The organism is Chitinophaga sp. S165, assembly GCF_003182155.1.
Lineage (GTDB): Bacteria > Bacteroidota > Bacteroidia > Chitinophagales > Chitinophagaceae > Chitinophaga.
Genome location: NZ_QGTG01000009.1, coordinates 1 through 57,671, shown reverse-complemented (window position 1 = coordinate 57,671; position 57,671 = coordinate 1). Strand labels below are relative to the sequence as shown.

The following is a 57,671-nucleotide window of genomic DNA, read 5'->3' as shown; positions in this document are numbered from 1 at the left end:
GAAAGCCCCAATTGTGCGATGATAAAAGAGAACTCACCTATTTGTGCAAGGCTCATACCTGCCTGCACAGAAGTTTTTAGTGGTTGTCCTGAAAGCAGCGCACCGGTACAGGTGCTGAGCGTTTTACCCACCAGCGTAACCAATGTAATAATGGCCACGGGACCCGCATATTTTACCAGCATAGCCGGATCAATAAGCATCCCTACGGAGATAAAGAATACAGCGCCGAAAAGCTCCTTTACAGGTTTTACAAGATGTTCTATCTTTTCTGCCTGTGTGGTTTCCGCCAGGATAGACCCCATGATGAAAGCGCCTAATGCCGGAGAGAAACCAGCCTGGGTAGCCAGTACCACCATCAGCAGGCAAAGCCCGATAGCTGTCACCAGCAATGTCTCTTCATTCATCAGTTTCTTCGTTTTCCGCAACAGTGTGGGAATGAAGAAGATCCCGGTCACAAACCAGGCAATCAGAAAGAAGACAAGTTTTATAACGGAAGTGAGCATTTCTCCACCGGCAAACTGCTGACTGACAGCCAATGTGGACAAGAGTACCAGCAGCACAATAGCTACCAGGTCTTCCACTACCAGTATACCGAACACCAATCCGGCGAACTGTTGCCCTTTAATGCCCAGTTCTTCAAATGCACGGATGATGATGGTTGTAGAAGAAATAGATAAAATGCCGCCGAGGAAAATGCTGTCCATCGAAGACCAACCCATCAGTTGACCGATGAGGTAGCCTAGTAACAACATAAATACAACTTCGACGATAGCGGTGATCGAGGATGATCCTCCTACCTTGATCAGTTTTTTGAAACTGAACTCCAGTCCAAGACTGAATAAAAGAAATATGACCCCTATTTCAGACCATATCTTAATGTTAGCTTCATCTGAAACTGTAGGGAACAGGGACACATGTTGTCCCACCAGGAGGCCGGCCACAATATATCCTAGCACCAGGGGCTGCTTCAGTTTCTTAAAGATCAGTGTTGTAATAGCAGCCGCAATTAATATCAAAGCCAGGTCGGCAATCAAAGGTGGTAAATGTATCATCCGGTATTTCCAGTTTGAATGAGTTAATACTAATAAATAACGCGAAAGCGACTACGGATGTTAAATCGCAGCGCCAGGCAACAAACGTTTTATGATCAATAAACTCACCAGAAAATATGTTGGGGGTAGATAAGCGACCGGATGATCGCGTGCAGGTAAGGCAACAGGCGGGTGGCCTGTACCTTACTGGAGAATGTATTAATTCCTGCCAGGAAATGTTCCCGGCCGGTATCAGCGCCATCGGGCAGGTCTGTTTTAAAAGATGAGACGCCTGGCTGCTGATATGTGGTAATGATAGTTTCTACGGGGGACGGTCTTCCATGATGCCTCACCTGCCCGTCACACGACAATATTTTCAGGAATGGCCTGGTAACGAAAGGTGCGGTCCTGGCTCTATGACACCCTGTTATTGCTGCATTGACACTAAGCCCGCAGCAAAACAAAAAGATCAGAAAACACAGATGAGAAAGACTCCGCATGCGGACAAAGATATTTCTTTATCCCCGTATTTTATCCAGCAGATCGCTGAGAGAAGCGGCTTCTTCTTCTGTAATCCTGTCTGCCAGGTCCTCATAGAAGCTGTCCATCAGTACATCCACGTCCGACAGGAGCTTCAGGCCCTGAGGCGTAATGCTGATGTCCATTTTACGCCTGTTATGCGGACAAAGCCGGCGTTGCACATATTCGAGCTTCTCCAGTTTATCCAGCAGACGCGTCACATCACTGGCCTTATCCAGCATGACGTCTTTAATGTCACCGGCGGATACAGGTTCGGGATGACGTCCTTTTATGATCCGCAATGCATTGTAGTGTTGCGGTAACAATCCATGTTCTTTCAGGTTTGCACCAAGGGCGTCACGCAGCCAGTTACCTGTGAATAACAGGTTCACTACGATCTTGTGATAATCGTCCTTGAACTTGCGCTGATTGATAGCTTGTTCAATTCTCATACGCCAAAGATAAATAAATATGCGTGTTGCAACATATTTGCGTTTATGTATTCTTTTAACACCCTGTGGATATTTAAGATAATTGCTATACTTATATTTGTGCCACGCCCTATCTCTATTGCCTTACCAACCTTTTACAATTTATTTTGCAACATTATGTTTATGAGCACTCTAACCAATCCATGGCCATGGTATATAACAGGACCGCTTATCGGACTGATGGTTCCGCTACTATTACTGCTTGGCAATCGTCATTTCGGCATCTCTTCTAATCTCCGGCATATCTGCGCAGCTTGTCTGCCCGGCAAAGTACCATTCTTTTCCTATGACTGGAAGAAAGAATCCTGGAACCTTTTCTTTGCAGGCGGTATTATTATCGGCGGCTGTATAGCCGCTACATTACTGGCAGATAAAGGCCCTTCTTCAATACATCCGGCACTCGCAGCGGAAATGGCGGGATATGGTGTTACATATGTGAATACCACCCTACCGGCAGAGCTGTTCAACTGGCCGGCGCTGTTTACGCTGAAAGGTTTTCTGTTTATGGTAGCCGGCGGCTTCCTGGTGGGCTTCGGCACCCGCTACGCGGGCGGCTGCACATCAGGGCACGCCATTATGGGCCTTTCCAATTTACAGTGGCCTTCCCTGGTAGCTACCTGCTGTTTTATGGCCGGTGGTTTTATTATGGCCAATCTGATACTTCCTTTTATTCTGCACCTTTAATTTAAGCCTTCTATGCCATTATCATCCAATACAGATTTCGAGGTACAGAGCCTCGATACATCCACAGACACTAATCATACTGCAAAAAAAGCACCACTGTGGCGTCAGCTGCAATATCTGGCTACCGGTATTTTTTTCGGGATCGTGCTAATCAAATCTGAAGTGATTTCGTGGTTCCGGATACAGGAGATGTTCCGGTTGCAGTCTTTCCACATGTACGGGGTGATCGGATCGGCCGTGATCACAGGAATGATCGCCGTCGCGATCATCAAAAAGACCGGTGCCAGGACCATTTACGGAGAGCCTATCACCTTTCAACCCAAGTCCTTCAATAAAGGCCAGATCTATGGCGGACTGCTGTTCGGCTTTGGCTGGGCGCTGACAGGCGCATGTCCCGGACCGCTGTTTGCACAGATCGGGGCAGGTTTTACAGTTTCAATCGTTACGCTGGCCAGTGCCATACTAGGAACATGGGTTTATGGTCTGTTGAGGGATAAACTGCCTAAATAATCTGTTTTTCACCGGCAGACACTTTCTTATAGAAACTACTTGTTTAAACAACTATTAAAGCCGTCGATCCCAATGCTGGCAAGTGAAATGACCGATTAAACGATTACAAAGATGTTAATTTTTGGTTAACGGAAGGTGATTTCATACGTTAACCAGATAAAATATACCCTTTACCAAAATGAGAAAGTATGGTAAACTGACTCGATTATCTTTGGTATAGGTTTTTCATAGGATATGGTTAAAAAATTAAGGGCGGTATTCTTACCGCCCTTCCCTTTTTCCCCCCAGGCTTTTCTCTTACCCACGCCCTTCATATCTTCTTTCCACTTTATATGTTTATATTTAACGCTTTATAAAGATCGTTCAGGATGACATATGCACTTATAACGGGGGCCAGTAAGGGAATTGGTCTTTCGATGGCCCACGTACTTGCTTCCAGGAAATATAATCTGCTGCTCGTTGCCCGTTCAGCGGAAGAACTGGCAAAAGCTGCCAGCGAGTTGTCCGCCAGCTGGCAGATAAAGGTCGATTACCTGGCCCTGGACCTTTCCCTGCCTGATGCTCCGGAAAAAGTGTCTGAGTGGTGTAAATCGGCTAATTATGCTATTTCCGTACTGATCAACAATGCCGGTTATGCCGTATGGGGTAATTTCACGACCCGTAACCTGGATGAATCCCGCCAAATGATCCAGGTGAACGCAGAAACACCGGTCGCCCTGTGCTATTATATGCTCCCTCTTCTGCAGCAACAACCTCAATCTTATATCCTGAATGTTTCCAGTACGGCTGCCTATCAGGCCGTTCCCACACTGGCATTATATGCAGCCACCAAATCGTTCCTATTATTGTTCACCCGGGCATTACGCCGGGAATTGAAGTCGACCGGAGTGTCTGTGACCTGTCTCTCTCCCGGCCCCGTAAAAACCAATTTTATAAACCGGGCCGGCATGCAGGCCATACAGGAAACGGCAGACAAATACGGCATGATGCCGGATACGGTGGCCGAAATTGCCATCATGGGAATGTTCCGTAAAAAAGCCGAGATCATCCCCGGAGCATTAAATGCACTTTCTGTATTCCTTACTCGTATCGTACCAAAATCACTGGTAGAGAAGATTGCAGCAGATCTTTATAAAACTAAACAACGCTAAACACAATATTTTTTTATTTGGTAGAATTTCCTTTATCTTTATTCTACAAAATTAGTAGACTAACAACAATGAGTGCTAAGTTATTCATACTCCAGGTTTCTTCTTCCTTCTTCCCTATCAGCAAGGAATGTCCTTATTGTTGTTGCTAACATGCACGTTCTCTATTATATTTATAAGGAGATATATACGCGATTATCGCTTCCTGGATCCAGTCATTAACAGCTTACATTATTAAACCTACGCTTTATCATGTCTGCAACTTACACTACGTTTACGTTAGGCAATACGCTTACCGAAGAACAAAAAGCATTTTTTGAGGAGCATGGCTATATCCACTTCTCAGGTTTCCTGTCGCCGGAAGAAGTACAGGAAATTGTTTCCGCATCTGAGGATGTTCAGCAAAGATGGATTGCTAACAAAACAGAAAAAGTAAATGGCGTCCCTGTAAAATATGGCAAAGACCTTGACGGTCAGCCGATCGTACAACGTTTCGCATTTTTAAACCAGCATACAAGAGTGCTTTCTGACCTTCTGAAGGATGAAAGAATGCAGGCCTTGCTGCAATTAATAGGCCCTGGCGCCCGTATCGGGGAGAATGAAAAAGACGGGATGGTACTGAATCACTACGTGAACGGCCCTGAAAGTACCTTCACTAAAATGGGATGGCATACCGATGGCCTACGTGATATTTTCCTCGGCGGTAAACTGAACCCAATGTTGAATGTCGGTATTCACCTCAGTACATTACTTCCGGAAAATGGCGGTCTGCGTATTATCCCCGGTACACACAGGCAAGGTATTCTCAGCATGTTGTTCCGCAAGAAATACTTCATCGGCCATAAACCTGATAAAAATGAACTGGCGATCATTCCTAAAGCAGGAGATCTTACGGTACATGACGGACGCTTATGGCATCGTGTTGCAAAATCAAATGTTATCGGTGAGGCAAGCCGCAGAAGAGTGATCTATGTACCGATCATTGCCGGCAAGTACGAGCCCAAGCACGAAAATAGCCCTACCTTACTTTATCAGCGCCTGGCAGGAGTTATTCTGAAATAACATGAGGTGGTGTATCATATTGTTGATGACGGATCAATGGTCCGTCATCTTTCATTAATAAGCACTCTTGCTTTGCTGTTTCTCTTCAAATCTCTTCCTGTTCTCCGTGATGGTCTGCATATTGGCCTGTCCCCAGGCTGTAAGCTGCTCTATATGCGGTACCAGACTTTTACCCAACTCAGAGAGCTCATATTCTACTCTTGGTGGTATTTCGGGATAGAAATGCCTGGTGATCAGTCCATCCGATTCAAGTGAGCGCAACGTCACTGTCAGCATCTTCTGAGAAATGTCCCCTATCGTCTGTGCTATCTCGCTAAAACGGAGCTTTCCCTCGTGTGATAACAGTTCTACTATCAGAATAGACCATTTATCTCCGAACCTGTCCAGCACCTGCCGGATGGGACAAGACTCTGACACCCAACCGCTCCTTCCATTTTTTTTAATCATAACAAATTGATTTCCACGATCGTTACTAAAAGGTTAGTAGGTTGCTGCCGCGAAACGTTCTTGTTTTCCAACAACCCACCCCATACCTTTGGCTTTCTAAAAGAAAGTAACTCTCTACTAGGAATAAAATTATCACAAATATTTAAGATAATGAGAAAATGTAAATAACGTAAAACATTAACCTAGTTTAAGATTTCTGTCACGATATATGTTGAAACATCTATAATCAGAAAAAAGATATAATTTCGATTTACTAAACAAGAGCAAACATGAAAAAAATCACAATCATCGCCTCCTTATTGGCCCTTTCAGCAACCACATTTGCACAGACTACCTGGACTGTAGACAAAGTTCACTCAAGACTTGGTTATAGCGTGTCTCACATGACCGTTTCTGAGCAGGAAGGTAACTTTAAATCTTACGAAGTAAAGATCACCACTACCAAAGACGATTTCTCTGACGCTTCTTTCGATGTATCTATTGATGTAGCTAGTATCAACACTGAAAATGAAATGCGTGACAAGCACCTGAAGAGTGCAGACTTCTTCGATGCTGAGAAAAATCCTACCATCACTTTCAAGAGCACTTCTTTCAAGAAAGTAAGCGGTAAACAATACAAACTGGCTGGTAACCTGACCCTGAACGGCGTAACTAAACCAGTTGTTCTGAATGCTGTTTACAATGGTACAGTAGAGAATCCAATGAGCAAAAAACCAGTTGCTGGTTTCACTATCACTGGTGCCATCAAACGTGCTGACTTCGGCTTCGCATCTTCTATGCCAGCTGCAGTTCTGGGTGAAACTATCAACCTGAGAGCAAGTGGTGAATTCGCTAAACAATAAGTAAGGCAATGAAGAAATTAATTATATTTTCATCAACACTGCTGCTCACAGCAGCAGTGTTTGCCTTCGCCGTTGCAGCGCAGGCCTGGAACATCAATGGCAAGTATAATATCACCTTTTCCAGCAATGCTGTAAGTGGTATATTCAAAACCTTTAAAGGGACCATTGCGTTCGACGAGAAGAATCTCGCAGCTTCCAATTTCAACGTGACTGTAGATGTTGCGTCCATCAATACCGGTAACGCCCTGCAGAATAAACATGCTAAAAGCGACGAATGGTTTGATGCAGCTAAATATCCTGAGATCAAATACGCTTCCAAAAAGATCGTAAAAACAGCTACCGGCTACCAGGTAACCGGTGATCTCGAAATTCATGGTATTAAGAAGGAATTCTCTATTCCTTTCACCTTTAAACCTGCTGGTAATGGTGCTACCTTTAATGGTACATTCAAAGTAAACCGTAACGATTTCCATATCGGCAAACCAGGTGGTGATGTTGAAGACGTGATCAATGTTACTGTTGCGGTACCTGTGGTTAAGGCTTAATCCTTAAATCTCTTATATGCTTAAAAAATTATTGCTGCTCGCATTGCTGGCGGTATTGGTAGGGGTTCTTTCAGGCATTGCATCGCTTGTTTATCAGAAGCTGTATATTGAAACTGTGGGAGAAGGGTTTGTAAACATCGCCAGTACAGCAAACATTATGAAGGCATGTTTGCTAGGTGCATTTGCTGCTGCTATCGGTTATTTCCTGCTTAGCCTTGTGCTGAAAGGAAAAACTGAAATGGTGTTCAACATACTGTTTGTTGTTCTTTCAATTGCAAGTATTCTGCAACCGATCAAATTTATGCTGCCGCTGGAACAGGAATCACCGGAACTATTCCCCGGACTGGCAGTGCCTATGCACTTCTTTCCGGCGCTCGGATGGTTTGCACTGAGACCTTTCTTTGGCAAATCGATCTAAACTGTACACAGATCCCTTATAAAGAAAACGCCCCTGACGGAGCGTTTTTTTTATATCTGTGGATGTCTTGCTTATACAAATGCACTGAACCCCGTAATAGCCCGGCCTACTATCAGTGAGTTGATCTCTTTTGTTCCTTCATAGGAATAAATGGCCTCTGCATCCGCTACAAAGCGCGCTACATTGTACTCCAGCAATATCCCGTTCCCTCCCATTACTTCACGGGCGCCTCTTACCACATCACGTGTCCTTAAGGAACAGAATACTTTCGCAATAGATGCATGTTCATCTGCCAGCAATCCCTGGTCCTGCAGTTCAGACAAGCGATATACCATCGTCTGCATAGCTGTCAGGTTAGATAACATTTCCACCAGATGGTCCTGTATGAGCTGGAAAGAAGCGATCGCCTTACCAAACTGTTTCCTTTGTAAGGTATATGCCAAGGCATTCTCGTAGGCGCCACGGGCACATCCCACAGCCAGCCATGCCACTCCTGCACGGGTCATACGTAGCACTTTCGCCGTATCTTTGAACGAATTGGCGTGCTCCAGCCGGTCCTTCTCTTCCACTACACAATCTTTCAGCGTGATCAGCCCATTCTGTACAATGCGGAGGGCCATTTTACCGTGCATCTTCTCCACACTGAAACCAGGCGTGCCTTTCCTCAACAGGAACCCTTTCACCTGGCTATCGTCCACATCTCTTGCCCAGATAACCAATACGTCGGCAAAAGTGGCATTGCCTATCCATTTCTTCTGACCGTTCAATACCCAGGTATCTCCTACCCGTTTTACCGTGGTGGTTAATCCGCCGGCAGCCCCAGAACCAACTTCCGGTTCTGTAAGACCGAACGCCCCTATCTTCTTCAATTGCTGCATATCCGGCAGCCATTCCTTTTTCTGGGCTTCTGATCCCAACAGGTAAATAGACCCCATGGCGAGCCCGCTCTGCACACCGAAAAAGGTGGCCATAGAGCAGTCTACACGGGCAATCTCCATTGTTACAATACCCTCCATCGGGAAAGACTTATTAGGCCCGCCATATCCCTCGTACGTTGATCCGCAGATGTTCAGTGCGGCCAGTTTAGGCAACAACTCATATGGAAATTCTGCTTTCATCCAGTATTCGTTAACAACGGGCTGGATCTCCTGTTCCATAAATGCTCTTACCTGCATCTGAAGCGCTCTGTCCTCAGGACTTAACATGCTGCTGAGATCATAGAAATCTCCGTTTACGGGCGGCAGCTCTTTTTTACGTCCCCCTCCGCTGCTTTGCAGCATTTTCATTAAACCGGATAATTGTTGGTCATTCATCTTGCCAACCGTCGCCATAACCTGGGGCAGGTCGATCTTCTCTGATAAACGTCCTAACTGGTCAAAATCAATGTTCTTCAGCAAGTGAAATGCCTGCCTGATGGTGGATAATTTAACTGCCATGGGATAGATTTAGTACAGTAAATTAGCCAAAACTGTCAAATGTTACTCACTCCACCTGGAATAATAATTTCGTTGAATCGGCAGCCAGACGGATATGCGATATCTCCTGTTCTACCTTTTCAGCTACACTTTTACGGGCAAACAGATTGTACGGAAAACGTAACCAGATCTTGAATTTAATAGCAGGTTCTTCATTATCAAGCCTGTAACCAAATTTAATTTCCCTGATCTTACTCCTTCCCAGGGCATTGGTAAGATGACGGACCACTTCCGTCGGGTTGTCCAAAGTTGTGAATTCTTGCATGATACGGCTTAGGTTTAAACTCCTCTAAAAAGGCATTTTCAATAAAAAAATATGTTGTACAACGCTATTTCATGGGTACTTCTGGAGACAGGACCTCGGGCTCGGCTGTAATTTTAGCTTCTAAACTGGTATCTTTGGGCGAATACCTTTTCCATCTATGTAAACGCTGATGAAACTATACCTATTCTCTCCCATTGAAAAAAAGTACCGGGAGGAATTCGATCAACATACTATGTTGCAGAACATCAAGGTTACTGCATTTATAGCGCTCACCGTTGCCATCGTGACAATGGCGGTGCGCATTGCGTCCTGGTTTATCCCTTACCAGGAGATGGTTTCCGCCGGACAATTCAACGAATACCGGCTCATTAACAATTTTATGGTCAGCAGTTCCGCCCTTTTTGCCGGTCTGCTTTTTTTTATATGGAAGAAAGCCGCTCCAAAGCAGCAAAATCGATACCACTTTCTTAGCGTCCTGTATACACTCACATTTACAGGCAGTTGTATGTCACTCACTTTTGTAGCGCAGCACAATCCGAAGAATACAATGACCATGCTGTTGCTTGGCTTACTCAGTGTTGGTGTCCTGCTGGTATTTTCTATCCGCAATCTCCTGCTGATAGCCGGTTCAGCTATTGTTTCCTTTATGTTATTTTTCCAGCTGTTCCAGGTTTCCGCCGATACCCGGTCACTCAATTATGTTGCCTTCTGGCTTATCATCACCTGTTTTGTTTTTATTTCCCGCCTCATATATTCATATCATGCGAATTATTTTATCAAGATCAAAACAATTGAAGACAAGAACAGGGAAATCGAAAAAGCGAACGAGTTAAAAAATAAAATACTCGCCATCGTGGCGCACGACCTCCGGAACCCGATCTCCGGGATACGGTCTGTAACACACCTGATGCAGGAATACCCTTACACAAAAGAGCAGGAAAGTAAATATCTGTACTGGATAAACGATGCCTGTAAAACGGCAGACCAGATCATTGAAGAACTGCTGATGGCGGCAAAACAACGGGACGCAGACCTGTTACAAACCGATTATGTATCACTGAACGACTGGCTGAAGCACGTACGTGACAACTGGTTGCAGAAAGCTGATTTTAACAGGGAAATCGGACTGGAATTACCGTCACAGGAATTAAAAGCCCGCATACATACAGGAAAAATGCAACGGGTGGTAGACAACCTGCTGCATAATGCGGCGAAATTTACACCAGCCGAAGGTAATATTACATTAGGAATGAAACAGCACAGAGGTGGCGTACGTATATCCATCGCAGATACTGGTATAGGCATTCCGGAAGAATTACTTCCCACACTGTTCGACCAGTTCACGGCTTCCAGCCGGCAAGGATTGAACAACGAGCCTTCTAACGGTCTGGGACTGCATATCTGTAAACAACTGGTACAGGAGCACGGCGGTAGCATTTACGTCACCTCACAGGAAAACGAAGGAACTATTTTTAATATAGACCTGCCCTTTACACTGTTATAAGCCGCAAATTTTATTTCCCCTCGCCATACAGCTGTAACGCTTCTTTGTCTTCATACTGCACGATAAGCGCTTTTAGCCTCTTCTTCAGGTCTGCAATATTCCGGGCCTGCGATTTCTCTCCATAAATATTTTGCAGTTCCTGTGGATCTTTCTGCAGATCATATAGCTCCCAATAATCGGCAGGACCGTAAAAACGTACCAGTTTATAACGCTGTGTGCGGATCCCGAAATGTGGCGATACATGGTGTGGTTCCGGAAATTCGTAATAATGGTAATAGACGTCCTTCCTCCAGTTCGATGTATCCCCTTTTCCATTCACAAGCGGCATAAAAGAAGTACCCTGCATATCTGCTGGTGTCTTTACCCCGGCAATGTCCAGCAAGGTCGGCGCCCAGTCAATATTCAGCATAAAACCATTAGTGGCCGTACCCGGTTTAATAACACCAGGATACCGCATCACGAAAGGCGTATGAAGGGATTCTTCGTAAATGAAACGTTTGTCAAACCAGCCATGTTCTCCCGTATAAAATCCCTGATCAGAACAGTAAACTACCACCGTATTTTCGGCAAGTCCGGTACTATCCAGGTATTGTAACAGGCGCCCGATATTCCTGTCAAGGGAACGGGCCGTTGCCAGATAATCCCTCATATAACGCTGGTACTTCCAGGCAGCCAGTGCTGCGCCGGTCAGCTGCAGCGAATCGAATTCCCGGCTGACCTTGTTTTCGTAGTATTCATAGAAGGGCGTATGCTGTTCGGGACTGAAACGGCTGTATTCACCGTAACCGTTCTTGCCGTATTTAAGATGTACTTTAAGATCTTCCTTCAGGCGCATTGTTTTTGCAATGGTCATGTCCTGCTGTTCAGCAGCCCGTCTGCCTTTATAGTCATCGGAAAAAGTAGCGGGCAAGGGGAAGTTAATACTGTCATAAGCACCCAGATCAGGAATATCGGGTAGCCACTCTCTATGGGTAGCCTTTTCGCCCACGATCAGCATAAAAGGACGGGAGGTATCCCGGCGATTAAGCCAGGATACCGACAAGTCCGTAATAATATTAGTGACATACCCTTTTATCCGCACCGTATCATTTGGTGCAGTAATGAAATCAGGGTTATAGTATTTACCCTGACCGGGAAGTATGTTGAAGTAGTCGAATCCTCTGGGCAATGTACCCAGATGCATCTTACCTATCCAGGCTGTCTGATAACCGTTTTGTTGCAAAATACCGGGGAAGGTCCGCTGTGTATTGTCGAATTGCTTTTCATTCAACGGGTAGCCGTTCTTGTGGCTGTATTTGCCTGTCAGTAAGGTAGCTCTGCTTGGTCCGCAAATTGAATTTGTGACCATAGCATGGTTGAATAAAATCCCTTCACGGGCAATCCTGTCAATATTTGGCGTTTGCACATGCCTGTTACCGTAGGCGCTGATAGCCTGGGAGGCGTGATCATCCGAAAGAATGAAGATGATATTTGGTCGTTTCGACTGGCCGCTTAATTCAGCGGGCGCAAGAAGTACAATTAGTGCGACAAATACAGATCTGATACTGGCATTTTTCCACATAGTCATAAAGATACTCATTTACCTATAGTATCCTATGCCTACATAAAATCAGAGATACGATGTGGCGCCATTTCCACGATCTTCCACATGTACAACCTGAAATATACGTGTGGCTATTGCGTTTACTAATTGAGGATCCGCTGCGTAGTCTGCATTAGGCTGCAGATCGCCATTGCCCTGTAACAGATAATCGATGGAATGCTCCTCGTCAAGTACAGCTTTGTAATGCTCAATGCCACTTGATTCGTGAGGTTGTACAACAACTACATAGTTGTTTCCTTTCAGATCAAAATCTAATGTAAAATCTTTCATACGGCATTTTGTTTAGGAAGAACAGTTGTATGTAATCTAAATATAACAAAATTAAGGCCATGTGGTTGCAAAAAGATTTCATTATTCCCTAGTCTTCTTTTGCCCCCTTTTCGCCCGTAAACCAGTGCTCTTTCTGTTTAAACAGTACATTAAAGGTAGTAAGTGACCCGTATATCCGGGTAATATATTGCTGCATATTTACTTTGTCCTCATCACTCAATTGCTTGTGACTGTTGATCTGTTGTTCGAGTACACGCAGACGGTCGCGGACCATCACTATTTTATGAAAAAACGCTTCAATAGGTATTTCCTTGGGCTTCAACGAAGGATCTTTTGGTTGCAGCGTCATTACGCCGCCTTCCCACCTTTCGCCCAACGGGACCACTTCCGTAATGCCACCCCAGAGCCGCAGTATTTTCAGCATGGACCTTTCAACATCCGATACCGTTTCCACCTCTATACTCTGGTTTTCCATGTGCAGTATTTCAAAGAGAGGGTCTGTCTTGTCCACCTCAATAATGCCCTGATCCATAAACGTGACAACGTACTGTGCGTACTTTACGCCGATGATCACTCCGGGGCCATAACGTGCATGTTGTACCCGTGACCCTTTACCGGCAGTTAATTCTTCCATTCAATGTGAAATTTACCTGACAATATAATACAAGTTATTGAAAAAGTGTAGTTTGTAACAGGATCATTCCATATTAACAATAGCTTTTATTACACCGTTGGCCGGATCAAGCCAGCCCGCAAATTCATCTTTTACCTGTCCGAAACTCACCCTGTGGGTAATATACGTCGTCGGGTCTACTTCCCCGCTCTTCATACAACGAACCACATGTTCAAAATCCTCCCGGGTAGCATTACGGCTGCTCATCAATGTAGCCTCTCTTTTATGGAACTCCGGATGACTGACACAGATCTCCCCTTTTTGTAAACCTACCAGTACATACCGTGCCCCATGTGCCATGTACATAAAGCCATTATTAATGGCCTGCTGGCTTCCGGTTGCATCTATCACCACTGTAGGCATGTCATCTCCGGTTATCTGCTTTAATGCCGCCATCACATCTTCAGTCTTTGCATTGACAGTATGGGCTACCTTCAGCTTTTGTTTGCAGAAATCAAGACGGGCTTCGTTAATGTCCATAGCAATGACCTGCGCTCCTGCAATACGGGCAAATTCCATAATGCCCAGCCCAATAGGTCCCGCCCCTATCACCAGTACAAATTCACCCGGAACGACACCCGCGCGGCGTACGCCATGAGCGCCGATAGCCAGTGGCTCTACCAGGGCCAGCGCATCCATGCTCAACCCTTCTCCATGTACCAGTGACGCCGACGGTACGGAAAGATATTCTACCATTCCCCCATCTGCATGTACCCCGCATACTTTGATATTAGTGCAGCAATTAGGCTTACCATTGCGACAAGCTATACAGGTCCCGCAATTGAAATAAGGGATAAATGTAACCGGTTCACCTGCTGTAAAGCCAGGCGCATTATCAAAAGAAACCAGTTCTCCTGCCAGCTCATGACCCAAAATGCGGGGATAAGAAAAGTAAGGTTGTGTTCCTTCAAAAGCATGCAGATCGGTACCACAAATGCCAATCCTTTTAATCCTGATGATCGCATGATCAGCAGTCAGTACAGGCATGTCCGTTTCTCCATAGTCAAACCTACCGGGTGTGGTACAGGTGAGTATTTTCATAAAGCGTTCGTAATTATACCGGACTAAAATAATAAAAAAATAACCGCCCGGCATAAAAACCGGACGGTTACAAAGGCAAAAACCAAACTTTTATTGTTCTTTCGACACTTTTAGGCTGGCGGAGTCTTTATTCTGCTTCTTTTTACGGCCAGACTCCTTCTTCTCTTTTTCTGCTTCTTTCTGCTGTTCTTCAGCCTCTTTCTTTGCTGCTTTTTCTTTCCTCTTATAGTATCCCCTTAACAGGAAATTATGTTTTAATGCTTCCATATTCTCACTGAAACCATCCGAACCTTTACGAATGGATTTCACGGTCTTCTTCGCTTCTGTCATCGTACCCTCAAGGGTGGTTGCCAGACTATCGCTATACAGCAACCTGCCTATGCTGCCTTTTCCCTCATTGATCTGGATGGCTATACCTGCCAGCTGTTCAGTGATCACTTCTGCATTTTCAGCTACTCCAGATAGCCTGTCAAGTACTTTATCATAATCCATAGGGTCCACTGCGTGAATAGTATCTTCATCTTCAACAGGTGTGGCATTCTCCCTGCCCGAAGTGAGCGTGATCAGCTTATCTCCCATTAAACCATCCGTACTGATACCGGCCACTGCACCCTTCTTAATGAAAGGTTTCACCTTTTCCTTAATACGCAATGCTACACGGGCTGTTGTATCGGATAATATATCGATGCTTTCCACCGTACCTACGTCTATACCGACAAAGCGGACATTATTGCCCACCTGCAGGCCTCCCACGTTCTTAAAAGTTCCGTACAGTACGAATGTGCTCTGAAACAGGCTCTTATTCCTTCCTATCAGGAAAATACCCACTAATAATAACCCCAGCATTACCGTAGCAAAGATGCCTACCTTGATCTTTTGTTGTGCTTTTTGCTGCATACCTTACTATTTAAAAAAGTTATTAATGAGTTCATCGGGCGACTTAGCCAGTTCGTCATATGTACCTGTCGCAATAAACTTACCATCATTCATTACCGCAATGCGGTCTGCCACTATGCGGGCGCAGGCCATGTCATGTGTAATGATGATGGAAGATGTATCATATTTTTCCTGCAATTGCACGATCAGTTCACTGATCTCCCGGGAAGTGATCGGATCAAGTCCGGTAGTAGGTTCGTCATACAGGATGATCTCCGGCCGGAGGATCAGCGTGCGCGCCAGTCCTACCCTCTTGCGCATCCCGCCGGAAAGATCTGAAGGATATTTATCGATAGCCTCCTCCAATCCCACACTTTCCAGGGCGTCCTTTACCCGTTTCTCCATTTCGGCTTCATCTTTCATCTTCAATACGCGGGTCAGGGGAAATGAAAGGTTCTCCCTTACTGTCATGGAATCATACAATGCGCCGCTCTGAAAGAGAAATCCCAGTTTGCTTCGCAGATCTTTCAGTTCTTCTTCAGAAAGTTCTTTTACTTCCTTGCCCAGTACCGTTAAATTGCCTTCGTCCGGTTCCAGCAATCCTGCTACACATTGTATAGTCACAGATTTCCCCTGGCCCGAACGCCCGAGTACAACTATATTCTCTCCCTTATGGAGATCAAGGCTGATGTCTTTCAATACCTCATTGTCACCGAACGATTTTTTCAGGTGCTCAATATGTATGACAACATCATCTGCGGCAGCTGTCTGCATTGTTTTTTCCTGTGCTACGGTATCATCCATATATAAGTGCTTAAATATTTTTTTAATAATAGATCAGGTTTGTGATCTGTACCGCTATCGCGTCAATCAGTATGATCCACAGTGAAGCGCTCACCACGGCGGAGTTGGCAGCCCGGCCTACGCTCTCTGTACCCCTGGACGAATGATAGCCTTTATAACATCCCACAAAACCGATCGCATATCCGAAGAAGAATGTCTTCACTACAGACGGTACCACATCACTGAATTCCAGCGCGGCGAAAGACTTTCGGAAGAACAAAGTCGCGCTGACATGGTCCTGTATATTCACGCCGACCCAGCCACCCAAAAGGGCCAGTGCATCGGCCATAATAGTCAATAAAGGCACCATCAGCGTACAGGCCAGGATACGTGTCACCACCAGGTATTGTACAGGATTAGCGCTGGACACTTCCATGGCGTCGATCTGCTCCGTCACCTTCATACTACCTAACTCCGCTCCGATACTGGAGGCTATTTTACCCGCGCAGATAAGGGCAATAATAACAGGACCGATCTCACGGATAATGGAGATGGATACCATACCCGGCACATAACTTTCCGCACCAAAATCTTTTAGTGTAGGCTGCGTCTGCAGCGTAAGCACAAAACCGATGATAAATCCCGTGATAGCCACCAGGCCAATGGAACGATAGCCGACAATAAAACACTGGCGGAGGAACTCTCCCCATTCAAATCCGTCGCGGAAAATATTACGGGCGAACTGTCCGGTGAAAACAACCTGGTCGCCGACTATTTCCATATACTTATTGATCGTTGATGTAAGCGCACTGGCCATAATTATTAGCATTGGGTCAATTGATAAAGGGTCAGTGGAAAGATCCCTGTATTATAAAATGGAATTTTCATGCCATGGCAGGAAACCATGATTTTCAGGCGGAAACAGCAATAAAAAGCTACTTAACTGGGTAATATTTTACCCAACCTGTACAAAAGAAGATAGTATTTCCAAATACCGTTTATTATTTTTGGTAAGAATATATACGGTTCTATGGCTCATACTAAAAGATGGTACCTATATCTGCTGTCGTTGCTGTTTGCCCTCGCCTGCGGAGAAACGAAGAAAGAAACCGGCTTTTCAATAGAAAAGATCCCGGACCCTATGGTACATGGCGGTTATGTCAGTAACCCCGATAACATTATCAGCCAGGAAACAGCAGCAATGCTTAATAGCCAGATGCAGCAACTTGACCAGTCAGGACGTGCGCAAGTGGCAATTGTACTGCTGGAGACGATTGGAGACAAAGTCCCAAAAGATGTCGCGCACGATCTCTTCAGACTATGGAAACCCGGTCAGCAGGGAAAAGATAACGGCCTTGTCGTACTACTTGTAAACGATCAGCACAGAATAGAATTTGAAACAGGTTACGGCCTGGAAGGCGACCTGCCCGACGTCATCTGTTTCCGCATACAGCAATCCGAAATGTTACCTTCCTTCCGTGAGAAAAATATTGATGAAGGCATGCTGAAAGGAATGAATGCGCTGGTCAATGTATTGCAACCTCCTGCTGACACGGCAATGGTAGCACAAGCCGACGGTACGACCGTTACCGACACCAGCGCTGCTGCCGTAATGCCGCTCGTCAATATAGACGATAACATCGATCAGCAAACGGAAACCATTAACTACGAACCGGAGCCGGTTTATAACGGACCAGGGGTCGGCACACTGGTCCTCTACCTGATCTATGCAATATTCTGCACCATCTTCGTTGTAAGGCCCGGGGTAGCGAAGAAACATGTTGATACGCCTTCATTATTCAAAGCCCGCATATGGCATAAGCTCTGGCTTTACTTATCACCCTTCGTATTCTTGTTAATACTGGTGAATATTCCCGGAACTGATTACAATTGGTGGCTGATGGCATTCCTGCTGTACATCAACCTGGTGGTATACCTGACCTATCGCGCCATTTTGATCAACAGAAGATCGGTCACTTTGCTGAAAGATGCAGACCGCCATCGCCAATTTGAGACATTGAATATGTCGCATGTAAATCATTGGTTCTCCGCAGTATTCTTTCCGATCCCCATGTTGGCATATTCAAGATGGCATACAATGCGTATGAACAAGCTACGTTTTGATCCATACGATTGCGAAGCCTGCCATCAGCCGATGACACTACTTAAAAGAGGAAAAAAGAAAGCGCTGCTGGATCCGGTACAGACAGCAGAAGATAAAGTTGGGTCTGTTATTTACGATGCCTGGTTATGTAAAAATTGTGACGATAAAAAAATAATCGGTTACAGAAACCTGTGTACAGATGCTGAAAAATGCCCTACCTGTAGTGCCGTAACCCTCGTAAAAGGTAAAAGCAGGGTGGTACGGGCGGCTACTACAAGCCGGGAAGGTGAAGGCATTCAGCATTACATCTGTAAGCATTGCCAGTACACCTATCAGGAAACGTATGTTATCGCTAAATTATCTTCCAGCAGCTCGGGTGGTTCCTCTTCAGGCTCATCCGGATCTTCATCCTCGTCTGGTAGCTGGGGAGGCGGTAGTTCGGGAGGCGGCGGAGCAGGTAGCAGCTGGTAAAAAATCCGATCACTGATCATGATCATTGTTTATTGTCCGGAATAGGGATATTTTTGCATTATGAATTCTGAAAAACAACTGAGGAAAGGACCTAACTGGTGGCGTCAATTTGATTTTCTGGGGATGCACCTGCTGCCGATTCTGGCGATATTCACGCACGTGACAGCATTTGACTGGATATTATGTGCCGCATTGTATGTAGCACGCATGTTCTTCGTAACAGGCGGTTATCACAGATATTTTTCCCATCGAACGTATAAAACTTCCCGTTTCTTCCAGTTCGTACTGGCTGGAGGCGCACAGAGCAGTCTACAGAAAGGTGTATTATGGTGGGGCGCAAATCACCGCGTCCATCACAAACACAGTGATACTCCCGAAGATCCGCACTCTGCTAATATTTACGGTTTCTGGTATGCTCACATGGGCTGGATCATGGGACCTGAATATAAACCGACCCGTTACGACCTCGTAAAGGACTTTAAACAACCTGAACTGTACTGGTTGAATAAATACCACTTCGTACCAGGACTGGTACTGGCTGTAGCCGTATACTTTATTGGTAATAAAGTGAATGGTGCCGGCTGGTTCGACTGGAGCGCCGGTCTCTCTACCCTGCTGATCGGTTTCTTCCTGAGCACCATCTTCCTGTATCATGGTACTTTCACCATCAACTCTTTGATGCACAAATGGGGTAAACCAAGATACAATACAGGCGATTTCTCTAAAAACAGCCTGATCCTTGCATTGGTTACCCTGGGCGAAGGATGGCATAACAACCACCACTACTACCAGAGCGCTACCCGTCAGGGCTTCTTCTGGTGGGAGATCGACATCACCTACTATATCCTGCGTACGCTCGGGTTCTTCGGCATCGTTTGGGATATCAGAGGTGTTCCTGAGAAAGTTAAAACAAGCAATCTGCTGACTGAAGAGGCCAAAGCAGAAATAAAAGCTGCTAACAGGAGACTGGTAGAAGCAAATCGATAAGCCAATTTACCTTCTTATAATAGGGCTCAGTGTGTAATGCGCTGAGCCTTATTATTTTACACACTTCACCCCCTGCCCGGTCTCCCCTTACTACTCGTCTCATTTTTAATCCAAATCGGATTAAAGGGATCAAGTCGAAAACCTGGGGCTTCGTGTGATTAGGTCACAACTACGCCTATCCACTTTTAACGCGAAACAACACATATCAAAATAATCGCGATCTGTTTAACCAGGGTTCCGCGGACAAGTTGCATCAGGATATTGTTTTTAACAATGGCTATAAAAAGGTCGTTTTGAGGTTATAACTACAAGTTTTCTGTATCGTTTCTCTAAGGTACATATAACCATATTAAAAGGTCACCTAAAGGTCACTTCAATATCGATTTGATATATAAATGCCCTTTAAATACCCTTTTGGTAGCCTTTTAGTATGCTTATATGAAGCCTATAAATAGCCCATTCGAACATTGTAGAAGGGATAACTATAGTGAGGAGTCTATTATTTTGATGTAGGGAAATTGCCGGATTGTCAAAACCATCCGGTTCAGGACGGTACTTTGCAAGATGCATCAGAAATGAAACCCAACTGAATAACATAGTCGCTACATGCGAATGCAATTCCCAACCTCCTTTTTTACAACAAACCCGTCAAATTAAACATCAGATGTTTAATGTAAACATCATACCTTTGTGAAACATCAGACGTTTAGTTATGGCAAAAGCAATCAAACTGGCCGACCAGGTCATTTACGATCTGCAGAGGGATATTTCCCTGGGGAAATATAAGGCAGGCGAACTGATCCCACCGGAGCCTGTTCTTATGGAGCAATTCGGCGTAGGCAGATCTACCATCAGAGAGGCAATTAAAACCCTTTCCAACGCCGGAGTACTGAAAGTGCAACAGGGAGCCGGGACCTTCGTATGTGAGCCTAAAACAGCCGCAGAACCGCTGGATCAGCGGCTCAGAAGAGCGGCCATGCAGGAAGTGAAACATGTACGTCAGCTATTAGAGGTGGAAATTGTACAACTGGCCATATTACACCGGCAACAGAACGACCTCCATTCCATGCAGGCCCTGCTGGAAGAAAGATGGCAGGCTATTACTGCGGATGATTTCAATGCCTGTGCCGACGCCGATATACGCTTTCACCGGGCAGTAGCCACTGCCTCCCACAACAGCGTACTGGCCGACCTCTATCAGACTTTTACAACAGTTATCCTGGATGGCTTTAAGCAAAGAGAGAAACCGCACGTTTCCCAATTCCAGCAAACGCATCACCTTCATGTACAGCTGGCAACAGCCATTGCGGAACAGCAATCCGAAAAGGCCATTACGACCGTAAAAGCCATTCTTGAGAAGAATTTTTAAATAATACTAATTGTCATGTCTATTCTGGTATTCACACTAATACTCCTCGCCGGTGCCTTCATGGCCGGTATGCTGGGGTCACTCACAGGTCTTGGAGGGGGCGTAGTGTTGATCCCCCTGCTCACACTTGTTTTTCATGTTGATATCCGCTATGCGGTAGGCGCGTCGCTTGTCGCCTCAATTGCCAACTCTTCCGGCGCTGCCGCAGCGTACATTAAAGAGGGTATCACCAACGTCCGCATAGGGATGTTCCTGGAAATAGCGACCACCACAGGCGCCATTATCGGCGCTGTGTTGGCGGTATACACACCTACCCATCTGGTGGCCATCCTTTTTGGTTTTGTACTCTTATTCTCAGCTGTTATGACACTGAGGAAGAAAAATGAACATGCCGAGACCGGCAGGAACAGTAAGCTGGCCGGTATTATGCGGCTCAATAGCTCATACCCGGTTGATGGTGTGGAAGTGCCCTACAAGGTTAGCGGCGTGGCCGGTGGTTATGCACTGATGACGGTGGCAGGTGTCGTATCCGGATTGCTGGGTATAGGTTCCGGCGCATTAAAAGTATTAGCGATGGATGGCGTCATGCGCATCCCTTTTAAAGTATCTACGACTACGAGCAATTTCATGATCGGTGTTACAGCTGCCGCCAGTGCCGTCATCTACCTGCAACGCGGGTATATTGACCCGGGCATAGCAATGCCAGTCGTACTGGGCGTACTCGCAGGCGCATTCGGTGGTTCTAAATTGTTGATGAAACTGAATACCCGCAAACTCAGGATACTCTTTTGTGTGGTGATAGGTGCACTGGCACTGGAGATGATCTATAACGGTTTTACTGGTAAATTATAAGCAGATGAAAAGTATGTTCTCAAAATCATTCTGGCAGGAAAGGGACGTTGAAATGTTCATAGGTCAGCAGTTACGCTGGGGCGTGATCACATCCAGCATCATCGCCTTCATTGGCGGTATTATTTACCTGATCAATCATGGTACCGCCCTCCCTTCTTACACCCAATTTACCGGCGCACCGGAATATGTACGGCACTTACCCGGTATATTCAAAGGCGTACTACAACTCGACGGCCGCGCTATCATTCAGCTGGGCGTAGTGGTATTACTTGCAACGCCGATCACCCGCATCGCCTTTTCAGTCCTGGCTTTCGCCATGGAAAAAGACAGGTTGTATGTGGTGATCACACTGATCGTTCTCGGCGTGATCACCTTTAGTATCTTCAGCGGACTCGGAGGATGATTACATCAAGAGTTCCGCTCATGATGCAACAGCATATTCATGGCATGACTGAACGACCCGGCTCTGTTGATCTCTCCGTTATTTACAAAGTAGATCTCATCTGCATTCTCAATAGTATTCAGTCTGTGGGCTATGATCACACGGGTGGTATGCGCCGGCAGCTTTTGCAACACAGCCTCCAGTTGTTGTTCCGTCACAGTATCGATATTAGCGGTCGCTTCATCAAGCACCAACAGTTCCGGATCACGAAGCACTGCACGCATAAAAGCGATCAGCTGCTTCTGTCCCAGGCTGATACCATCGTTGCCTGCTACTATTTTTGTACCTAGTCCGTCCTCAAACCTTTCCAGCAGCGTATTCAATCCTGACTTCGCGATCACTTCCTCCAGCTGCTCCGTTGTATATTCTGCGTACCGCGCATTACCATACACGATGTTCTCCTGGATGGTACCGGAAAAGAGGAAAGGCTCCTGCAAAATAAAACCGATCTTCTGCGCCCTTTCTTCAGGCGTATAAGAACGGATATCCCGTCCATTCAGTAACACCTCTCCCGCTGTAGGATCATACAGTCGCGCGATCAGGGATGCTGTCGTCGTCTTCCCGCCTCCCGTAGGCCCTACAAGTGCATAGGTCTTACCACGCTCCATGTTAAAGCTCACATTCCGCAAAATGTCCTTACTACCCGGATAACGGAAATTCACATTATTGAAACTGATCAGTGGTGCATTCTCTTTCGCAGCGCCTCCTGGTATTACCTGCAGGTCCGATTCAAGTTCCAGGATCTGTGAGATCCTGTCCCATCCGGCCATCGCCAGCTGGAAGTTGGTCCACAACGCCGCCAGCTGCCTGATCGGGTTATAGAAATGATTACAATAAGACAAATAACTGATCAGCAATCCCACCGTAAATTCTCCTGTAGAGATCAGATAGATGCCATATACCAGTACAGCCAGCATCGCCAGCTGCGAGCATAAAGTAAAGACTGGGGTGAAAATGTTATTGAACAATCCCGCAGATACCGCTGTACGATAACTCTGCTGGTTCGCCTGATCAAAACGTTTGCGGAAATAGTCACGACGGTTAAAAGCAATGATCACTTTGAAATTGCTCAGGCTCTCCTGTATCTCCGCACTCAATCCGCCGGTACTCTTCATGTTGGCAGCGTTCTTACGCTTCACCAGCGGAGATATCACACGGGTAAAAAGCAACAGTAATAAACCTGGCAGCAACGTTGCCACACCCAGCTTTACGTTGATACATAACAGGAATATACCTGCTCCCGTCATGGATATAATACCACTGGCAAACTGCACGAGCGACTGTGAAAAGAACTGGTTCATCTTATCCGTATCATTATTGATACGGGAAATAAGATCGCCTGTTTTATTCTGGTTAAAAAAGGCAATAGGCAATTCCTGTAACTTTAAGAACACCGCATTCCGCAGTGCATACAACATACGTTGCCCTACTCCTCCCATCATTATTCCCTGCCAGTAAGAAAATACAAGGTTCACCAGGTACATGCCCAGCAGAATACCGGTACACATCAGGATACCTGAAAACTGCTTCGTCTGCACATAGGTATCGATAGTATAACCGATCATGAAAGGCACCGTCAGCGTTAACGCCTGACTGACCATCAGGATAAAAAATGCTTTGAGCAGGTCCTTATGTTCTGTTTTTATGTAAGCCAGTAATTTCAGGAGACGTTTACCTGAAGTACTTTTCTGTTCTGTCGTTTCTGTATTATTCAGGTTGTAATTCATAATTGCTGGTGCTGCGTTGGGAATTAGAGATCTGTACGTATTCAGGGCATGTCTGCATCAGTTCTGCATGTGTGCCGGCCGCTATCACTTCTCCATCCATAATGAGGATGATCTGGTCGAAATGTTCGACAGATGCTATTTTCTGTGTAACAGATATCAGTGTCAGGTGCGGATAGTTATCCTGCACATTTTCAAGTATCCTTTGTTCTGTATTGGCGTCCACTCTGGCGGTAAAGTCGTCCAGCAGCAGGATACGCGGGTTTATAGCCAATGCCCTCGCCAGCATGATACGCTGCTTTTGTCCGCCGGAAAGGCTTGTGCCCCGCTCAGATACGATCGTCTCCAATCCTTCCGGCAAGCCCGCAATGAACTCTTTCAGTTCAGCCGTCGCAATAGCCTGCTGCATGGTTTCCTCACTCACTGTTTCATTGAAGGCGATATTCTCGCGCAAACTCATATTGAATACAATACTATCCTGAAATACCAATCCTACCTGCTGTAACAGTGCAGCTTTGTCATAATCGTTCAGATCAATATTGTCGTAGCGCACACTCCCCTTTTCCGGTTTCAGTAATCCGACAATTACGTTCAGTAATTGCGTTTTGCCCGCTGCCGTCGGACCAATAATCGCTGTCCGCGTACCGGCCTTTACGGAAAAAGACACTTCCTTCAAGACCGGTTTCCCGTCCATTGATAAAGTGATATCTTCTACGGTCAGCCCTCCTTCAAGGGCATTTTTCACTGTACCGTTGTCAGGCACGTCCGCCGCATACAACACTTCACTGATACGTTGAAAAGAAGCCGAAGCCTGTGCAATGAGGTTGCTCATAAATCCAATAACGATGATCGGGAAGATCAGCAGGGCTATATAGCTGTTGAAGGCCGCGATATCCCCCAGGGACATTTCCCCTTTTATTACAAAATGGCCTCCCATTAGCAGCGTAGCGAGTATAGACATGCCGGCCAGAAAACTGATCACCGGTACCAGGCCTGCGAACAGGCGTACTATGGAGATGCCGAGCGACTTAGACTCCCCATTAGGCGCTATGAAACGGTCATACTCCTGTTGCTGCGCATTCACTACTCTTACCAGTGCCGCACCGGTAATACTTTCATTGATCGTCTTATTCAACTTATCTACTACCTCCCGGCTCTTCCGGAAAATAACCCGCACTTTTTTCAGCACCGTCATAAAGGCAATACCGATAAACGGAATGATGGAGAGTATCACCAAACCCAGTTTCCAGTCCCTGCTCAGCAGCAGCACACAACAGCCGATGATCATAAATACAGACGACACAATAGAAATAATGGCCTGGGAAATGAAAACCTTGATGCTGTCCACATCGCCTGTCAGGTTCGTGAGCAGTTTCGACGGATTTACCTGTTGTATATAGGAATAGTCCTGCCGCGAGATCCTGTCGGCAAGCGATGTGCGCAGACTGCGTCCTACCTTTTCCGACATGTAGGTCTGAACAATACTTTGCAGATAGCTGAAAATAAAAATAGCGACCGTGGCTGCTACGAACTCGATCACCAGGTCTCTCATAACCAGCGTCCCTTTAGCATAGGCGTCGATACCTTTGGCTGTCAGTGCAGGCAGGACCAGGTTCAGTCCGTTACTACACAACGCCATCAGGATCAGTAGAAATAATTGTACTCTGTAAGGGCGCAACAAAGACATCAATCCTGATTTTCCTTTCCCTGTCGTGGCAACAGGTGCATTTGTCTTCTTCATATCAATAACAAATATATGGCAGCCGGCAGAGCTATTTACGGCAATGGCCAATTTATCTTAAAATTAAAGGCATTTCTATACAGGTATAGGCAACTGGTCTAACGCCCGATACAAGGACGAACGAAACGGGCAGATATTGTATGACCACAAATAAAAAGTCCTCCCGGTACAACCGGAAGGACTTCGACGCGTCCGCGTCCCAGATATTTTTTATGGAGCAACCCGGTTAGGCGATACCAACCGAAGGTTTCCATGAATATTCTGTAGATTGCATGAATACCTCCTTTTCTTTAGTGAGTTATGAAATTACGGATTTTATCCGAAAAAGCTATTCACGCTTGTCAATTTTAGTTCATAATTTTCGTGTTATTTATGATACTCATTGAAACCTATATTCCACAAAACCTGACCCATCTGGTGAAAGCCTGCTGGTACCTGGAAGTGCCTGCAAATCTGCAGCAACCTTACCGGTGCCTGATCCACCTTCCGGTATCACACCTTTGAGTGATATCCTTCCTGTTTCAGATTTTATGGATTGTATTACCGATCAGCCACAAATCACCTTCCGTCATTTTGAAAGACTGCTCACCGGAATGATCAGCCGGCTGTCGGACCATTCCAACAGTTACGATTATGTACATGCTGCCGTGAAGGAAATAATGTTGCATAAGGGCAATATTTCTGTAGATCAGTTGCTGCATCTGACAAAACGAGAGATGAAAAACTATCATCGTGCGACAATCGACCCCGTTAGGGGTCGCAGTGTTTGTAGCCCGGGGTGACACCCCCGGGATGACGTTCGTAACCCCGGCATAAGTTGGTTTTTCCAAAAGGATCTCCGCTATTTATACAATCCCGCAATAGTTTCCAGGTAATTTTCTATCGGCATAGAATTACGCATAGCCATCAGCTGATTACCTTGTGCACCAATCACTGTCCTGAACTTTTGACTCTTACCTGTAGCAAGATCATAGATCACGTCCACGATCGTTTGCGGATCGTCCAACAAAGAACGGTCTATGTTTCCCATCATCGATTTCACCTTATTGGTAATGTCATCATAGTCACGGATAGTAGGATGCTCATTCCATTGAACGCGGCTCTGGAAATTGTTGCCTGATGATCCGCCCTGTTCTACAAGACGCAGTTCAATGTTTAAAGGTTTCAGCTCATAATAAAGCCCTTCTGTCAGCCCTTCCAGTGCAAATTTGGACATGTTGTACAATGAGCCGACAGGCACCGCCGTAGTTACGCCCATGAAAGAACTGATATTGACGAACATCCCGCCATTGTTAGCACGGAAATGGGGCAGGAACTCACGGATCACATTAATGGGGCCGCGTACGTTCGTTTCATACTGCCAGTCTATTACCCATTCTTCTGCAAGCTCCAGCGGACCGTAACTCCCTACCCCCGCATTGTTCACTACTACGTCTATCTTTCCAAAAGCAGCTATCGCATGGCTCACAGCCGCCTTCACCTGGTCAACCTCTGTAACGTCCAGTTTGAAAATGCGTATATTTTCATATTGTGTCAATTCTTTCTCCTTCTCCGGCGTACGCATTGTTGCAGCAACATTCCATCCCTGCTCAGCAAAATATTTAGCGGTCAGTTTTCCCAGACCATCGCTTGTACCTGTTATAAATACTGTCTTTTTCATGTGTTTTTTATTAATAAGTTTATGATAACGGAACTTTTGTTCCACAAATATATGCATAACGGAACAAAAGTTCCTAATTAAAAATAATAATTCCGGAATATTAATTCCGTTTTGTATCTTTGTTATATAATCGCATTATCACAATGGCACGGACAAAAAGATTTGACGAAGAAGAAGTACTGAACAATGCCATGCTGTTTTTCTGGCATAAAGGGTACAATGGCACTTCTCCACAGGAAATATTAGATGAGCTGGGACTAAGCCGCTCCAGCCTGTACGATACCTATGGCGATAAAAGAAGCCTTTTTATCAGCACGCTGAAACGCTACAGGGATACAGTTACGGGAGATGTCATCCGCCTGCTTGAAACAGCAGATAACATTCCGGAAGCTATTAAATCGCTATTTCAGCAGTCCAGGAATAGCTGCTTCTCCGGAGAAGAAAAGAACGGCTGTTTCATGGTCAATTCAAAAGTGGAACTTGCCCTGCACGATGAAGAAGTAGCCGCTATCGTAAAAGAAAACAGGGAAGCATTGGAAAATGCTTTCACCAACGCAATCAAAAGGGGACAGGAAAAAGGTCAGCTGTCAAAAGACAATCAGCCCCGCGCGCTTGCAAGATTTATCATGAATAATCTATGGGGCCTGACCGTTCATTCAAAATCCGGCGCTGACAAAAAAGTATTTGACGATATTATCAGGATGACATTATCCGTTATAAAATAAGTTGCAAAACAAAGAGGGTATACCGTAAGATATACCCTCTCTGCTTTGTAGCAAATCCCCGCTTAATTGTTATACTCAGAAATCTGTAGACTTAGTCAGTTCCTCCTGCTCCTTAAAAGCATTCTTCAACAACTCCAGCTTCGCCAATCCCCTGTTGTAAGCATCAGATCCCAATAACAAATATACCGGTGGCTTCTGCTCATTTACAATCGCGATCAACGCATTGGCCGCCTTCTCCGGACTACCGGTCTGCTTACCACTTGTCGCTACCAGCTTTTCATGCGAGTTCCGCACAGCCGTATACGCAGGAATAGGCTCTTTTGTAAGTGTCAGCGACTCTTCTGTGAGGAAACTCGTCCTGAATGCACCCGGCGCTACTACCGTAACCTTGATGCCAAATTCCTTTACGTCCTCTGCAAGCACTTCCGACAATCCAATCACCGCATGTTTAGCTGCGCCATATACAGACCATCCTGTTCCCGGAGCAATACCCGCAATAGAAGATATATTGATGATATGCCCGGAACGTTGTGCTCTAAGATGTGGCATCGCGTTACGTATCACATTCAAAGTCCCAAATACGTTCACATCAAAGCTCTCTCTCGTCTCTTCGTCATTCAGTTCTTCAATACTACCGCCAATACCATATCCTGCATTATTAACTACTACGTCGACCCTGTCAAATGTCGCAATTGTCTTATCTATTGCCGCCCACACACTTGCATCATCGGTCAGGTCCGTTTGCAAGGGAAGAAATTGTTCAGATTGAATACCTACTGCCCTGATCAGGTCCGCCTCTTTCCGGGATGTAGCCGCAACCAGCTGGCCCGTTGCCAGCAATTGCTTCACCAGGCTAAGCCCCAACCCCTTCGATGCACCTGTTACAAACCATACTTTTTTATCGCTCATCGTTTATCAATTTAGTGACACAAAGCTACTACAGAGAGTATCACTAATTGTTATAGCATTCAAAGTAATGATTACAAAATTCAAACAGTCCTAAAAGAAGAGGGCGTCAGCTTCGTCTGTTTCTTGAAAAAGTTATTGAAATGCGCCGGTTCATCAAAGCCCAGGCAATAACCGATCTCCGAAATGTTCCAGTCCGTATGTTTCAACAGGGCCCTGGCCTCCCCCACCAAACGTTCAGAGATGTGCTCTGTGGTGGTTTTTCCGGTGGTATCTTTGATTGCGCGGTTCAGATGGTTTACGTGCATAGACAGCTGGTCGGCAAAATCTTTGGCAGACCTTAACATGAACCGCTGTGAAGGGGACTCGATCGGGAATTGCCTCTCCAGCAGCTCCGTAAATACAGACGTGATCCTCGATTTGGCGTCCGGATGTTTATATAATGTATCCATCGGCTCCATCTTCAGGGCATAATGGATGATCTCAGTTACATAGTTCATGATCAGATCATATTTATACTTATAATCTGATCCTATCTCTTCCAGCATCTTCTCAAAGATCTGGCTTACATGGGCGTCCTGCTCAGCATTTAACACATAGGAAGGCTTTCCTCCTGGTGCAAACATGGGAAGCTCATTGATATTCCTCCGCATCCGCTCCGTAAAGAACGCCTCTTTAAAAATGCAGAAGTAACCGGTCCGCTCCTCCGATAATGCCTCATAAGTATAAGGTACCTGCGGGTTGAAGAACGACAACGCAGTACCTTCTATTTCAATGCTTTTATCAGCATAATGGTACAGATTACGGCCCCGTACCAGGTTGATCTTATAAAAATCCCGGCGGCTATACCTGAATGGCGCCGGACCATGCGCTCCCGCAATCACTTCCTCCAGCTTGAACACGTTGAAATGCCCGAGGTCCTGCTGAAGGTTTTCAGGTAACCAGTTGAACTTCGACTTGTAAAATTCCTCCAGTGTTTGTGTTTCCATGCTGCTAAGTTACGAAATTCAAACAATTTAAGGATATCGGGTGATCGTAACCGGTCCGGCCAGCCCGGAAGGCTGCACCATCCATCCCGCCGCGTCAAAAGGAGTGTAGTTAATATTCACAAAATTGATCTCATGGTACCGCCTCCACGACACCTTATGCTGGTCCATATATCGTATCCGGTTCGCCATCAGGTTAGCCACCTCTATCCTGATCTCATTATCACCTCCCTTTAAATATTGCCCTATCCTCGCCCTGAAAGGAATAGACCACAGCATGCCTGCATCCTGCCCGTTTACCCATACACGCGCACTCTCATGCACCTTCCCGAGGTCCAGTACGTATTCCCCCGCATCTTTCTTCGCTAATGTAAAAGTTGTCGTATATGTCCCCGATCCGCTGTAAGCATTAGCCGCAGTATCTTCAAGCGATGTCCAGGGCCGTAGTTGCTCCAGCTGCCTGGATGCGGGTATAAAAGGCCCTCCATTATTAAAAGTCAGCTGCCATGCGCCCGATAATCTTACAGGCGCTTCCGGGCCATCCAGGTATTTCCAGTCAGCCGTCGCCTGCACGCCTTTCCCTGTATGAACGATCATCGCCTCTCCCGGCAGCAACTGCAATTTTATATAAGCCCTTCCGGCAGAGTCCCTGCTTAATGCCTTACCCGTTCTGCCCGTCTGAGGGTCCAGCATTATGGCCCTGCCTTCTGCTTTATTAAGCGGTACATAACCCTCTATTTTCTCTGGTGTATGATTGACCAGGTAATACCACGTTGTTTGCTGTTCCTTCCTACGGATGAATTTCAGTCCTTTATCCGTCAGCTCTTCCCTGCTTACCCCCAACTGCAATAGTGCTTTCTCAATACCATCTGCCAGGACCAGTCGTCCTTTTCCAAGTTGTACCACCTGCAAACCATTCTCGCCCGCACTGAACCGCAGAGATGCAAGCAATGTTTTCAAAGCCTTCCTGCGTTGATCCAGCGCACGCAATCCCGGCACGTCTTCCGGCAATGCCTCCAGCACTATCGTCGATCCCTCTTCCGCCAACCGGAGGATCTGTTGTAATGTAGTAACAGGCATCAATTTCGTTTTCGGTATGACAATCACTTTATAGCCGGATAAGCTTATACCACCTGCCGCCTTCTCCCTGCTCACACCCGCCCTTGCCAGCTGCGCGTCTGAAATAAAATCCAGGGAATATCCAGCCTTCAGTAATTCCTTTACGTGTTTGTAAAACGCCGTGGGATGTAACCACTCGTCTATTCCGTGTACGTTCAGCGACATATCACGCCCCTTCGTCCTGTTCCAGGTATCATATACAGGCCAATACACAAGCAGCTCATTGTCGGGTGTACCCGACTGCAAAACTGACTGTACCCGCGTAATATATTCGTTCAATCCCGGCAGATGCGGCCAGAAGCTATTTGTAGGCACAAAATTCACCGATGCATAAAACAACCATCCCGGCCAGGGCACTTCGGGCGGAGAGAACGTATTACCGTGATAGAATACATGGTTTACACCGGCCAGGAACGCCTGCTCCACCTCCGGCTTACACTGCGACAACGAAGTTTTGAAATGCTCCGTCAACCAGGTGAACGTCTCACAGGAAATTAAAGGATGCCCCTCCACATGCCCCGCTGAAGACGCAAATTTCAGCATCACAGGATCAGGATCAACGTTTCGTATATCCGCACTGTCCCTCCGCAATCCCGGAATAGGAAAATAAGTAGAACCATAGGTCTCACATTCAGGAATATCCACCGCCCCATAAAGGTCCAGCAGATTTCCCGGCGATCCGTGCGCCTGGTTCTTCGACAGGCTCCTATATCCGTGCGACCAGCGTGTCCAGGGCCGTGTGAAGTTCTCTAGCAATAGTTCTGACATCGTTTCCCTGTAATCTGATTTTACCCTGGCCACCAGATCGGTGCTATCATCACTGGATAGCTCCCGCAGATACGTAGACAGGTCATATCCTCTTCGTTTTTTAAATGCCGTAAGGAACCCCGGCGTCCAGTCAGCATTATACACCTCATAACTATCATTGTAAAATGATCTTACCCCTGGCGCTTTATCCTTAAAGGCAGTATCAAAACGATGCAGGTATACCGGCAAAGCCTCCGCCGATAAATGGTCCAGCGTATATCCCTCCCCTCCGGGTGCAGCACGTTTCACTTGTTGCAGGGTCCTGCCGTCAAACAGTGCATATAGTTCCCATTGGCCACCAGGCGGTGACCAGTGCAAAGTCCCATCTTTATCTACCATTTCTATCAACGATGTTGCCACCCCTCCGTGATAGGCCATTAAGGCCTCCAAAACAGCCCCCTCCTGTTTGGCGTCGTTTATTCGTATTTGTTGTATAAATGGAGTTCCTGCGGTAAGTTGATACCGCTGTATAATAAAACGGGAGGCCGCATAGGCCTTCGTCACCTGCGGACCGCCAAACGGCCAGCCCGTGCCGGTGGTCAGGTCTACTCCCATCTGCCGTTTCCCGGCCCTTGCAACGGTATAACGCAGCAGCTCCATCCAGCGTGGAGAAAGAAAAGGGACGTACTGCGATTCATATCCCATAGCGCCGTAAATAGGAGCAATTTCCACTCCTCCAAATCCCGCCTGCCCTAATATGTTAAGTGAAGATGCCAGGTTCTGCTCATTTACCGCGCTGCCGATCCACCACCAGCGGGTCCAGGGCTTCGTTTCCTTTTTTACAGCAGGCCAGGGTCCCTGCTGTGCATGAGCAAATAAAACAAACAATAAACACAGGCCCGTTAACAGCAGCCTGCCAGGTTTTTGGATCACAGTTTTCATAACGGCATTTATTACGCTATTTAACACCTGCCAAATCACTGATATCGTCAGAACACGTATTAGCCAGGTGACGCGCTTTTACTCTAATATAATCCATCTGTTCCGGATAAAATAGTGGAATATGTAAATGGAATTATTCCGCAAACCCGGCGTATGAAACTATTCTGTCATGCAGACACTTTTTATCTACCTATTTACTCCACTACCCGCTCCGGGATAATGATCCCCTGAAAACAGTATGGCCGGACTAACTGCCCGGCCATACTGTTTTTATAACAAAAGAAAGTTATTCGGTAACGCTGAAGGTGGATGCCGCCCTTTCAAATACGCCTAAATACTCGTCACCAACGCCGGGTACCGTAACACCCGTAATATTATATACAATACCTTTCTGTGGTACAGCATATACGATCGCCACCAGCTCTTTACCTCCCTGTGCTTTAGCACTATACTTCATCCATTTCGCATGAATGCCGTTAATAGCTTTGTCACCTTTATCCAACAGTTTAAAATCCAGCATATACTGTTGCATTGTCTTAAGATTCTTGTCAACGTATTCAGCAAAAGAATTACTACCCATATTCTCGGTCACCACATTTAAGCTGGGCCTGAACCCGTCTTTCAGCTCCGGTGCATAAAACATCAACGCTTTAATACCGTTAAATGTCGTATCCGACTTCTTCCAGCCCGGAGGTGTTTCAATAGTGAATTTGTCCGCACCGGAATTCATGTTTGGCGCAGCCTGTTCCAGCAATTCTTTTGCTGTTTTTGGGGAATTATTGCCACTCTTACAAGCCGAAAACAATACCACACCGGCAACGATCAATAATGAAAAGTACTTCATAAATTCGTGTTTATTAATCCATAAAGATAAGGTCAATTTATTTAAAATGAACATATCAGCCACAACTGCACAAGCCGTCTATACTATTCTACTTCACATATTCTTGTTCGTTTTCTATATTTAATACGTGATTTTCATATTAATTATATTATTTTCAGCCTAATCTTATTGTCACTGCCTTTGCCAGATTATGTGATACGAATATTCAAACAGATAGCAAATTATGGTCAGATACTACGCAATATTCAGGGATGGAAGTCATAGCCCATTACACGATCTTGAATCAATTTCCATTTTACCGGAGTACTCTTATATCCTCATGACGACAGACACCTTTAAGCCTAACGGTTATGTCGAATCTACCATCTACCAGTTTGTAAATGCGAAAGGCGAACAGGAACTCCTCAGGATAGCTAACTGGGAATTACTCTATATCAGTCCCTGGACCTTCAATTCCGACGGCCTCCGCTATTGCCTCTACAATCACCTCACCAAAACAGCACATGAATTCCACGGCGAAGAAACCGGCCTTACCTTCTTTAAAAATGACCTCTTTCCTAAACTGCGCGAATTATCCATCATTCCCGATTATCACCAGTACCTACTTAGTGAAAAGGTCGACCTCCTCGAAGAAGAACTCACAGAACTGAGAAGACGCCTTTACGAAGTGGAAAAAGTACTGAAAAGGTAACTTACTCCCTGATTTTCTTACCCCTCGCCTGACCTTTACAGATAATTATTTTTCATAATCTATTTGTAATAGAATAACTTTGCACCCATTATTTCAAACCCACAAATACTTATGAAAGCATTTAAATCAGCATTACTGTTAGCCGCTTGTGCATCTACCCTTGTTTCCTGTTCAAATAATGATGATGTAAACAACGATGTTAAAAATCCACTCGAAGGAAGTTACACGTTCGTCGGCATGAAAGCCAACACGTATGCAGAGGTTGAACAACGTTACAGCGATGATACCGACGTTTACAAAACTATTACTACCAGCGACTACGATGCAAAAGACCTTGCAGGTACAGTAGTAATTGACGCAGCCAGATTCAATTCCAGTAAATTCAAGTACACCATCAACACCAATGTGATCGGTACCATTTACACAAACGGAGAAGAATCCGGTTATTCTAATCAGCCCTGGAACTATCCGGTGCCTGAATCCAGCGGATCTTCCACCTACAAACTGGTCGGTACAGATTCTATCAGCTTCACCGGCGGTTTCGTGATCAGTCCTGTGTTTGGCGAAGATCCCGCTCCTTCACCAGCATACGGTGCAAAATACAAATGGGAAGGCGATACACTGGTGATCGCTTCTGACTTCCGCCAGCTGGACACAACCACGTTGACCGATCAGGGACAAAGCATGACCATGTATTCCGATAAACGTTCTACACAAATAATGAGGCTGAAGAAAAACTAAGCCCTTTACTATTTTAAAAAAACGGCTTGTGTTCTACCCGGAACATAAGCCGTTTTTTTATTGCAGATCTTCCCGTTATTTATTCTCCTGCTTAAACACAACAAAAAGCCATAACTTGCTATAACAGAACCAATAGGCATATGATCAAACCAACAGAAGAAATCATTATTATTGGCGCAGGTGCAGCAGGGCTCATCGCTGCCAGGGAATTATCAAAACAGTATAAAGTGACCGTACTGGAAGCCGCTGCTACTACCGGCGGACGCATAAAGACCATCTACCACAACGGGGCCAAAGCAGCGGAAAAAGGCGCGGAATTCGTACATGGCGAGCTTCCGATAACATTGGGACTACTCAACGAAGCCGGACTTAAGTACCACCTCGTGAACGGTCAAATGTTCCGTGTCAGTAACGGGAAATGGACCGCAGAATACGAAATGATCACTAACTGGGATCAGCTCCTGGAACAAATGGAAAATGTCCCCGAAGATATGACCATGCAACAGTTCCTCGATCAGCATTACCCGCAGGAACAATATGCGCAACTGAGAAAAAATATCCAGGGTTTTGTACAGGGCTTTGATCTTGCCGACATCACCAAAGTAGGCATAAAATATCTCCTGAACGAATGGGCAAACGAAAGTGAGAAAAACTTCAGGATAGAAGAAGGTTACACCGCTATGACCGACTTCCTGACAACAATATGCCGCAAACAGCAATGTGAGATCATCACTAATACTACTGTTACTGCTGTGGAATGGTCTGCCGGCAAAGTGAATGTCCGGGCGGCAAACGGTCAGTCATGGTCTGCCAATAAACTGGTCGTTACCATTCCCCTGGGCGTACTGCAAAAAAAAACGATAGCATTCACTCCCGCTATCCCCGCTTACATCAGTGCAGCCAATGACATCGGCTGGGGCACGGTGATCAAAACTATACTGCAGTTTAAAACACCTTTCTGGGAAAAGCACGCACAACAGATAGCATTTATTCTCAGTGATGCGCCGATACCTACCTGGTGGACGCAGGTGCCCGAAAAGGCCTATATCCTCACCGGCTGGCTGGGAGGTCCTCCCGCTGTTCCTTATATCGGTCAAACGGATGAACAGTTACAGGAACTGGCCCTCATCTCTCTGGCTAACATCTTCAACGAAACAGTAGATACGCTGAAAGATCTGCTCGTTGACTGCCACATCTCCAACTGGGCAACCCTTCCGCACGTAACAGGTGCATACAGCTATGGTACGCCTGCGTCAGTAAATGCCCTCACAGTGTTACATACACCTATCGAAAACACCATCTACTTCGCAGGTGAAGCCCTGTATAACGGCACAAGCCCCGGTACAGTAGAAGCTGCGTTAAGCACAGGTGAAGCGGTGGCCGCTAAAATAAAAGAAACGCTATCATAAACAACAACTACATAAACGAAGCAGCCGTCCGCGCAATGCGGACGGCTGCTTCGTTTATACCAGCTACCTGCTGCCAGGCATCTGGTCTTATCACTTCATTATTATTGCAGGATCAGAGACAGTGTTTTCTTCTTGCCATTTACCATAAGCTCCACAAGGTAGAAACCACCAGGTAAATTAGACAGGTCCAGCGGCTGCAGTTGCTGTGTAGTGGTACGGGTGTAAACAACACGGCCTTCCAGGTTGTAAACATTGATGGTCACAGGCTTCAGCAATGGTTTCTCAAACTGCAGGTATACTTCGCCTGCCGAAGGATTAGGATAAGCTTTTACCTTATTGCCGTTCAGCACTACATCGTCTATCGCCGTGATCACAACTGACACTGGCGCCGACTTGCTGGAACAACCACTACCATTCAATGATTCAACCCTGTACGATCCGTTTGCCCTTGCACGATAGTTCGCGGAAGCTGCCCCTTCAACCGGAGCCTCATTAAAGTACCACTGCCAGTTGTATTTACCCGAAGTGAACAGGCTATCGCCACGCTGTGTAATAACCGGCTGTGGCGGCTGATTTGTTATGCTGAACTGTTCTGACCAGCCAGTAGTATCAGCCGGAGAGCTACTAACTACTCTCAGCGCATAACTGGTAGCACAGCCAAGTGTATCACTCAGTCGCACGCTCATGGATACATCGCCGGAAGTGCCGGGCATCGAACGGAGATTGATCACTTCATCAGGTTGCAGACCGGTAGTACGTGCTCCCGGATCTTTCAGTGTCAGCTGTACCGTGAATACATTACCAGTGTTAAAGTCCTGTGCAAAGGAAGCCTTTACGGTCAGGGTATCATTACCCGTAATAGGATTATCCGGGATGACAACCTCAGTAACATCTTCTACATTTACATAAATGGAATCTGTCCTGGTGATGGATGGACAATGCGTCTTACCCGTTACGTAGTATAAACCTGGTAAAGACACTTCTATACCATAGCCTTTTTCACCTGTCGACCAGGTATATTCATAGGTATTTGCATTAAGGTCTGTCAGATAAATTACACTTCCTTTACGGATCGTTGTATCTCCATTCGCGGAAAGTCTGATCGCAGGATATTCCGGTATATAAATATTTTTAGTAGTAGAGTCAACAGTCCCATTGCTGTTTTCTACGATCAGTTTCGCATTGTAGTAACCTCCATTTTCATACTGATGGAAAGGCTTTAGCGTAGTGCTATCTACAATTCCATCTCCGAAATACCAGGTCCTTTTCACGATCGGATAATCATAGGCAGCACTGTTATCGGTGAAGACAGCAAGTCCGCACAGGTCTTGCTCTACAGAGAAAGCAGCCGTCAGCACAGGTTGTTTAAAACTTACCCTGATATTTTCAGTACGCTCGTCTCCGTTTTTCGTCATGGTAAGCTGGTAATATCCTTCATCTATGATGTATAACACGCTGTCGGTCGACAATATAAACCCATCGGATCTCTTCCATACACAGATAGCATCAGGAGAACCTGCACGAAGCTTCAATGTGTCCCCCATCTCAACGGTGGTATCACGGCTATTCCAGCCGCTCGCTTTTGTATATGACTCACGGATGTTGAAATTCAGATAAGCAGCCGTATCGCAATATTCATTTGCTCCGGGTAACATAACAGCCGCTACTGACGCCTGATAATTCCCCGGCTTTACATTATATCCGTGACTTTCTGCACCAGGAATAAGATCTGCAACGATGCCGTCACCATAATCGATTCGCAATCCGCTCATCACTCTGTCATCGAACGGTACCTGGTATTTGAACTTAACCTGCGCAATATCTCCCGACCAATGCAGCTCACCATCCAACGATAGACTGATTCCTGCAGAGGCATCAACAACATCCACAGTATCAACAAAAGATTGTCCGCAACCCGTCAAACGTACCATGTACAGGCCTGGCTCGCTTACATTGATAGCAGGACGCGTAGCCCCCGTATTCCAGCTAAAGCTGATCAGAGAACCGAATCGATCTTCCATACCGGTATTCAGCTGTACGGACTGTCCGCAGTAAAGCTTCGCGGTGGGCAAAGTTGAATACGGCAGACTGTAAATATCTCCTGCATTATCTGCCACATAAGCGGTGTCAAACTCCCATGCATCATTATAAACAATCAGCTTGGCATTATATTTCCCGGGTTTGCTGAATGCGTGTTCCGGATTGGGTTCGCTGGAAACTGTGCCATCGCCGAACTCCCAATAGTAATAATTAATGTTACCGGTACTTGTGCTGGTAAATTTAACGGTGACGGGAGCGCATCCATAAGAGGTGTCCACTGTATAAGAAGCACTTAAATTCTTTTGAGCCAATACGTTAATATACGAACATGCAATAACGGTGAAAAGCAGTAAAAATCTTTTCATAGGTATATTTTAGGAAAAACAAATATAAAAATTCATCAAATGTACAGCAATTTCCCAAAATGAAAGAAGCTGCCTTGTCAAGACAGCTTCACGTTTTATAATCTCGGGTCCACCGGTTCACTTTCCAGCGCCAGCAACCCGAATACACATTGATGCACTTTCCGCAAAGGCTCCTTCGCCACGAAATGTTCAATGGCCTGTACCCCCAACGCAAACTCTTTTAGTGCCAGGGCCCTCTTGGCGCCAAGCCCTCTTTGTTTTAACCGGATAAGATGGCTTTCCAGCGTGTATTCAGGCCCGTAAATGATTCGCAGGTATTCCCGGCCCCTGATCTTAATAGCTGGCTGTAACAGGCCCTTTTCGCCCCTTTCTATGAATGACAGCGACTTCACTACCATACCTTCCCCACCTTTCACTGTCAGTGCTTCCCACCATTCAGTAGCATCCGCAACGCTCTGCGCATCCTCCAGGTCAACTACCCTCCAGCTGGTAGCTATCATCGGATTATCAGTTCCTCCGCAGTAACGGCCCAGTTGCTCCATATGCCAGGCGTGATCTTTATCAAAATAAGTCTTCCCCTCGGTCGCCAGCAAATGGAATGGCGCCAGCTTATAGTCTGCCAGCGACTTCACCTCCCAACAGTACTGCCTGTACGCCGTCGTGAATTGTTGGCACATGGCTGCCCGCTCTTCATAGTTCTGCAATAGTGCGGCTATCGCCGGATTATCAGATCCTGCTGCCAGCGCTGCCACCGTTTCCGTCATGGCATTCACCGCAGCAGCGCCCGTAGCCGCATACTGCTGTTGCAGCAGTGCCTGTGCCTTCGCGTTCCAGGGCATCAGTTCACAGTCCAGGCATACCCAATCTGTTTCCATCTCCTCCCAGAAATTACGTGCTGTCAACGCTGCATGTACCATCCCGAGGAACGCCTGCTCCATACGCTTATCTGCGAAGAAAGCCCTGCCCGTCCTCGTGTAACACGTACCTATACTATCTTCATCAATACCGAAACGCCTGCTCACCACTTCACTGTCTTTACAAACGATCACCACCGCCCTGGAGCCCATATGTTTCTCTTCACAGATCACCTGCTTAATACCATTTTTCCTGTAGTAACTAAAAGCGCCCACAGGATGTTCCAGGTATTCCGGCAAAGTACTTGTCTCTGATGGGGACATCGTTGGCGGCAGATAGATCAGCCACTTCGGATGAATACTGAACCTGCTCATCGTTTCAAGTGCAGCAGCCGTATTTTCTTCCCGGATAGTAACACCGTTAAGCAAACGGGTATGGATCAGTTGTTTGCCGATCAGGTCTTCTATATCCGGCACGTCATCATGCTCATGTTGCAGGATGTTACCCTCACCGGGAATTTTCAATGGCCTGGAGGGCTCCATATAGGTAGCCAGTGCAGGTACACTAAGCAACTCCCTTTCGGGATAACGTAACGCAGTCAGCTTTCCTCCGAATACACAACCGGTATCTATATCGATGGTATTATTGAACCACTGTGGTGCATATACAGGTGTATGCCCGTATACGACAATAGCTTTTCCTCTATAGTTGGCAGCCCAGTTATATCTTACCGGCAACCCGAATTCATCCGTCTCACCCGTCGTTTCTCCATACATGCAGAATTCCCGTACGCCTGCAGAAGCTCTTCCCTGCATTTCCTCCTTCACACCGGCATGTGCCACCACAAGCTTCCCATTGTCCAGTACATAGTGACTGATCAACCCATCCAGAAATTGCTTCAATCTCTCCCGGAAATCAGCGTTCTCGCCTTCCAGTTGCGCTACTGTCCTTTCCAGTCCGTGCATCAGCTGCACATTCTTTCCCTGCAGGAACTTCAGCAACTTTATGTCATGATTGCCCGGTACACACAAAGCCACGCCATCACTCACCGCATTCATAACAAGTTTCAGTACCGCCGGACTCGCAGGGCCTCTGTCTACCAGGTCTCCCAGGAATACCAGCTTTCTGCCGTTGCTCACCTGTACCTTGTGCATTGTGGCATCAACGGTATGTCCCAATAAGGTAAGCAAGCTGCAAAGCTCCTCATAACAGCCATGCACATCCCCGATAATATCGAACGGACCATGTTCATTCTGCCTGTTATTCCACAAAGGCTCCCGCTCTATACCGGTAACAGCCGCCGCCTGCTCTTCTCCACGTAACTCAAAAACCTTTCGGAACCCATCCTCCCTTAATTTACTGAGCCCTCTTTTCAAAAGACTGATCTGAGTGGTCACCACATGCGGCGCCAGATTTCTGTCCGTTCTCTTTTGATTCCGGTCCAGGCATACCCGTTCGGACATATTCAGTACAATAGCGGCAGGCAGTACATGGTACTCCCTCGCCAGCGCCACCAGCTTCTTCCTGTCTTCCGGCCGCACGTTGGTGGCATCTACCACGGTGAGCAACCCACGCTTCAATCTTTTACCCACTATATAATGCAGCAGGTCGAAAGCATCTTCGGATGCATCCAGGCTGTTCTCATCATTACTTACTATTTCCCGGCAGGTGTCACTGCTTACCACTTCCGCAGCCTTGAACCACTGCCTTGCAAAAGTACTTTTGCCTGATCCACTTGCCCCTACCATCACCACCAGTGATAACTCGGGTATCTGTATCCTCATAAAAATTCAATTAATATTATTTGATAGATCCGCGCGCTATTTCGTAAACACCGCCATCTGCGTAGGCGGTCCTATCTCAGCGGTTTCTTCGCCCAAAGGCTTTATACTATATGCATAACCGTAAGTATTGCTTACCCGCTCACACCATTGCTGAAACTCTGCACGGGTCCATTCAAACCGGTGATCGCTATGCCTCATTTTATCTGCATCCTCCGTAAAAGTGACATTCCATTCCTTATTCGGCGTCGTCACCACTACCTTGCCGGGCATAGTATAACCGAACACACATTTCTCCAGGGCTTTTAACCTGTCAGGCTCAAGGTGCTCGATCACCTCTACCAGCGCCGCAGCGTCAAACCCTTCTATCCTTCTGTCCCGGTATGTAAGGGAGCCTTGTATCAACCGCAACCGCTTACGCTGATTGTCCGGCAGCTTATCTATCTTCAATCGCCGGTAAGCGATCTCCAGGCTGCGGGAAGCCACGTCCATGCCTGTAATATGTGTCAGGTGCTGATGCGGCACAAGAAGTTTCAGCAGCTTTCCTTCACCACATCCCAGGTCTATAACAGACTTTACTGGAGTACTGAGCAATTCATCACAAACACTTTGCAGGCGCGTCTCATGCAATCCGGCTTTCGGCTTCTCAGCTGCAATACCATCAGTCATTAACTCATCCGGCATATCATCCTTCATCAGCAATGTCAATGCATCATTTGCCAATGACGGCTGATGACGCAGATAACGCCGGATGATCAGTTCCTTTTCAGGATGGTCCTCCAGCCATCCCTTCCCTTTTGCCAGCAGCTTCTCCACCTCTTCCCTGTTTACCCAGTAATGCTTGTCATTGTCCAGCACAGGGATCAGTATAAATAAATGTGACAGTAATGCTTTTAAAGTGATCGTCTGCTTCAGCGTAACCGTAAAATAACGGCTGTTGCCCCACTCCGGAAACTGTGTATCAAGCGGATGCTGCGTAGCATCTACCATATATCCCAATGGATCAAACATCCTGAACAACATCGTCTCTCCACCACTCACAGGCAGTACAGACAGCTTCACCTCGAGCGGCAACGGTACATCCACCAGCTCCGGTTTATCCTTGCATTTACCATTCATCGCCGAACTGAAAGCCTTCACGATCGCAGTGCTCATCAGGGATGACGCCACATAGGGCCTGTCATTCACATATTGCTCCAAAGCAAACTGATTTCCGGAGGCGCCTCCATTTGTACGCACCAGTCCAACCGGATCGATTTCCAGCAGCAATGCGCAGGTACACTCCTGTTCATTTGCCACAGGATAAAAGATATGCGCCTTCCCCTTCCCGAACTCGATCTCCTGTACCTTTGCAGGATGTTTATGCAATAAATATCCCAGGTCTGTGGCAGGCGTATGTCTTGTAGTAATCGTCAGTAACATTGATTCTTAAAATTGATAACGCAAAGGTCGGAGCTAACTGCGAAATCTTTTTGCGCAGGTATAAGGAATTTTATTATTTACTATTTATAATTTATTCGATCTCCCATTCAATCTTCTATTCGATAGCACTCCGTTAGGAGTGCCTTGTTTGTAGCCGTCTGGTGCGATCACCTTTTGCAGGTATTCCCGGTTAGTATTTCCCCAATGGTTCATAGCGTCGATAATTGGCATCAGCGATGCTCCCAGTGGTGTAAGTGAATATTCGACCTTAGGCGGCAGCTGGTGATATATTTTTCTGGTAATGATCCCATGGTTTTCCAGCTCCCGCAACTGCGCATTCAGCACACGTTTTGTGGCCCCGGGTAGTGTACGGAATATTTCGCTCGGTCGTTTGATATCCACTGAAATAACATTCAGCAAGGTTGCTTTCCATTTGCCGTCCAGCACCTCTTTGGTTAGATGTAGCCCACATTCCACTGGAAGCGGGATCTTTCTCTCGTACATAGCTTGCTCTTTGCAGCAAAGATAATTATAGTGCCTGAAAAGGGTATAGAGGATAAATTAATCACCTGCTGAATACTTTCTCACTTATTGTTGCCGGACAAAACGCCGGATACCTTTGCCTCCCAAAACTAAGTTATGTCCAATACACAGCAGCCCTTACTAACAAGCTTTCAGTTGGGAGATCTTCAACTAAAGAACAGAGTCGTGATGTCGTCTCTGACGCGTGCCAGGGCGACTAATCCAGAACTGGCACCTACGTCATTAATGGCTACATATTATGCCCAGCGCGCTTCCGCAGGCCTGATCATTAGTGAAAGTACCTGGATCAGCCCTAAAGCAATTGGTTTCATCAATATTCCCGGCATATATACGCAGACGCAGGTTGCTGGCTGGAAATTAGTAACAAATGCAGTGCATAAAAACGGGGGAAAGATATTTCTGCAGTTAGTCCATAGTGGCGCCGCCTCCCACCCGGAACACCTTGACGGGGAAATTCCCCGGGGGCCTTCTCCCATCAATCTGCAATTGCAGGTATACACAGAAGATGGTCCGCAAGACGCTGTAACACCACTGGCATTCACAAAAGCGGAGATCAGGGAGACCATTGCCGATTTTAAAACAGCTGCTGAAAATGCTAAGTCCGCGGGCTTCGATGGTATTGAATTGCATGCGCAGATATTTACGCTCATTCCACAATTCCTTAGTAGCGCTGCCAATCAACGTACCGATGAATATGGAGGCAGTATAGAAAACCGCGCACGCCTGTTGTTTGAAATACTCGATGCATTGAAACAAGTGTGGAAGAGCGAACGCATAGGCGTCAAGTTTACACCTGCTGCATTTAATCCTGGTATCCTAAAACCAGACGAGCAAACTATCGCCACCTATCAGTACATATTCAACAGGCTTAATGATTATCATCTCGCCTATGTTCATCTGGTAGGCCCGGCTGTCGATCTTTACGGAACTACTATCGCCGCTTTACAGGAAAATTATTTCGGACAGTTCCGGAAAATATACAAAGGCACACTGCTTTCTAATCTGGGGTTTTCCCGCGAAACCGGCAACAGGATTATAGCTGACGGCACCGCCGATCTGGTTTCATTTGGCTGCCCGTATATCGCAAACCCGGATCTGGTATACCGCTTTGCACACGATTTTCCGCTCGCTGAAGCAGATACCAACACCTTTTATGGAGGTTATGAGAGAGGATATATAGATTACCCTGCCATAATACCGGTGCAGTAAATTTTTAACTTTTAAAAAAAAAGGCTGGCAATAAGATTGTCCACTACAAATGATACTTCCTGATCAACACATACACCACGACCGCAATCAAACCGGTCAGTAACATAAACAGCCATCCCCACTTATGAGCGACGTCTGTTTTTTCATGATCATCATCATGGTGATGATCATGATCTTCCTCATGATGACCATAAAACATATAGATCTCCCAATAAAAACCATTCAGGGCCTCCTGCGATAACAACAGTTCTTCCCCTCCATCAGCCTGATATTTCATGCCTAACAGCAAATGCTGCTCATCTTTCTCGATCAGGTACTCCAGTCCTGCCAGTAGCCTTTCTCCTTCTTCGTCTGTCAGCCGGTCAGCTTCCAGGTATTTTATCAATAATTTTCTTACGGTCCTTAATTCCATCCGGCCAAATTATAAACATTCCCCGAAAAACCAAATGCATGATAAGTTTCCCAGCTATTAGCACTTGCATATCAGGCAATACGTAGTAACTTTAATTTGAAAACAACCCGGGTATGCAATACAGACAAATACCCCCGCCGGAATACCTTCGTGACTACATCCGGTTTTTCTGGGTAATGGAAAGCCATGATACAGATGTCTCCGCAGCATCCTTCAGAACAATTGCTGACGGTTGCCCCGGACTTATTTTCCAGCATCAGGAAAAAGGTATCCTGTTTCAGAATGATAAACAATTACCTGGCACGATCCTTTACGGTCAGGCCACCCGGCACGCAGAGCTGCGGATAAACGGTATGTTTAATACCATCGGTGTATTCTTCTATCCGCATGCCTTAAAATCCATCTTCGGACTCAATGCAGACGAGTTGACCGATACCTGCCTTGATCTGGACCTGATGCCCCATGAACAGGGCTTCCGCCTCTCTGAACAACTGTCAAATCTTACGGCTGTTCAGGCACAGATAGATACGCTTTGCTCTTACCTCCTGGCACAGATCAACAAACACGATCAATATGCAGATAAGGCGATGCAACATGTCCTGGATCGCATTAAAAAAGCTAACGGCAATATCTCTGTTAAAGAGTTAAGAGAAGATCTGCAACTATCCGAAAGATCTTTCGAGCGCAAATTCAAACAACATATAGGCATCACACCGAAACTGTTTACACGCATCTCCCGCTTTCAGGCGTCCATGCATCTTCTCAGGCAAAGCGACTACAATAAACTCTCTGACATAGCCTTTGAGAATGAATATGCAGACCAGTCTCACTTCATCAGGGCCTTCAAAGAATTTGCAGGCTTCTCCCCCTTCCAGTTCCAGAAAAGGTCAAAAGAGCTCATAGAAAACCTCTCTATCCTCACAAAATAGTTGCTGCCGGTTTCGTTCTATTTTCCGCTGTTTCGCCGTCATAGCTTTGGGTTACAAAAACAAGCTATCATGAAACTTATCATCTTTGGCGCAACCGGCGCAACTGGCAAACATATGGTAGAACAAGCCCTCGAACAGGGCCACCTCGTTACTGCTTTTGTTCGCGATCCCTCAAAACTCGGCATCATGCATTCCAACCTGACCATCGCTAAAGGCGATCTCATGGACGCTTCTTCTATCATACCTGCCATGCAGGGACAAGATGCAGTGCTCTGCGCCATTGGTGCTCCCGCTAATAAAACTGGTACTGTCAGGTCAGATGGTACCAGGAACATCATACAGGCAATGAAGGCAACAGGCGTTAAACGCCTCATCTGCCAGACCTCCCTGGGTTATGGCGACAGCAAAAAGCTGCTGGATCAAACGCCTTTCATCTTCAAACATATAATTGTCCCCTTCATTTTGAAGAAAGCTTTTGCCGACCACGCACTACAGGAAGAATATATCAAACAAAGCCAGCTGGACTGGATCATTGCACGCCCGGCAAACCTGACAGACGAAGCATACACAGGTGTTTATAAACAGGGCTTCCCCGCAACAGAAAAGAAACTGAAGATGAAGATCTCACGTGCCGATGTAGCCGACTTTATGCTGAAACAGTTAACAGCAAATACCTGGTTGCGGAAAACACCGGGATTGTCTTACTAGGGTTTTACAAAAAAAGAAATGCGGTTGTCCCGATACGAGACAACCGCATACTATATAAATTCCGAATTACTTCAACAATTTGCACGCCGATACGGTCCGGACTATACTTGTACTCTTTACCTCTACCTAAAAATCAATCTCCTCTCCAACTTCCAGTTCATACGCCTCCATTCCCTTCTTAAATATCCTGGCCGGTGCAGTGCCTTCCAGTGTAAACTTCGTTTCCTTCACCCTTATCCAGCTGCCCTCACGTAATCCCACAACAACCAGGTCCTGCTGTTCCTGGAATTCACGTATCCTTGTTTCCCTCGTTTCCCCCATATGCGGCAGATCAGGGATCGGATCAAGATAATGCGGATTCAGATTGAAAGGCACCAGTCCCATGGTCTGAAAGCTTGGCGGATAAACGATCGGCATATCGTTCGTCGTTTGCATGTTCACACCGCCGATATTACTGCCTGCACTCGTACCCAGGTACGGTTTACCTTTCTCAACTTCCCATCTCAATACATCCATCAGTTGCAGATCGTGCAGTTGTTTCACAAGTAAGAATGTATTCCCTCCTCCGGTAAAAAACGCCTGCCCGTTCCTGATAGCTTCCGCCGGATCATCAAACGTATGCAATCCACGCACCTTCAGTCCCGCTGTAGCAAATACGGTCGTTACCTTTTCAGTATAGTCATCATGTGAAATGCCTCCCGGACGGGCATAAGGAATAAAGATCACTTCACTCACGCCGGCAAAAAGTTCTTTCATCACCGGCAGCAGATACGACAGGTAAGTTTCTCCATGCAGTGTGGATGTACTGGCTAAAACAACATTTTTCATGAGCTGCAAGATAAAAAGATAACCGCTAACCATAAAAGTTGCTTTAAAACGCCTCACCCAGGTTAATATTAAACCTGCTGCCATACTTGCTGACACCATAATCGAATGCGATATTCGTACTTGACTTTTTATTGAACTTAACACGCAAACCGGCCCCTGTAGCAGGATGTAATCCGGTAAACCGGTAATTGTCAGGTTTGGTCACACTGTTCGCATTTGCAAACACCACAAAACCTAACAATCCATTCTTTGTAATATCTCTACGGTATTCTACTTCAAAATCTATCAGCCCCTTGCCTCTGAACCGCCCCTGGTCCATCCCCCTGCCACTGCGCGTAGTAGGGTCCCAGCCAATGCTCGGCAGGTCAAGATAAGGTGTCTTGCGACTCAGCGTTGTCCAATAAAATCCCCAGAAAGCCAGTACATTCTGCTGCCTTTCATCACCGAAATGAATATATCGCCTGTAATCAAGATATAAAGATTCCCAATTGTCATTACTGCCCAGGAACGTCGGATTGATCCTGAATACCGCATTAAAATAATGACCCGACTGAGGGTTAATAGAGTTCTGCCTCGACTCCTTTAACAGGTTGAGGGAAATCCCCGAAGACACTGTCTGGCTCCGGTCCGTCCCATAATGATAGTTCACCAACTTCGACAGCTGCAAACTGTCATTATCCCGGATCCCGATATTTGAATGCCAGTCCATATGATACCCCAGCCCCACCAGCCATTTAGGCCTCACTCTCCGGTAGAAGGTCTCATAGAGCCGGAAATAATTGTTACCCAGTAACTGCTTCTCATCGTTGGGTACACCATTACCCAGTCCCCAGGTATACTGCGGATTGATAATAAAGCGCATATCGCCCACCATATTGTACTTATTGCCCTCCAGCCATATATTCGACCTCAGAGCGAAAGAAAAGCGCCCCCTGAAGGAAAATGAAGGGGTAAATGATACGTTTGACAGGTAGGTCGTCCTTCGTGGTCCCAGATAAAACGCGGCATTCGTAGAAGTGATCAGGGCGGCCCCGCCACCTGGTATGCTGGATGGCGCCGGCAATAACGAATAATAGATCCGCCGTTTCCCCATTTTTTTGGGCGGCTTCGGTTTGTACTTGATAACACCCTTCAACAGGTCGATGACGTCCTTTCGGGGTACGGTGTCCTCGTCAGGTTCATCGTTCCTTTGCTGTGCAAGTACACAACAAGGCAGGGCTAAAAACAGTGATATTATCAGTGTAAGCTTTTTCATCAGCGTCAGCGATCTTTTTCCAACATAAATACTTAGTATCTATAGTCTAAATATTATGCCAGCAGATACACTGTTATACCGGCACGGCGTTTTCAGCCCCGCCTTCCGGCATACACCGGAACATCGTTAAAACGATCAGGGGCTGGCCCAACTGGCCAACCCCGTTTTCAATATAAACCTAAACAAGAGCCGAAACTAATAGCTACATCCTTACCTGATACAACTTCCATTAAATATCCCCGATATAAAATCCCCTAATCCGGTGAAATATAGTCACTTATAATCACCCCTATTCTATGCACAAACTATGCACATGCCAATCCTTCCAGGCATCTTTTCCGTATCTTAACATACTCGTAATGAAGGCTATGGGCAAACAAACAGGTATTCTCCTGTATAGTGGTAAACTGGGCGACCAGGTGGGCTACTACAGGAAAAACAAAAAAGGGAAGAAAGAATGGTGGACACGCCGCGCTCCGCAAAATGTAAGGCAAACAGCCGCTACACAAAGAGCAGCCACCGACTTTGGCACTGCCAGCAAATGCAGTCGCCTGGTGCGTCATGCCCTGCGCCCCTGGCTGCAATATTATGGTTACCACTTTGATCATAACCGCCTTAACAAGGCTTTCATTGATGTGATACAAGCCGACGACATCCACAAAACAGGGTTCAAAGTCCCCACGTTCCATCATCTGCAATCACTTACAGGCTTCAGCTTTAACGACGATAAAGCAACCCACCAATACTTAACAGGCCACCCGGCAATCGCTGAAAATGATAACAATACCATCAGCATTTCATTGCCCGGCATCCATATCAGCAATACGCAAACACATAAAGGCATCACACATGTCTGCATTAAAGCGATTGCGCTGCCATTTGCTTTTACACAGCATGACATCAAACCGGTCGTAAGCGAAACAATCACCATAAAACGCGGCGATATCCCGCAGGCTATTACACTGACCTTACCCGCAAACAAAGAACAAAGTATCATCGTACTCGAAATACAATGTGCCCGCGAAATAAATGGCCGTATAGAAATATCTGCAAACACACAGACCGCAGCTATGGATATCATTGCGGTATTACCTGCTGCTAAAGCTCCAAAGCCTGAAAGAATATCCAGGAATAAATTACGGCGAATGGATCTCATTCCCCCCTATTGCCAACCTGTTAAAAGATCGCTGCGAAAACAGCACCATCCCCTTTATCCGCTAAAGGAATAACAATAAGCTGTCTTCATCAATAGGATTATCTGCCCGCGATACCACTCCGGTTACACCCTCATGCCCTATTATCAATTCTGAAGCTTTTTCAGCTCACTTTTCAACATACGACCAATCATTCTATCAGGAATAACAACATCCCTTCAATACAGATTACCTGTATTCCATCACAATTTGATCCCCGACACGCTTAAAAGCCCGCTTTACCATCATATTCCTGTAAGTCCACCTGAAAGCCGTACTTACTTCTCTCTTGCTTCTGGTTTACGCCATGTATTCCTCATGCATCTCCATACATATACATCACAGCAGGGACTTTTCACTTCCCTATACTTAACAGGATATTTTGGCTGCGCGGCATTATCTTTGCCTGTAATACGACTCGTAAAGCTAATCCGTGCCAGCCATGTCAAAGAAATACCTGCTGTTCATACTGCTACTTTTATCAGTAACATACCATATATCCGCACAACAATCACCCACCGCCATTCCCATTCAGTTCACTTTAAAACAAGGCGCTTACGTCACCCTTGTCATTGAGAACAACACCGGTATAAGAGTACGTAATCTCGTCTCTGAAACATGGTTCCCTGCCGGTAAAAATACTGTACAATGGGACGGACTCGATGATCTTGGAAGAGATATAGACGCAGCTAAACACGGTGTTTACAGCATTCCCGGCAAAATGGTGACGCCAGGTCAGTACAAGGTCCGCGGATTAGTGAGAGGTCCTATCAATGCACACTACGAAATGACCACTTATTCAACAGGTACGCCTCCCTGGAGAACAGAAGATCATACCGGCGCCTGGCTCGCCAACCATACCCCTCCGCAAGCCGCCATGTTCGTTCCTGCAACAGCTTCTCCTACCGGACAACCTGCTGTACTGTTAGGTTGTTACGTTACCGAAGGACCAGACGGCATGGCATGGATAGACATGAATGGCCGCAAACGCGGTGGCCGTCCCTGGGTAGGCGGCGTATGGACCGCTGCACCGTTTATGGCGATAGATAATGGCCCGAAAGCAATCCCCGGCACCAGCCTGTATGTAGCTTCTGCATGGGAATCCGGTAAACAGTCCGGCATCGCGGAACTTCGTCTTAACGCCTTAAGCGTGAATAAAAAGAACGACTACAACGTAAAGCAGGTACTCAAATATTCTCTCGGTGCCAGCTCTCTGGATGACGCTAAAGAAATCATTTCCGGCATCGCTGTCAATAATGGCGTCCTGCTGATCAGCCTTCGCAAAAAGAACCGCATCCTGATTGTCGATATCAGCAAAGGACAGGTAACCGACAGCATCCAGATCAACGCTCCCGCCGGTATGTGTTATGACGCTACCGGCCGTTTGCTGTTGCTTTCGGGGGATGATCTGCTGCGTTACACCGGTTCCCCCCGTAACAGCAAACCGGAAAAACTGATCAGCAATGACCTCGAAGCGCCCTATGCACTTACGATCGATAAAACCGGTAACATCTACATCAGTGATCGCGGCAAAAGCCACACAGTAAAAATATTCTCACCAACGGGTAAATACCTCCGCCAGATCGGTACTCCTGGCGCTCCTGCTGCCGGTCCTTACAATCCGCAGCATATGAATAATCCTGCCGGTATCACCATAGATGCTAAACAGCAACTATGGGTCACCGAAGCGGATTTCCTACCTAAAAGGGTCAGCGTATGGTCGCTCGACGGACAACTACTCCATGCTTATTACGGTCCTCCGAAATACGGTGGTGGTGGTACCCTCGACCCGCAGAACAAGTCACGTTTCTATTATGCAGAAACAACATACGGCGCTATGGAGTTCTCACTGAACTGGCAAACAGGCACGTCTACACTGAAACAAGTATATTACAGACCTGACGCCAACAATGACCTGCAACTCTCCTTTCGTAATGCAGCACCTGAAACACCATTGTACTACAATGGCCAGCAATACTTCACCAACTGCTACAACAGCAATCCGACCAACGGTACGGCCACAGCATTCCTGTTCATCAGACGGAATGGGATAGCGTATCCTGTCGCGGCAATGGGACAGGCATCACAATGGGACGTCCTGAAAAGCGACGCCTTCAAAACATCCTGGCCCAAAGGTGTAAACCTCAATAACAAAGGAGCCTTCAGCCAGCAGTTCTTCATCTGGCAGGACCAGAACGGTGACGGCCAGGCACAACAAAATGAAGTACAATACCAACAGGGCGTAGTAGGCGGTGTGACCATCATGCCCGATCTGACCTTCTGTATCGCGCGGATCAATGATAAAGCCATGAGCTTCGCAGTAACCGGCACTACCAAACAAGGCGTACCCCTTTACGATATCAATAAAGGAAAAATACTTGCACAAGACATACAGCCCCCTGCTTCTTCCGGTGGCGATCAGCTGCTGGAAGGCCCTGACGGCTGGAATATGCTCACACTTGGAGCAAAACCTTTTTCTCCCTACTCTCTCAGTGGCACAAAGAACGGCAAGGCAGTATGGAGTTATCCTGACCTCTGGCCCGGACTGCATGCCTCTCACAATGCGCCGGTCGCCGACCTCCCCGGACAACTGATAGGCACCACCCGCCTGCTGGGAGGTTTCTTCAGTGTCAAAGGTTCAGATATAGGCCCCTTATGCGCCATTAACGGCAATCACGGTAACGTCTATATCTTTACTGCAGATGGTCTTTTTGTAGCAACCCTCTTCCAGAATATGCGGTCCGGCATCATCTGGCGTTTGCCAAAAGCGCAACGCAACATGCCGGTCGACAGCCTCACACTTGGTGAAGAAAACTTCTGGCCGGGCATTACCGCTACCCAGGACGGAAAGGTCTACCTCGTAGACGGCGCACGCAGCGCCATCGTAAGACTGGACGGTATGGAAAACATCACCCGGTTGCCCGACATGACCATTACAGTAACACAGGCGTCGCTGAACAGAAGTTTATCTGCCATTGCCGCAACAGCAGCAGCCCGTCAGGATGCAATGGCCCCTAAAGTATTACAGGTCGGCATCCTCGCCCAAAAGCCTGTCATAGACGGCAAGCTGAATGACTGGTTGTCAGCATCCTGGGCAGACATTGACAAAAGAGGTGTAAAAGGATATTTCAACTCTACCAAACAAGCATACGACATCACAGGAGCACTTGCGGTCTCCAATGGCCGCCTTTATGCAGCCTTCCGCACCGGCAATCCTAAACTGGCCGACAACACCGGCGAAATGCCGCAGGCCCCCTTCAAAACAGGCGGTGCCCTCGACATCATGATCGGCAGCTCCAATGCCAAAGCCGATTCCAATCGTCGTACCCCTGTCGCCGGCGACGCCCGTTTGCTCATCAGTGTCATCAACGGCAAACCGCAGGCATTACTTTACCGCGCCGTAGTACCAGGCACACGCACAGAAGATAAAGTACCGTTCTCCTCTCCTTCCCGTACCATCACCTTCGACCGGGTTGACAACCTCACCAGTCAGCTCCAGTTTGCCACTTCCGAAGGCAATTACGAGCTTTCCATACCACTCTCGGTACTAGGCATCCAAGTCGGTGAAGGAACTAAAATTAAGGGCGATATCGGCATCCTCCGTGGCGACAAAGGCGAGACCATCTCCCGCCTCTATTGGAGCAACAAAGCAACGGGCATCACTGCCGACGTCCCTTCAGAAGCAACACTCTCTCCAGACATGTGGGGAACATTCCTCTTTAGGAAAAAGTAAGTTGCGGTATGCCTTTACCCTCCCGACGGTTTGCTCATGGATGCTTGTCCTGAGTATGCCTTTGTCTTCCCGACGGTTTGCTCACGGATGCCTGTTGTCCTGAGTATACCTTTGCCCTCCCGACGGTTTGAGGTGGGACTTCGGGCTGTATCCCTTTTCGAGCACTTGCTATTAAGCATTATTAAGCGTAGGAGCATTAGTAGTACTATTAAACCCCTATCAATCGTACCGGCGCTCTCAAAGGGATAAGGCCCTTAGTCTCCACCTCAACCGTCTTGTAGCAAAAGCCTCCCTTGCAACAGCAGGACGAACATGACTGTTACATTCCCCCCCATATATAACGTGAATCCCCACGAGCAGCGGATTGTTTAGACAGGCACTATTAGCTAAGTTATTTTAACTATGCTCAATAGGACCAACATAGAAAGGGGTTCATTGCTCCTGTAACAAAGCCTACCTACAACAACAGGGCGAACATGACTGTTACTTTCCCCTTATATATAACGTGGACGTCCATGAGCAGCGGACGGTTTGGGGGGAGACCACTGGCCTTAGTTCTTTGAAGTATGCCTAATACGACCAACCAGGGGTTAAAATAGAATTCCCAACGCCCAACCGCCCCAATAAAGCCCAATAGTAAGGTACTTCAAAGAAGTACAGCCAGTGGCTCCACCCCAAACCGGCAGCACTCAAAGTCCCACTCTTGCTATAATCGGACGACACAGAACTAAGTAACCTCAAAGCCCCATAACCAGGACATAACAAAAGACGCCGTATCCGCCATCGGACACCCGCGTGTTACAAAACCGGACAATGCGGCCATCACGCACTCACCTAATCAATTGATTAACAGCACAATCAACAATTGGCATACTTTCAGTGCCATGAAATCGCAGAACCCATACCACTATGCTCAGAAACTATTTCAGGATTGCCTGGCGCAATCTCCTAAAAAACAAGGGCTACTCTCTCATCAATATTGGTGGACTAGCCACCGGTATGGCGGTAGCTATGCTGATCGGTCTCTGGATATGGGACGAACTTTCCTTCAACAAGTATAACAAACAGTACGACCGCATTGCACAATTAATGCAGACCCAGGATTTCGGCGGACAGCTCGATACCTGGCAGACCATGCCCTACCCGGTAGGAGAAGTACTTCGCGAACGTTATGGAAGTGATTTCAAACGGGTGGTAATGTCTTCATGGGACTTCTATAAAATTCTCTCCGTTGGAGAGAAGAAGATGCGGAAGATAGGCAAGTTCATGGAACCGGATGGACCGGCGCTCATGGACATTAAAATGCTCAGCGGATCACGAGATGCGCTGAAAGACCCCTCTTCTATCCTATTGTCAGCATCTCTGGCAGCAACTTACTATGATAAAGAAGATCCTATTGGCAAGACCATCAGACTTGACAACCGTCAGAATCTTACCGTAAGGGGAGTATATGAAGATCTCCCCTACAATTCTACTTTTGCGAGTGTCGGTTTTATTGCTCCCTGGAGTGTTTATATCAATAATGAAGTAGCATGGGTAAAAACTGCTGAAGATCCATGGGGAATGAATGGATTCCTCACCTATGTGGAAGTAGCCGAGCATGCAGATATGGCACGTTTATCAGCGAAGATCGCGGGTTTGAAGATGGAGCATATCAGTGCAGATGACCGACGATTTAAACCAGTTGTTTTCCTCCATCCTATGAGCAAATGGCATTTGTATGAAGCGTTCAAGAATGGCGTCAACACAGGAGGACGGATCCAGTACGTGCGGCTGTTCGCAATCATCGGATTGTTTGTATTGTTACTGGCATGTATCAATTTCATGAACTTAAGCACAGCACGATCTGAGAAGCGTGCCAGGGAAGTAGGGCTCCGCAAAGCCATAGGTTCAATGCGCATTCAGCTGATCTGGCAGTTCTTCAGCGAGTCATTGCTCGTAGTGGGACTTGCTTTTATCTTGTCACTCATCATTACGCAGTTAACGCTTCCGTTTTTCAATAACGTGTCTGATAAAAAGATGAGCATCCTCTGGGCAAGTCCTGTATTCTGGTTAACGGGCATCATCGTCACGCTGTTAACAGGATTGATAGCTGGTAGTTACCCGCATTGTACCTTTCATCTTTTCAGCCCGTAAAAGTATTAAAAGGCACATTCCGTACCGGCCGTAATGCCGCATTACCCCGTAAGATATTGGTTATACTTCAGTTTACTGTATCTCTGGTACTGATCATCGGAACTATTATTGTCTTCAGACAGGTCCAGTTTGCCCGTACCCGCCCTGTAGGATATACCAGGGAGGGATTGATATCTATGGAATTGAATGTCCCTGATATACATCAGCATTTCGATGCAGTGCGTCGTGAGCTGATCGGCAGTGGTGCGATCATTGAGATGTCCGAGGCCGGAGCACCAGCTACTACTGTATGGCAGACTAATGGAGACTTGAACTGGAAAGGAAAGGACCCAGGCCTTGCTGTAGATATGCCCAATACGACGGTTTCACCGGAATATGGCAAAACAGTAGGTTGGCAGTTTAAAGCAGGAAGGGACTTCTCTATGGACTACGCATCAGATTCATCGGCATTTGTGATCAATGAAGCGGCAGTCAGATTTATGGGGCTGAAAGATCCTGTTGGCGAAGTGATACAGTGGGGGAACCACTCGTTCACTATCATAGGTGTTATCAAAGATATGATCATGGAATCGCCGTACCAGCCGGTGCGACCATCACTCTTTCATGTGAGCAGGGAAATTCTTGGTGTGTTCCTCCTGCGTATCAATCTGGCAGTAAGTCCGCAGACGGCATTAACGAAGATAGAAACTGTCTTAAAAAAATATAGTCCGGAGCAACCATTTGAATACCAGTTTGTAGATGTCGAGTATGCAAAAAAGTTTGGTACTGAAGTACGTGTTGGAAAGTTGACAAGTTTCTTTGCGATACTGGCAATCTTCATCTGTTGTCTTGGTTTATTTGGTATGGCCTCATTTATGGCTGAACGTAGAACGAAGGAGATCGGCGTTCGAAAAGTACTAGGCGCATCAGTATTAAATTTATGGGTGATGTTATCCCGCGACTTTCTCATGCTCGTATTTATAGCGTTGCTGATAGCAGTACCGATGGCCTATTATTTTATGCGTAGTTGGTTGCAAAATTATCAGTACCGCTCAGAGATCTCCTGGTGGATATTTGCTGTAGCGGGTATCGGAATATTAGTAATTACGCTTGTCACGGTCAGCTTTCAGAGTATCCGCGCAGCTTTGGCCAATCCCGTAAAAAGTCTGAAAGCCGAATAACTTTTTGAAGCCGCGTCCAGTACGCGGCTTTTTTGACTATATGCCTTGATATTAATAGTACAGCAGGACGACCATAACCGTTATTCCCCTCTCTTCACACAACTTGGAAATCTATGAGCAGCTAATAGTTTAGGAGGAGACCAACAAGCTTACTTACTTGCAATATTGCAATATTGCAATATGTTGTCAAAAACAGCAAGTGCTACCGTCTATAACAAAAGCCTACCGACAATAGCAATACGAACATGACTGTTATTTTGCCATTATACACAACTTGGACGTCCATGAGCAGCGGACGGTTTGGGGGGAGACCACTGGCCTTAGTTCTTTGAAGTATGCCCAATACGACCAACCAGGGGTTAAATAGTCAGCCAATCGGCGATCCACTGTTTCGCTAAAAACAACATAAGACTTTATAGGGTAAATTGTAGGAGGCAAAAGCCCTCTGCAGCACA

At 46.5% G+C, this 57,671-nt stretch carries 52 protein-coding genes (1 of these 52 running past the window's edge); 25 read left to right on the top strand and 27 right to left on the bottom strand.

Annotation, left to right across the window (positions count from 1 at the left end):
* The 3 genes from C7475_RS26835 to C7475_RS26825 form a co-directional block, all read right to left on the bottom strand.
* On the bottom strand, positions 1 to 1,052 hold the 5' portion of the coding sequence (locus C7475_RS26835) for a cation:proton antiporter (RefSeq protein WP_110056510.1). 1,195 nt of this gene lie to the left of the window's left edge; 1,052 of the gene's 2,247 nt are visible here — the first part of the coding sequence; its start codon is at positions 1,050 to 1,052; its stop codon lies off the left edge, out of view.
* Positions 1,053 to 1,156: 104 nt separating this feature from the next.
* Positions 1,157 to 1,531: a hypothetical protein gene (locus C7475_RS32840; RefSeq protein WP_146217661.1), complete on the bottom strand. Its 375-nt coding sequence runs from the start codon at positions 1,529 to 1,531 to the stop codon at positions 1,157 to 1,159.
* Positions 1,532 to 1,549: 18 nt separating this feature from the next.
* Positions 1,550 to 2,002 (bottom strand): MarR family winged helix-turn-helix transcriptional regulator, encoded by a 453-nt coding sequence (locus C7475_RS26825; protein ID WP_110056508.1) that lies wholly within the window; start codon positions 2,000 to 2,002, stop codon positions 1,550 to 1,552.
* Positions 2,003 to 2,164: 162 nt separating this feature from the next.
* Here C7475_RS26825 and C7475_RS26820 point away from each other — a divergent pair, with 162 nt between their 5' ends.
* From C7475_RS26820 to C7475_RS26805, 4 genes are all read left to right on the top strand, one after another.
* Positions 2,165 to 2,725, top strand: a complete 561-nt coding sequence (locus C7475_RS26820) for a YeeE/YedE family protein (RefSeq protein WP_110056507.1) — start codon at positions 2,165 to 2,167, stop codon at positions 2,723 to 2,725.
* 12 nt (positions 2,726 to 2,737) lie between these two features.
* Complete coding sequence (locus C7475_RS26815) at positions 2,738 to 3,235, top strand: YeeE/YedE family protein (protein WP_110056506.1); 498 nt, start codon at positions 2,738 to 2,740, stop codon at positions 3,233 to 3,235.
* Between the two features lie 368 nt (positions 3,236 to 3,603).
* Positions 3,604 to 4,386 (top strand): SDR family oxidoreductase, encoded by a 783-nt coding sequence (locus C7475_RS26810; RefSeq protein WP_110056505.1) that lies wholly within the window; start codon positions 3,604 to 3,606, stop codon positions 4,384 to 4,386.
* A gap of 249 nt (positions 4,387 to 4,635) precedes the next feature.
* Entirely contained in the window at positions 4,636 to 5,445 is an 810-nt protein-coding gene (locus C7475_RS26805; RefSeq protein ID WP_110056504.1) for a phytanoyl-CoA dioxygenase family protein, read from the top strand.
* 54 nt (positions 5,446 to 5,499) lie between these two features.
* On the opposite strand, the gene C7475_RS26800 is transcribed toward C7475_RS26805, so the two are convergent.
* Entirely contained in the window at positions 5,500 to 5,892 is a 393-nt protein-coding gene (locus C7475_RS26800) for a helix-turn-helix domain-containing protein (protein ID WP_110056503.1), read from the bottom strand.
* A 269-nt stretch (positions 5,893 to 6,161) separates the two neighbouring features.
* On the opposite strand from C7475_RS26800, the gene C7475_RS26795 reads away from it, so the two are divergent.
* The 3 genes from C7475_RS26795 to C7475_RS26785 are packed head-to-tail and all read left to right on the top strand — an operon-like array spanning position 6,162 to position 7,697.
* Positions 6,162 to 6,734, top strand: coding sequence for a YceI family protein (locus tag C7475_RS26795; RefSeq protein ID WP_110056502.1), 573 nt, complete (start codon positions 6,162 to 6,164; stop codon positions 6,732 to 6,734).
* Positions 6,735 to 6,742: 8 nt separating this feature from the next.
* Entirely contained in the window at positions 6,743 to 7,279 is a 537-nt protein-coding gene (locus tag C7475_RS26790; protein ID WP_110056501.1) for a YceI family protein, read from the top strand.
* 16 nt (positions 7,280 to 7,295) lie between these two features.
* Positions 7,296 to 7,697, top strand: a complete 402-nt coding sequence (locus C7475_RS26785; RefSeq protein WP_110056500.1) for a hypothetical protein — start codon at positions 7,296 to 7,298, stop codon at positions 7,695 to 7,697.
* Between the two features lie 71 nt (positions 7,698 to 7,768).
* On the opposite strand, the gene C7475_RS26780 is transcribed toward C7475_RS26785, so the two are convergent.
* Both C7475_RS26780 and C7475_RS26775 read right to left on the bottom strand, forming a co-directional pair.
* Positions 7,769 to 9,133, bottom strand: coding sequence for an acyl-CoA dehydrogenase family protein (locus C7475_RS26780; RefSeq protein WP_110056499.1), 1,365 nt, complete (start codon positions 9,131 to 9,133; stop codon positions 7,769 to 7,771).
* 46 nt (positions 9,134 to 9,179) lie between these two features.
* Positions 9,180 to 9,437: a hypothetical protein gene (locus C7475_RS26775; protein WP_110056498.1), complete on the bottom strand. Its 258-nt coding sequence runs from the start codon at positions 9,435 to 9,437 to the stop codon at positions 9,180 to 9,182.
* Positions 9,438 to 9,606: 169 nt separating this feature from the next.
* Here C7475_RS26775 and C7475_RS26770 point away from each other — a divergent pair, with 169 nt between their 5' ends.
* The gene (locus C7475_RS26770; protein ID WP_110056497.1) at positions 9,607 to 10,941 is read left to right on the top strand and encodes a sensor histidine kinase KdpD; all 1,335 of its coding nucleotides are present in this window, start codon (positions 9,607 to 9,609) and stop codon (positions 10,939 to 10,941) included.
* A 10-nt stretch (positions 10,942 to 10,951) separates the two neighbouring features.
* Here the strand turns inward: C7475_RS26770 and C7475_RS26765 are convergent, their stop codons facing one another.
* The 7 genes from C7475_RS26765 to C7475_RS26735 form a co-directional block, all read right to left on the bottom strand.
* Complete coding sequence (locus tag C7475_RS26765) at positions 10,952 to 12,508, bottom strand: sulfatase (RefSeq protein WP_233259976.1); 1,557 nt, start codon at positions 12,506 to 12,508, stop codon at positions 10,952 to 10,954.
* Between the two features lie 42 nt (positions 12,509 to 12,550).
* Positions 12,551 to 12,814 carry a hypothetical protein gene (locus tag C7475_RS26760; protein ID WP_110056495.1) on the bottom strand — a complete coding sequence of 88 codons (264 nt, stop codon included), beginning with the start codon at positions 12,812 to 12,814 and terminating at the stop codon, positions 12,551 to 12,553.
* An 88-nt stretch (positions 12,815 to 12,902) separates the two neighbouring features.
* Positions 12,903 to 13,448 carry a hypothetical protein gene (locus tag C7475_RS26755; RefSeq protein WP_110056494.1) on the bottom strand — a complete coding sequence of 182 codons (546 nt, stop codon included), beginning with the start codon at positions 13,446 to 13,448 and terminating at the stop codon, positions 12,903 to 12,905.
* A 63-nt stretch (positions 13,449 to 13,511) separates the two neighbouring features.
* Positions 13,512 to 14,528, bottom strand: coding sequence for a zinc-binding alcohol dehydrogenase family protein (locus C7475_RS26750; RefSeq protein WP_110056689.1), 1,017 nt, complete (start codon positions 14,526 to 14,528; stop codon positions 13,512 to 13,514).
* A 90-nt stretch (positions 14,529 to 14,618) separates the two neighbouring features.
* Entirely contained in the window at positions 14,619 to 15,425 is an 807-nt protein-coding gene (locus C7475_RS26745; RefSeq protein ID WP_110056493.1) for an MlaD family protein, read from the bottom strand.
* 6 nt (positions 15,426 to 15,431) lie between these two features.
* The gene (locus tag C7475_RS26740; RefSeq protein ID WP_110056492.1) at positions 15,432 to 16,208 is read right to left on the bottom strand and encodes an ABC transporter ATP-binding protein; all 777 of its coding nucleotides are present in this window, start codon (positions 16,206 to 16,208) and stop codon (positions 15,432 to 15,434) included.
* Positions 16,209 to 16,230: 22 nt separating this feature from the next.
* Positions 16,231 to 17,016 carry an ABC transporter permease gene (locus C7475_RS26735; protein WP_233259975.1) on the bottom strand — a complete coding sequence of 262 codons (786 nt, stop codon included), beginning with the start codon at positions 17,014 to 17,016 and terminating at the stop codon, positions 16,231 to 16,233.
* A gap of 201 nt (positions 17,017 to 17,217) precedes the next feature.
* Here C7475_RS26735 and C7475_RS26730 point away from each other — a divergent pair, with 201 nt between their 5' ends.
* The 5 genes from C7475_RS26730 (at position 17,218) to C7475_RS26710 (ending at position 22,373) form a co-directional block, all read left to right on the top strand.
* Positions 17,218 to 18,762 (top strand): YgcG family protein, encoded by a 1,545-nt coding sequence (locus tag C7475_RS26730; RefSeq protein ID WP_110056490.1) that lies wholly within the window; start codon positions 17,218 to 17,220, stop codon positions 18,760 to 18,762.
* A gap of 60 nt (positions 18,763 to 18,822) precedes the next feature.
* Positions 18,823 to 19,749: an acyl-CoA desaturase gene (locus C7475_RS26725; protein WP_110056489.1), complete on the top strand. Its 927-nt coding sequence runs from the start codon at positions 18,823 to 18,825 to the stop codon at positions 19,747 to 19,749.
* Positions 19,750 to 20,461: 712 nt separating this feature from the next.
* Positions 20,462 to 21,118: a FadR/GntR family transcriptional regulator gene (locus C7475_RS26720; RefSeq protein WP_110056488.1), complete on the top strand. Its 657-nt coding sequence runs from the start codon at positions 20,462 to 20,464 to the stop codon at positions 21,116 to 21,118.
* 15 nt (positions 21,119 to 21,133) lie between these two features.
* Positions 21,134 to 21,970: a sulfite exporter TauE/SafE family protein gene (locus C7475_RS26715; RefSeq protein WP_110056487.1), complete on the top strand. Its 837-nt coding sequence runs from the start codon at positions 21,134 to 21,136 to the stop codon at positions 21,968 to 21,970.
* A gap of 4 nt (positions 21,971 to 21,974) precedes the next feature.
* On the top strand, positions 21,975 to 22,373 hold the full coding sequence (locus C7475_RS26710) for a DUF1634 domain-containing protein (RefSeq protein WP_110056486.1): 399 nt from the start codon (positions 21,975 to 21,977) through the stop codon (positions 22,371 to 22,373).
* Between the two features lie 5 nt (positions 22,374 to 22,378).
* On the opposite strand, the gene C7475_RS26705 is transcribed toward C7475_RS26710, so the two are convergent.
* Entirely contained in the window at positions 22,379 to 24,139 is a 1,761-nt protein-coding gene (locus tag C7475_RS26705; RefSeq protein WP_110056485.1) for an ABC transporter ATP-binding protein, read from the bottom strand.
* Entirely contained in the window at positions 24,120 to 25,877 is a 1,758-nt protein-coding gene (locus tag C7475_RS26700) for an ABC transporter ATP-binding protein (RefSeq protein ID WP_110056484.1), read from the bottom strand. Before C7475_RS26700 ends, C7475_RS26705 begins: the two co-directional genes overlap by 20 nt.
* 372 nt (positions 25,878 to 26,249) lie before the next feature.
* On the opposite strand from C7475_RS26700, the gene C7475_RS33445 reads away from it, so the two are divergent.
* Entirely contained in the window at positions 26,250 to 26,381 is a 132-nt protein-coding gene (locus C7475_RS33445) for a hypothetical protein (RefSeq protein ID WP_255412670.1), read from the top strand.
* A 337-nt stretch (positions 26,382 to 26,718) separates the two neighbouring features.
* Here the strand turns inward: C7475_RS33445 and C7475_RS26690 are convergent, their stop codons facing one another.
* Positions 26,719 to 27,537 carry an SDR family oxidoreductase gene (locus C7475_RS26690; RefSeq protein ID WP_110056688.1) on the bottom strand — a complete coding sequence of 273 codons (819 nt, stop codon included), beginning with the start codon at positions 27,535 to 27,537 and terminating at the stop codon, positions 26,719 to 26,721.
* A 143-nt stretch (positions 27,538 to 27,680) separates the two neighbouring features.
* On the opposite strand from C7475_RS26690, the gene C7475_RS26685 reads away from it, so the two are divergent.
* Positions 27,681 to 28,262 carry a TetR/AcrR family transcriptional regulator gene (locus C7475_RS26685; RefSeq protein WP_110056482.1) on the top strand — a complete coding sequence of 194 codons (582 nt, stop codon included), beginning with the start codon at positions 27,681 to 27,683 and terminating at the stop codon, positions 28,260 to 28,262.
* Between the two features lie 75 nt (positions 28,263 to 28,337).
* Here the strand turns inward: C7475_RS26685 and C7475_RS26680 are convergent, their stop codons facing one another.
* The 4 genes from C7475_RS26680 to C7475_RS26665 all read right to left on the bottom strand — a co-directional run bounded on the left by C7475_RS26680 (position 28,338) and on the right by C7475_RS26665 (position 33,806).
* Entirely contained in the window at positions 28,338 to 29,171 is an 834-nt protein-coding gene (locus tag C7475_RS26680; protein ID WP_110056481.1) for an SDR family NAD(P)-dependent oxidoreductase, read from the bottom strand.
* A gap of 80 nt (positions 29,172 to 29,251) precedes the next feature.
* Entirely contained in the window at positions 29,252 to 30,157 is a 906-nt protein-coding gene (locus C7475_RS26675; RefSeq protein ID WP_110056480.1) for an AraC family transcriptional regulator, read from the bottom strand.
* Between the two features lie 27 nt (positions 30,158 to 30,184).
* Entirely contained in the window at positions 30,185 to 32,962 is a 2,778-nt protein-coding gene (locus C7475_RS26670) for a glycosyl hydrolase (RefSeq protein ID WP_110056479.1), read from the bottom strand.
* Positions 32,963 to 33,248: 286 nt separating this feature from the next.
* Entirely contained in the window at positions 33,249 to 33,806 is a 558-nt protein-coding gene (locus C7475_RS26665; protein ID WP_146217659.1) for a DUF1795 domain-containing protein, read from the bottom strand.
* 223 nt (positions 33,807 to 34,029) lie between these two features.
* Between C7475_RS26665 and C7475_RS26660 the strand changes: the two genes are divergently transcribed.
* From C7475_RS26660 to C7475_RS26650, 3 genes are all read left to right on the top strand, one after another.
* A complete protein-coding gene (locus C7475_RS26660) occupies positions 34,030 to 34,497 on the top strand; it encodes a hypothetical protein (protein ID WP_146217658.1) in 468 nt (155 codons plus the stop codon).
* A 111-nt stretch (positions 34,498 to 34,608) separates the two neighbouring features.
* Positions 34,609 to 35,238, top strand: a complete 630-nt coding sequence (locus tag C7475_RS26655; protein WP_110056476.1) for a hypothetical protein — start codon at positions 34,609 to 34,611, stop codon at positions 35,236 to 35,238.
* A 140-nt stretch (positions 35,239 to 35,378) separates the two neighbouring features.
* Positions 35,379 to 36,647 (top strand): NAD(P)/FAD-dependent oxidoreductase, encoded by a 1,269-nt coding sequence (locus C7475_RS26650; protein WP_110056475.1) that lies wholly within the window; start codon positions 35,379 to 35,381, stop codon positions 36,645 to 36,647.
* Positions 36,648 to 36,748: 101 nt separating this feature from the next.
* On the opposite strand, the gene C7475_RS26645 is transcribed toward C7475_RS26650, so the two are convergent.
* The 4 genes from C7475_RS26645 to C7475_RS26630 form a co-directional block, all read right to left on the bottom strand.
* Entirely contained in the window at positions 36,749 to 39,052 is a 2,304-nt protein-coding gene (locus C7475_RS26645; protein ID WP_110056474.1) for a PKD domain-containing protein, read from the bottom strand.
* A 95-nt stretch (positions 39,053 to 39,147) separates the two neighbouring features.
* Positions 39,148 to 41,691, bottom strand: coding sequence for a polynucleotide kinase-phosphatase (locus C7475_RS26640; protein WP_110056473.1), 2,544 nt, complete (start codon positions 41,689 to 41,691; stop codon positions 39,148 to 39,150).
* A gap of 36 nt (positions 41,692 to 41,727) precedes the next feature.
* Entirely contained in the window at positions 41,728 to 43,110 is a 1,383-nt protein-coding gene (locus tag C7475_RS26635; RefSeq protein ID WP_110056472.1) for a 3' terminal RNA ribose 2'-O-methyltransferase Hen1, read from the bottom strand.
* A gap of 84 nt (positions 43,111 to 43,194) precedes the next feature.
* Positions 43,195 to 43,614: a helix-turn-helix domain-containing protein gene (locus C7475_RS26630; RefSeq protein ID WP_110056471.1), complete on the bottom strand. Its 420-nt coding sequence runs from the start codon at positions 43,612 to 43,614 to the stop codon at positions 43,195 to 43,197.
* Between the two features lie 135 nt (positions 43,615 to 43,749).
* Between C7475_RS26630 and C7475_RS26625 the strand changes: the two genes are divergently transcribed.
* Entirely contained in the window at positions 43,750 to 44,862 is a 1,113-nt protein-coding gene (locus C7475_RS26625) for an alkene reductase (protein WP_110056470.1), read from the top strand.
* Between the two features lie 43 nt (positions 44,863 to 44,905).
* Here the strand turns inward: C7475_RS26625 and C7475_RS26620 are convergent, their stop codons facing one another.
* Positions 44,906 to 45,274, bottom strand: coding sequence for a hypothetical protein (locus C7475_RS26620; protein WP_110056469.1), 369 nt, complete (start codon positions 45,272 to 45,274; stop codon positions 44,906 to 44,908).
* 113 nt (positions 45,275 to 45,387) lie between these two features.
* Here C7475_RS26620 and C7475_RS26615 point away from each other — a divergent pair, with 113 nt between their 5' ends.
* A complete protein-coding gene (locus tag C7475_RS26615; RefSeq protein ID WP_110056468.1) occupies positions 45,388 to 46,203 on the top strand; it encodes a helix-turn-helix transcriptional regulator in 816 nt (271 codons plus the stop codon).
* 69 nt (positions 46,204 to 46,272) lie between these two features.
* Positions 46,273 to 46,911, top strand: coding sequence for an NAD(P)-dependent oxidoreductase (locus C7475_RS26610; RefSeq protein WP_110056467.1), 639 nt, complete (start codon positions 46,273 to 46,275; stop codon positions 46,909 to 46,911).
* Between the two features lie 126 nt (positions 46,912 to 47,037).
* On the opposite strand, the gene pepE is transcribed toward C7475_RS26610, so the two are convergent.
* On the bottom strand, positions 47,038 to 47,739 hold the full coding sequence (gene pepE / locus C7475_RS26605; RefSeq protein WP_110056687.1) for a dipeptidase PepE: 702 nt from the start codon (positions 47,737 to 47,739) through the stop codon (positions 47,038 to 47,040).
* A 43-nt stretch (positions 47,740 to 47,782) separates the two neighbouring features.
* Positions 47,783 to 48,994, bottom strand: a complete 1,212-nt coding sequence (locus C7475_RS26600) for a hypothetical protein (RefSeq protein WP_110056466.1) — start codon at positions 48,992 to 48,994, stop codon at positions 47,783 to 47,785.
* Between the two features lie 368 nt (positions 48,995 to 49,362).
* Here C7475_RS26600 and C7475_RS26595 point away from each other — a divergent pair, with 368 nt between their 5' ends.
* The 4 genes from C7475_RS26595 to C7475_RS33335 all read left to right on the top strand — a co-directional run bounded on the left by C7475_RS26595 (position 49,363) and on the right by C7475_RS33335 (position 57,216).
* Complete coding sequence (locus C7475_RS26595; protein ID WP_110056465.1) at positions 49,363 to 50,223, top strand: hypothetical protein; 861 nt, start codon at positions 49,363 to 49,365, stop codon at positions 50,221 to 50,223.
* 406 nt (positions 50,224 to 50,629) lie between these two features.
* The gene (locus C7475_RS26590) at positions 50,630 to 53,920 is read left to right on the top strand and encodes a hypothetical protein (protein WP_110056464.1); all 3,291 of its coding nucleotides are present in this window, start codon (positions 50,630 to 50,632) and stop codon (positions 53,918 to 53,920) included.
* A 909-nt stretch (positions 53,921 to 54,829) separates the two neighbouring features.
* The gene (locus C7475_RS33340; RefSeq protein ID WP_233259974.1) at positions 54,830 to 56,056 is read left to right on the top strand and encodes an ABC transporter permease; all 1,227 of its coding nucleotides are present in this window, start codon (positions 54,830 to 54,832) and stop codon (positions 56,054 to 56,056) included.
* A complete protein-coding gene (locus C7475_RS33335; RefSeq protein ID WP_233259973.1) occupies positions 56,029 to 57,216 on the top strand; it encodes an ABC transporter permease in 1,188 nt (395 codons plus the stop codon). The genes C7475_RS33340 and C7475_RS33335 overlap by 28 nt, the downstream gene beginning before the upstream one ends.
* Positions 57,217 to 57,671 lie beyond the last annotated feature (455 nt).

Bases quoted from the DNA above. Each gene is read 5' to 3' on its own strand.
- C7475_RS32840 (WP_146217661.1), bottom strand. From the start codon at position 1,531: ATGCGGAGTCTTTCTCATCTGTGTTTTCTGATCTTTTTGTTTTGCTGC.
- C7475_RS26825 (WP_110056508.1), bottom strand. From the start codon at position 2,002: ATGAGAATTGAACAAGCTATCAATCAGCGCAAGTTCAAGGACGATTAT.
- C7475_RS26820 (WP_110056507.1), top strand. From the start codon at position 2,165: ATGAGCACTCTAACCAATCCATGGCCATGGTATATAACAGGACCGCTT.
- C7475_RS26815 (WP_110056506.1), top strand. From the start codon at position 2,738: ATGCCATTATCATCCAATACAGATTTCGAGGTACAGAGCCTCGATACA.
- C7475_RS26810 (WP_110056505.1), top strand. From the start codon at position 3,604: ATGACATATGCACTTATAACGGGGGCCAGTAAGGGAATTGGTCTTTCG.
- C7475_RS26805 (WP_110056504.1), top strand. From the start codon at position 4,636: ATGTCTGCAACTTACACTACGTTTACGTTAGGCAATACGCTTACCGAA.
- C7475_RS26800 (WP_110056503.1), bottom strand. From the start codon at position 5,892: ATGATTAAAAAAAATGGAAGGAGCGGTTGGGTGTCAGAGTCTTGTCCC.
- C7475_RS26795 (WP_110056502.1), top strand. From the start codon at position 6,162: ATGAAAAAAATCACAATCATCGCCTCCTTATTGGCCCTTTCAGCAACC.
- C7475_RS26790 (WP_110056501.1), top strand. From the start codon at position 6,743: ATGAAGAAATTAATTATATTTTCATCAACACTGCTGCTCACAGCAGCA.
- C7475_RS26785 (WP_110056500.1), top strand. From the start codon at position 7,296: ATGCTTAAAAAATTATTGCTGCTCGCATTGCTGGCGGTATTGGTAGGG.
- C7475_RS26780 (WP_110056499.1), bottom strand. From the start codon at position 9,133: ATGGCAGTTAAATTATCCACCATCAGGCAGGCATTTCACTTGCTGAAG.
- C7475_RS26775 (WP_110056498.1), bottom strand. From the start codon at position 9,437: ATGCAAGAATTCACAACTTTGGACAACCCGACGGAAGTGGTCCGTCAT.
- C7475_RS26770 (WP_110056497.1), top strand. From the start codon at position 9,607: ATGAAACTATACCTATTCTCTCCCATTGAAAAAAAGTACCGGGAGGAA.
- C7475_RS26765 (WP_233259976.1), bottom strand. From the start codon at position 12,508: ATGACTATGTGGAAAAATGCCAGTATCAGATCTGTATTTGTCGCACTA.
- C7475_RS26760 (WP_110056495.1), bottom strand. From the start codon at position 12,814: ATGAAAGATTTTACATTAGATTTTGATCTGAAAGGAAACAACTATGTA.
- C7475_RS26755 (WP_110056494.1), bottom strand. From the start codon at position 13,448: ATGGAAGAATTAACTGCCGGTAAAGGGTCACGGGTACAACATGCACGT.
- C7475_RS26750 (WP_110056689.1), bottom strand. From the start codon at position 14,528: ATGAAAATACTCACCTGTACCACACCCGGTAGGTTTGACTATGGAGAA.
- C7475_RS26745 (WP_110056493.1), bottom strand. From the start codon at position 15,425: ATGCAGCAAAAAGCACAACAAAAGATCAAGGTAGGCATCTTTGCTACG.
- C7475_RS26740 (WP_110056492.1), bottom strand. From the start codon at position 16,208: ATGGATGATACCGTAGCACAGGAAAAAACAATGCAGACAGCTGCCGCA.
- C7475_RS26735 (WP_233259975.1), bottom strand. From the start codon at position 17,016: ATGCTAATAATTATGGCCAGTGCGCTTACATCAACGATCAATAAGTAT.
- C7475_RS26730 (WP_110056490.1), top strand. From the start codon at position 17,218: ATGGCTCATACTAAAAGATGGTACCTATATCTGCTGTCGTTGCTGTTT.
- C7475_RS26725 (WP_110056489.1), top strand. From the start codon at position 18,823: ATGAATTCTGAAAAACAACTGAGGAAAGGACCTAACTGGTGGCGTCAA.
- C7475_RS26720 (WP_110056488.1), top strand. From the start codon at position 20,462: ATGGCAAAAGCAATCAAACTGGCCGACCAGGTCATTTACGATCTGCAG.
- C7475_RS26715 (WP_110056487.1), top strand. From the start codon at position 21,134: ATGTCTATTCTGGTATTCACACTAATACTCCTCGCCGGTGCCTTCATG.
- C7475_RS26710 (WP_110056486.1), top strand. From the start codon at position 21,975: ATGAAAAGTATGTTCTCAAAATCATTCTGGCAGGAAAGGGACGTTGAA.
- C7475_RS26705 (WP_110056485.1), bottom strand. From the start codon at position 24,139: ATGAATTACAACCTGAATAATACAGAAACGACAGAACAGAAAAGTACT.
- C7475_RS26700 (WP_110056484.1), bottom strand. From the start codon at position 25,877: ATGAAGAAGACAAATGCACCTGTTGCCACGACAGGGAAAGGAAAATCA.
- C7475_RS33445 (WP_255412670.1), top strand. From the start codon at position 26,250: ATGATACTCATTGAAACCTATATTCCACAAAACCTGACCCATCTGGTG.
- C7475_RS26690 (WP_110056688.1), bottom strand. From the start codon at position 27,537: ATGAAAAAGACAGTATTTATAACAGGTACAAGCGATGGTCTGGGAAAA.
- C7475_RS26685 (WP_110056482.1), top strand. From the start codon at position 27,681: ATGGCACGGACAAAAAGATTTGACGAAGAAGAAGTACTGAACAATGCC.
- C7475_RS26680 (WP_110056481.1), bottom strand. From the start codon at position 29,171: ATGAGCGATAAAAAAGTATGGTTTGTAACAGGTGCATCGAAGGGGTTG.
- C7475_RS26675 (WP_110056480.1), bottom strand. From the start codon at position 30,157: ATGGAAACACAAACACTGGAGGAATTTTACAAGTCGAAGTTCAACTGG.
- C7475_RS26670 (WP_110056479.1), bottom strand. From the start codon at position 32,962: ATGAAAACTGTGATCCAAAAACCTGGCAGGCTGCTGTTAACGGGCCTG.
- C7475_RS26665 (WP_146217659.1), bottom strand. From the start codon at position 33,806: ATGAAGTACTTTTCATTATTGATCGTTGCCGGTGTGGTATTGTTTTCG.
- C7475_RS26660 (WP_146217658.1), top strand. From the start codon at position 34,030: ATGGTCAGATACTACGCAATATTCAGGGATGGAAGTCATAGCCCATTA.
- C7475_RS26655 (WP_110056476.1), top strand. From the start codon at position 34,609: ATGAAAGCATTTAAATCAGCATTACTGTTAGCCGCTTGTGCATCTACC.
- C7475_RS26650 (WP_110056475.1), top strand. From the start codon at position 35,379: ATGATCAAACCAACAGAAGAAATCATTATTATTGGCGCAGGTGCAGCA.
- C7475_RS26645 (WP_110056474.1), bottom strand. From the start codon at position 39,052: ATGAAAAGATTTTTACTGCTTTTCACCGTTATTGCATGTTCGTATATT.
- C7475_RS26640 (WP_110056473.1), bottom strand. From the start codon at position 41,691: ATGAGGATACAGATACCCGAGTTATCACTGGTGGTGATGGTAGGGGCA.
- C7475_RS26635 (WP_110056472.1), bottom strand. From the start codon at position 43,110: ATGTTACTGACGATTACTACAAGACATACGCCTGCCACAGACCTGGGA.
- C7475_RS26630 (WP_110056471.1), bottom strand. From the start codon at position 43,614: ATGTACGAGAGAAAGATCCCGCTTCCAGTGGAATGTGGGCTACATCTA.
- C7475_RS26625 (WP_110056470.1), top strand. From the start codon at position 43,750: ATGTCCAATACACAGCAGCCCTTACTAACAAGCTTTCAGTTGGGAGAT.
- C7475_RS26620 (WP_110056469.1), bottom strand. From the start codon at position 45,274: ATGGAATTAAGGACCGTAAGAAAATTATTGATAAAATACCTGGAAGCT.
- C7475_RS26615 (WP_110056468.1), top strand. From the start codon at position 45,388: ATGCAATACAGACAAATACCCCCGCCGGAATACCTTCGTGACTACATC.
- C7475_RS26610 (WP_110056467.1), top strand. From the start codon at position 46,273: ATGAAACTTATCATCTTTGGCGCAACCGGCGCAACTGGCAAACATATG.
- pepE (WP_110056687.1), bottom strand. From the start codon at position 47,739: ATGAAAAATGTTGTTTTAGCCAGTACATCCACACTGCATGGAGAAACT.
- C7475_RS26600 (WP_110056466.1), bottom strand. From the start codon at position 48,994: ATGAAAAAGCTTACACTGATAATATCACTGTTTTTAGCCCTGCCTTGT.
- C7475_RS26595 (WP_110056465.1), top strand. From the start codon at position 49,363: ATGGGCAAACAAACAGGTATTCTCCTGTATAGTGGTAAACTGGGCGAC.
- C7475_RS26590 (WP_110056464.1), top strand. From the start codon at position 50,630: ATGTCAAAGAAATACCTGCTGTTCATACTGCTACTTTTATCAGTAACA.
- C7475_RS33340 (WP_233259974.1), top strand. From the start codon at position 54,830: ATGCTCAGAAACTATTTCAGGATTGCCTGGCGCAATCTCCTAAAAAAC.